A 42,228-nucleotide genomic window follows, 5' to 3' on the forward strand; every position below is an offset into this window, starting at 1 on the left:
TTAGTGATCCCGACAGGATTCGAACCTGTGACCCACAGATTAGAAATCTGTTGCTCTATCCAACTGAGCTACGGAACCTTTTAAAATAAAATAGTTATCAAATAAATGATAACTATTTTAGTCGGGGTGGCAGGATTCGAACCTACGACCTCCTGCTCCCAAAGCAGGCGCGATACCGGGCTACGCTACACCCCGAAAATTGTGACCTATTACAAAATTGAAATAATGAACTTACTTCTATCAATTTTGCGGAGAGTGAGGGATTCGAACCCTCGGTACCCTTGTGAGGTACGGCAGTTTAGCAAACGGCTCCTTTCGGCCTCTCAGGCAACTCTCCTTAACACATTTAGTTTCTCTTTCGATACTCTTGTTGTGTTTAGGTTGTGCAAAGGTACGCTTTTTTTAAATAAAGATGCAAGTCGTTTGGATAAAAAAAGTTGATTTATTTTATGACTTTCTGTTAATAACTGTGTATTAATTTGAAAAACAGGTAGTTATTATACACTTACAAGTGAAATATTTTTTGAATAATTTAATTTATAAATGAGGGTTTTATTAATTTTGAGTGTCTTTTGTATAATTTCAGTGTAATAAGTATAAAAATTTAAAAAATGAGGCAGGTTAAATTAATGCTATTTCTGAGTTTTGCTGGTGTAATTCTTTCTTGTTCTACGACAAGCGTGATGCGATTACGTCCCATTGACCATGAAAGAGTTTGGGATGGAGGAAAAGAAATTGTTAAACAAGAAAAAGGAGGAGTGAAAGTAGTGGCTTCCTATGATGGCCGTTTTGAGAAATATATGGTTTTTGACGTTGAAGTTTTCAATAATACAAATCAGTCACTTACGATTTCCCCTAAAGATTTTACTTTTGTTCCACTGGATGAAAATCAACAAAATCTTGTTTCTGAAGATGGAAAATATATTTATTCCTATCAGGGCATTGAACCTCAACAGCAGGTAAATTTTATTGAGCGTGAAATGGCAAATCAAGAAGCAAAAATTAAGCGAGCGAGAGTGATAAATACATTTCTTTTCGTTGGGGGAATTGTGGCATTAATAGCTGGAAGTTCTGGACGGTCGGAAGGTGCTTGGAGGGCAGTAAAAGTGGGCGAGACGGTAGTACAAGTTGCTCAAATTAAAAGAATTGTTGACCATGGAAGCTATTATTCTAAAATGGATAGATTGAATAGAGAAGGGATGGTTTGGTCGCAAGAGAATTTTAGAACTTCTACACTTTTGCCCAGTCAATCAATGCGTGGTGGTGTATTTTTGGAATCAAATTTACGGGCAAAATTTGTTCAACTTACGTATAAAAACCAAAATGAGCCGGTCAGTTTTCTTTTTGAACAATTGTTTGACAAAAAGCGTTAAATTAGCATTATATTTATAAATAATTGTTTTATTTTATAAAAGGCAGAAGAAAAACATTGTTTCTTCTGCCTTTTTGATTTTTTGATTTTTCTTTTCATTAATTTCAGAAATTTTTTCTCCGAAAAGCTAATCATTAATTTTAATTTCTCTGGAAAAATTCAAAATAATAAACAACCATCTTTAAAATGGAAATATTAAAAAGCTCTCGACTTGATTCTCTTCGTTACGATATTCGAGGCCCAGTTTATGAAAAAGCCCTTCAATTGCAACGTGAAGGCTATAAAATTACTTCTTTAAATATTGGAAATCCTGCGGCATTTGGTTTTGAAACACCCGATGAAATTATTCACGATATTATTATGAACATCCGTAATGCCCAAGGCTATGCTGATTCTCGTGGGTTGTTTGCAGCTCGAAAAGCCGTAATGCAATATTATCAAAGTCGTGGGGTTAAGAATATTGAAATAGATGATATTTTTATTGGTAATGGTGTAAGCGAACTGATTGCGCTAACCATGACGGCTTTATTAAATCCAAATGATGAAATCCTAATTCCTTCACCAGATTATCCGCTTTGGACAACTTCAGTGGGGCTTGCCGGCGGTACGCCCGTTCATTATGTCTGTGATGAAGAGTCGGATTGGAATCCAGATTTAAAAGATATCGAATCAAAAATTACCAAAAAAACTCGTGGAATTGTATTAATTAATCCCAATAATCCAACGGGGGCAGTATATGAAAAAGATATTGTGGAGGGAATTGTACGTTTGGCAGAAAAACATAAATTGATTGTTTTTGCTGATGAAATTTATGATAAAATATTATACGATGGCGCTACACATCACTCTACGGCTGGAATGTCGGAAGAGACGTTAATAATTACGATGGGAGGAATGTCTAAAAATTATCGTGCGGCTGGTTTTAGGGGTGGTTGGATGATTTTGACAGGCGCAAAGCATAAAGCAAAATCCTATATCGAAGGACTTTCGTTCATGGCTTCGATGCGTTTATGTTCTAATGTTATTTCACAATATGGTATTCAAACCGCTTTAGGAGGCTATCAATCTATTGATGATTTGGTGACTCCTACGGGACGCTTATACAAGCAAATGGAATTATCGCACCAAAAATTAATTACAATCCCTGGTATTACTTGCGTACGTCCGAAGGGAGCAATGTATCTTTTCCCAAAGATTGATTTAAAACAATTTAACTTTAAAAATGACGGTGATTTTGTGTTAAGTTTATTAGAGGATCAACGAATTTTAGTCGTTGGTGGCGGCGGATTTAATTATAAACAACCTGACCATTTTAGAATTGTTTTTCTCCCGCATCTTGAACAATTAGGCATAGCGATGGATAAAATTGCCTTGCACTTTGAGAATAATCGGAAGAAGTAAACAAGTGCCAACTAATAAACTTGAACAAATTTTTAAAAAAAATAGTTGTTTTTCTGAGGGGTATTTGCACTGAACAAATACCCCTTTTTCACTGCCTTACTCATTAATTGCTTAAATATAGACTGTAATGACGATTGATACTTCGCTACTTTATTCAAAAAGAACTAAACTTTTTGTGGTCCTCTTCGGAATTTTTCTTTCAAATGCCATTGTTGCTGAGATTATTGGGGTTAAAATATTCTCGGTCGAAGGTACTTTTGGGTTTCAACCACTTCATTTACAGACATTTATGGGTACTTGGGATTTAAACCAACCTGCTGGAGCCTTGAACTGGCCTTTTGTCTTTATTACTTCGGATATCATCAATGAATATTTTGGCAAAAAAGGTGTTCAACGGGTTTCTTATTTAACGGCTGGCTTTATTGCCTATTGTTTTATTGTGATTTATGGTGCTACTTTATTAGCGCCTGCCGACTTTTGGATTGAAGTCAATAAAGGCACAGACAATTTTAATATTAATCAAGCATTTGGTAAAATTTTTCGTCAAGGTTTAGGCATTATTACGGGTTCTTTGACGGCTTTTTTATTAAGTCAATTATTGGATGCTTCCGTTTTTCATTACATCAGAGGCAAAACGAACGGTAAAAAGATTTGGCTTCGTGCGACAGGTTCAACCTTAGTTTCTCAATTAATTGACAGTTTTGTAGTGATTGGGATTGCCTTCGTTTTATTTGGAAATTGGACCGTTGAACAATGGGTTTCAACTTCTTTAAATAGTTATTTATACAAATTTTTCACGGCTATTTTGCTTACGCCAGTGATTTATTTGGCTCATTATTGGATTGATAAGTATTTAGTTGATGAGAAATAATTCTTTAATGTCAAGCAATTCTTTACATAAAAAAACTCCCCAAGAACTAAAATTCAAGGGGAGTTTTTATGTCTAATACGAATCAGAATTACATCATTCCGCCCATTCCGCCGCCACCGTGTGAGTGACCTGCTTCTGATGGTGCTGGTTTGTCTGCAATTACACATTCTGTGGTTAATAACAATCCTGCGATTGATGCTGCATTTTCCAAAGCCAAACGAGTTACTTTCGTAGGATCGATGATACCTGCTGCCAACATATTTTCGTATTTATCTTCACGAGCGTTATATCCGAAGTCGTCTTTTCCTGCTTTCACAGCATTAACTACTACTGAACCTTCACCACCTGCGTTTGCAACGATTGTTCTCAATGGAGACTCAATGGCTTGACGGATAATGTTGATACCAGTTGTTTGGTCTTCGTTATCACCTTGTAGGTCTTCCAAAGCTGTTATTGCACGAATGAAAGCAACACCACCACCTGCAACGATTCCTTCTTCAACGGCTGCACGAGTAGCATGAAGTGCATCATCAACACGGTCTTTTTTCTCCTTCATTTCAATTTCTGTTGCTGCTCCGATATAAAGAATTGCAACACCGCCCGCTAATTTAGCCAAACGCTCTTGCAATTTCTCACGGTCATAATCAGAAGTTGTGTTTTCGATTTGTGATTTAATCTGGTTTACACGAGCAGTGATACCGTCTTTGTCACCTACGCCATTAACAATCGTTGTATTGTCTTTGTCGATGATGATTTTTTCAGCTTGTCCCAAATATTCAATCGAAGCGTTTTCTAATTTGAAACCACGATCTTCAGAAATTACTGTACCGCCTGTCAAAACTGCGATGTCTTCTAACATTGCTTTACGACGATCTCCAAAACCTGGGGCTTTCACAGCAGAAACTTTCAAAGCACCACGGATTTTGTTAACTACCAAAGTAGCCAAGGCTTCACCGTCAACATCTTCTGCGATGATTAATAATGGACGACCTGTTTGTGCAACAACTTCCAACACTGGCAATAATTCTTTCATTGAAGATACTTTCTTCTCTGAAATCAAGATAAATGGACGCTCTAATTCAACTTCCATTTTCTCAGTATTTGTAACGAAATATGGAGATAAATATCCACGGTCAAACTGCATACCTTCTACAGTTTTAACTTCCGTTTCAGTTCCACGAGCTTCTTCAACAGTGATAACACCTTCACGACCAACTTTCTCCATTGCATCAGCAATCATTGTTCCGATCGTTAAATCAGAGTTTGCTGAAATAGTAGCAACTTGAGCAATTTGTTGAGAAGTTTCAATGGCTTTTGACTGTGATTTCAATGAAGCTACAACCGCTAAAACTGCTTTGTCGATGCCACGTTTCAAATCCATTGGATTAGCACCAGCCGCAACGTTTTTAGAACCGATTGTATAAATTGCTTGAGCCAAAACAGTTGCAGTGGTTGTACCATCACCTGCTTGGTCAGCCGTTTTTGAAGCTACTTCTTTTACCAATTGAGCACCCATGTTCTCAACTGGATCTTCTAATTCAATTTCTTTTGCTACCGAAACACCATCTTTCGTAATCGTTGGTGAACCGAATTTTTTATCAATAATTACATTACGTCCTTTTGGTCCTAACGTTACTTTTACAGCGTTTGCTAAGGTATCAACACCTTTTTTTAGTTTGTCACGTGCATCCGTGTCAAAAAATAATTCCTTTGCCATTTTTTGTTTTTGAGTTATTAGTTTTTAGTTATTAGATTTAGAATAGACTAACAGACTTATTCCGATAACTAAATTTTACTGATTTAAAAAAAATATTTTTGGAAATGGCTTTACTGCTAAAATTATGAACAGATAACCAGTAACCAATCACTTAAATTAAAGAATTGCGAAAATATCGCTTTCACGCATAATTAAGTAATCTTTTCCTTCAACTGCGATTTCAGTTCCAGAATATTTACCATATAAAACAGTGTCACCAACTGCTACTGTCATTGGTTCATCTTTTTTGCCTGCACCCACTGCTACGACAATTCCTCTCTGTGGTTTTTCTTTGGCAGTATCTGGAATAATGATTCCGAATGATGTTTTTTCTTCTGCGGCTGCTGGTTCAACCAGAACTCTGTCAGCCAAAGGCTTAATACTAACTGTTGACATTGATTTTGATATTTATTTGTAAATTATTTTTTAGGTTTTTTGTGGGGGTTAAGGGTTGGGATTTAGAATTTCATAAAAGTACGTTAATCACAAAATTGTAAATCCTAACCCCTAACCTCCACAATACAAACTTCGTCATATTTTGTGCCATAGCCTAAAATTCTGCAAAATTGTCAGTTTTGCTGACAAATTATGATTTATTTAATAAGCCATAACATGAATTGACATACTCATTATTGTTTTGCAAACGAATAGATTTTACCGAAATACAGTTAATACGCTATTTCGATGATGATTAGCTTTGTAAACAATCCTACAAAATTTCTACAAATATTTCGGTGATCTGTACTTGCTTATCGTTAAAATTTAGACAACAAAAAAGGAGTGCCTTTTAAAGCACTCCTTTTTTGCGAAAAACTAAAATTATTTTTTAGATGTATCCTTTGCAGTTGGATTTGTTCCTAAACCACCACCTGCTGGTGCTGCAGGAATTCCAGTTTTACCTTTTGCCGCTTCTACGTTCAAAGATTCAATACCACTACCAGTTTCAGTAGGCGTGATAAATTTTGTTGCTAACACTAACAACGCAATAGTGATTGCTCCACCCCAAGTAATTTGCTCTAAAAGGTCGCCTGTGCGTTGTACGCCAAACATTTGGCTTGCACCAGCAGTTCCAAATTCACCTGAAAGACCACCGCCTTTTGGATTCTGAATTAATACCACAAACACTAATAATACTGCAATAATGCAAATGACTACGATAACTGCTCCGAACATTTTGTTTATTATTTGTTTAATTTAAGGATTTCGTTAAGTTGAAAAGTTATAAAGTTAAAGAGTTAGAAAGTTAGAATCTAATTAGTGTAACTATTTAAGTGTTAAATTTCTTTAACCAACATAACTTATGCCAATTCTTGAATTTTGGTTGCAAAGTACGTCTTTTTTTCTGGAAATTTCAAAATTAATTTCTCATAAACCTCAATTGCCTTGTCTTTACGCCCTTGCATGGTTAAGATTTTGGCATAACTCTCAGTTACAATTCCCTTTCCTAATTTGGCGCTATTGACCGATAAATCTTCTTGTTTGCCCATGGCTTCCAATTGACTTTTGGTCGTTCTAATTAATCCAGGGTCTTTCATCAAGAAACTGTCGATGATCGAATTTTGTAACTGCTTTTTTTGTACAATATCATCCAATAAGATATCTTCAAAGGCCGATGAGTTTGTCATCATATCAAGATTTGAAATCAATTCTGTTTGTGCTGTAATGTCATCTTCTGCTGAATTAGTTATTTGATTTACAGGTGCTTCGGTAAATTTAAGCAAATATTCTGAATCAAATTTTGGATGGGCAGTTGTACTTATTTCATTTTTAAAACTTCCATTAATCAACTTACGCAAAGCATTTCGACTAATTGAATGGGCAGAAGCGTGACGAATCTTCTCGAAAGCCAATTCCTCCGCATAGTGTGTATGATAGCCTTTTGCCAATAAGGTATGTGCCAATTGACAATAAGGATACTGTTTTGTAATAGCCTCAACCGTTTTTAAATCCGACAATGAAAGATTGGCAGGATGGGCTGTTAAGTAGGAAAATATATCTTTGTTCATTTTTTTGATTTACGATTTATTCATGATAATAAATTTCTGATTTATGATATTTTGTAAAATCCGAAATTGAAAATCACAAATCCAAAATCTACTTACCATTCTCCCGCAGTTTTATTAAAAATATCTAATACAATTTGATCTAAAATCTTGGGTACTAATTCGCCTTGTACAGCTGTGATGGTTTGGGTTTGAGCAAAATCTTGATAAAAAGAAAATTCTTGGTCGTAACTTTTTTCATCGTTTTTAGCATTCGTAAATTTCACCGAAATAGTTATCGTTAAGCGATTTAAACCACCTTTATCATCCGACGATGCTGCCTTTGGTTCAACCGTAAAACCTGTAATTGCTCCCTCAAACATCAAATCTGGATTGACATTGGTTGTTTTGAGAGACGTATTTCGTTGAAAATATTCTTTCAATTTCTCATTAAACTGCAAACTTAAATTTGGCGGTCCACCAGCCGTTTGAAATTGAAAATTCTGAATTTGAATCGTTTTCAAATTAGGGTCAAGACTGGCTCCTCGGAAGGTATAACAACTAATTAACAATGGACAATGGATAATGAATAGTGAAAAATAAAAAATGAATCTGATGGAACTCGTCTTCAAATTATTAATTGTCCATTGTCCATTGTCAATTGAATTACTCTTCCTCAATATCATACTGTTTGATTTTTCTGTAAAGTGTTCTTTCCGAAATTCCCAAGTCTTGTGCGGCATATTTCCGTTTGTTTTTATTTTTTTGTAAAGCTCTGATAATCATATCTTTCTCTTGTTTTTCGAGCGAGAATGATACTTCTTCGGCTTCATGAGTAACGTCTATAAAACCATTTTTATTCTCTTGATTTTCACCATTATAGTTAATTATTGTTAATTCAGGACTTGGTTGATAATTATTGTGTCCATTTAAAATACGGGCAGGATTCGTTTCGGGTTGATGCGAATTTGGCGGATATTGAAATGCTCTTTCAGGTTCTAAATTCTGGAATAAACCTTCATTTCCTTTCATGATTTCGGGGCTTATTTCTCCATTTTTTAATACCTCCAAAAACATCTTTTTTAACTCCGTAACGTCTTTACGCATATCAAAAAGAATCTTGTAGAGTAATTCTCTTTCTGAAAAATTATCCGCTTGTTTTTCTTCCAAATTTCTCCGAATTAAGCTACCACTGATTGACTGTCCATTGTTCATTTGTAAATAATGGGTCAATTTACTGGCATCAATAATTCTTTCATCTACTTCCAAAATTGAAATCTGTTCGGCCAAGTTTTTTAACTGACGAATATTCCCTGGAAACCGTTGAGACAATAAAATTTGCTGAGCATCGGGCGTTAATTGAATCGGCTTGATGCGGTATCTTTCGGCAAAATCTGTCGTAAATTTTCTGAATAATAATTCAATATCCATGCCTCTGTCACGAAGAGGAGGCACGAAAATTGGCACCGTATTGAGTCGGTAATATAAATCCTCTCTGAATTTTCCACGTTCCACGGCATTCATTAAATTGATATTGGTTGCTGCCACGACACGTACATTGGTTTTCTGAACTTTAGATGACCCAACTCGGATAAACTCACCATTTTCGAGTACCCGTAATAGCCTCGCTTGAGTTCCCAGGGGCATTTCTGCGATTTCATCCAAGAAAATTGTTCCGCCATCGGTTACTTCAAAATAGCCTTTTCTGGCATCAATTGCGCCTGTAAAAGCCCCCTTTTCATGTCCAAATAATTCTGAATCAATCGTTCCTTCGGGAATTGCCCCGCAGTTTACCGCAATAAATTGACCGTGTTTTCGGGCGGAAAGATTATGGATTATTTTAGAAAAAGACTCCTTTCCCGAACCACTTTCGCCCGTGATAAGCACAGTCATGTCAGTGGGGGCAACTTGTCCAGCGACTTCAATGGCATGATTCAGAGAGGGTGAATTGCCAATGATTCCGAAACGAGCTTTTATGGATTGTAATTCTTGAATTTGCATTTATGTTTCGATGTTTGATTCTCGAATTTTGATGTTCGTGAAAAGCTAAGTAACTAATTGGTTTCCGAAAATCGAACCGAGCGACGGTCGCATCGAAAAACTATTATCTATTTTAGCGCCTCTCCTTTTAAAGTAGCTGATGAACAAGAAGTAATTTTTACCATCACATAATCTCCTTTGCGGAAATCCACACCGTTAGAATTTTCTTTGGCAAAAATTACCTTTTTATTCTGGTCGTTTCGTCCTTGTAAAAAATCTTCTGAACGTTTTGAAAATCCTTCGACCAACACTTTTTGAATTTCTCCAATATGGCGATTATTGCGTTCTAAGGATAATTTTAACTGCAAATCAATCACTTCTGCCAAACGTTTTTGCTTCACATCAGCAGGAATATCATCCACAAATTTTTTGGCGGCGGGCGTTCCTGGGCGTTCTGAATAAGAAAACATATAACCGAAATCATATTTTACGTATTCCATCAACGAAAGTGTTTCTTGATGGTCTTGCTCCGTTTCAGTACAAAATCCGATTATCATATCTTGTGAAACCCCACAATCTTCACCCAAAATTTCACGGATTTTATCAATACGATTGATGTACCAGTCACGGTCGTAGGTGCGGTTCATCATTTTCAAAATACGACTACTACCACTTTGGGCAGGTAAGTGAATATATTTACAAATATTTTCGTACTTTTTGATGGTGTAAAGTACTTCGTCTGTGATGTCTTTGGGATGCGAAGTTGAGAAACGAACTCTTAATACTGGATTGATAAGTGCCACTCTTTCAAGAAGTTGGGCGAAATTTACTTTTTCCAAACCATCTTCGGATACCCATTTGTAAGAATCCACATTCTGCCCCAAAAGGGTAACTTCTTTATAGCCATTATCCAATAAATCTTGACATTCTTTGATGATTGAATATACATCTCGTGAGCGCTCACGACCACGGGTGAAAGGCACTACGCAAAACGAACACATATTATCGCAACCTCGCATGATAGACACAAAGGCAGTTACGCCATTGGAATTCAAACGGACGGGAGAAATATCGGCGTAAGTTTCTTCTTTTGAAAGGAAAACGTTGATGGCTTTGTGTCCGTCTTCGGCTTCGCTGAGGAGGTTCGGGAGATCACGGTATGAATCGGGGCCAGCTACTACATCCACGAGTTTTTCTTCTTCCAAAAATTTCGTTTTCAAACGTTCAGCCATGCAACCCAATACACCTACCACTAAATCAGGACGTTTTTTCTTTAAATAGCCAAAATTATTCAAACGATTTCTGACCTTTTGTTCGGCATTATCTCGGATAGCACAAGTATTCAAAAGGATAACGTCAGCGTTTTCAAAATTGGCAGTAGTGGCGTATCCACCTTCTTGCAGAATTGAGGTAACTATTTCAGAATCAGAGAAATTCATCTGACAACCGTAACTTTCAATGTATAATTTTCTTTTGCCCGTAATATTATTCTCCTCTACGCTTGTGCGGGGCAATTCTAAGGCTTCTTTGTCTGTTTCTGTAAGTATTTCTAAGTCTCTCATGATTTTTTCAGCATCGTAAATTAATAGGCAAATTTACGAAGAAATATGACAGAATGGCAGATTTATTTAGAGAATTAATGTTGATTATTATTCGCAACCGTGGTGAGTGTATCACTGGAATGGAGAGTTTTTGTTTTCGCCCGTGTTATCGGACTATACGTCTCAGAGTAAACCATAACAATGGCGGGGATTCAGATATCTTTTGTTTTAATTTTAATTTACTATTTATCCAGAGGGATTACTGATGGGCGTCACTCGGCAAGAGCCAAGAGACTGAGGGAATTATCTAAATATTACAAAGAAAGGTAGCCAAAAGACTACCTTTCTTATTGATTAGCGACTCTCAAAATATATTCATTACTTGAGTAATTGTGAAACGCCGTCATTTCCTTGCATTATTGCTTGGTCGAGGGCAGTTTTCCCATTATTGTCTTTAATAGTTTTATCTGCTCCAGCTTTTAGCAACATTTGAACAATTTCTGAGTGTCCGAATGTTGAAGCAAATATGAGTGCAGTCGCATGATTGTAATTTAATAAGTTAACATCAACTTTATAGCTTATTAAAAGCTTGACCAAGTCAATATTGCCATTAAAACATAGCCCCATTAATGCGGTATTTCCTGATTTATCCTGTGCGTTGATGTTGGCACCTTCTTCTATTAATATTTTGGATATCTCAAATTGCCCATTGTAGGTAGCTATGATAAATGGCGTAAACCCATTTGACTTTTTATCGTTCACTAACGTTGGTTCTACTGCAAGCATCTTTCTCAAGGCTGAGGTATCTCCATTGCGACAAACATCGTAGACATCATTTTTTTGGGCTATTACTTGTTTTTGCAAAGTAAATAATCCAAATAAAATAAACACAAATTTAAAAATTTTCATATCGAATTTTAGCCTTATTTCTTCATAAAATCAGCCTGTGTAAATCCTAATGCAGCTGCCAAACGCATACCATATTCTCTATCTGCTAAATAGAAATGCGTAATCATTTTCTTCTGCACTTCTTTATTTCTTACCTGACCCAAATCCCCCACCATGTTTGAGATTAAATTATCTTGCATTTCCTTCGTGTATGAATGGTATAATTCTCCTGCTTGTGCAAAGTCATTAGTCTTTTCAATTTTCTTCTGAGAAATGGCAGCGTTACTGTAAGCAGTGTTAGCTAATTTAAAAGTATTATCTTCAACTAAAGTTTTTGCTTCAACACTTGGCTGATAATTTACATCCGAATTAACTACTGCATTATCAGCAGCACCATTTTGGTTGTAGTTATTTGCAGGAGAATTTTTTGGAGCATTCACTGGAATTTTCTGAAAATTAATTCCTAAACGGTAACGCTGAGTGTCAAAATAACTAAACAAACGACCTTGTAATAATCTATCTTCTGATGGTTCAATACCAGGAACTAAATCTGAAGGAGCAAACGCAAGTTCTTCAATTTCTTCAAAATAGTTTTTTGCATTTCTATTCAAGGTGAACGTTCCCACTTTTACTAAGGGTATTTTAGCAACTGGCCAATTCTTTGTTGCATCTAACGGTGAAAAGTCAAACGAATCTATATCCGTCTCTTTTATCATTTGTACGAATAATTCCCACTTAGGATTATCACCTTTAACAATTGAATTATATAAATCATTTGTGGCGTGTTGAAAATCTTTTCCTTGTTGAATTTCAGCCTCCTTTACCGTTAAGTTTTTTTCTCCTTGTAAGGTCTTCCATGTGTATTTTACATACGTTACTTCTTTTTTTGCATTAACCCATTTGAAAGCATGAACACTGCTACCGTTCATGTTACGGTAAGTTGCAGGAATACCCGTATCTGAATACAAATAAGTGAACATATTTGTTGACTCTGGAATATGAGAAAAGAAATCAAAAAATCTGTTAGGGTCTTGCTTATTGGTAACTGGCGAAGGTTTTAACGCATGTACCATATCGGGAAATTTCATAGCATCTCTGATAAAAAACACGGGAAGATTATTTCCAACAATGTCATAATTACCTTCTTCTGTATAAAATTTTAAAGCAAAACCTCTTGGATCACGCAAGGTTTCTGGTGAACCTGTTCCGTGAATTACGGTTGAAAAACGCACCGCTAACGGAGTTACTTTCCCTTTAGCGGAAAATAAATTAGCTTTGGTGAAAGCAGAAAAATTATCTTCAGCAACAAACTCACCAAATGCACCCGTACCACGAGCGTGTACTACTCTTTCAGGAATCCGCTCTCTATCAAATGAGGCTAATTTTTCAATTAAATGAATATCTTGCAATAAAACTGGACCATTTGAACCCACTGTTTGTGAGTTTTGGTTGTCGCCCACTGGCGCTCCTGAATTTGTTTTTAATTGACTATTTTGGGCTTTCAACGAAAAGCCAAAAACAATCATTAAAATAGCTAATTTTATAATTCTCATCTTTAATGTTTGGTTAACTCAATATTTAACTTAATTAATTTTAACTGGGTGCAAAGTAATCTCCAATTGAATTATAAATCAAATTGATAATAACTATAATAATATAAGTTAATACTATAACATTGAGGCTTTTTCATTTTGAAGGGGAGGTAGGTGTTTGTAATAGTAACAGAGATAAAAGAACAGATAAGTGCTTTCAATGATAGACATGGGGTTGGTAGTGGGAACGCTTCGCTAAACCTACGATTAGTACCAGAAAATTAGCAGATTTTAATGGATTTATTTTTTAATTTTTGCGAGCATATTTGGGGATAATAATCTACTAAATTTGGAGAAAAATACCCATTTAAGGCTACTTTATTTGATTGGTATAGGATTTTAAAACTATTATTTGAGTAGTTAAACAACAATCTTAATAACTTCTATAAAAATATAAGCACATGATTTTACAGTTAGATCCCGCAATTTTAGTTGACACCCCTCTGGGAATTGGTCACGCACTTTTTATTATTGACTATGGTATGCACCAAAATACGTGTTGGGTAGTGGCAGTTCAAGAATCGGGCATTATCAAACATTTTGATTGTAACGATGTCATTTTATGTACCAATTATACCTACGGAATGAATCTGTCCAGAAATGGATTTAAACATCCTAAACCGAAATTTGACAATAATACTTCATCTGCCGAAATGGTCAAACAAGAAGGGAACGAAAAAGTATCCAAATAAGATTAGAAAGGATATCCAATCCCAAAATTTATCACTAAGGGATTGCCATTATTTTTAATGTCTCCCTTGAATTTATCCTTATCCTTAAATAAAACCCAGCGATTTCCTTCTGCTTGTGAAGGGTCAATCACTTTGACTGCTCCATCAAAACGTATCACAAAAAAGGATAAATCAATCCTGATTCCGAAGCCCGTACCTACCGCAATTTCTTTGTAAAATCTATCAAAACGGAAATCACTACCCGTTATTCCTTCCGTATTTTGCCCTTGAAAACGCCATACATTGCCCGCATCCACAAAAAATGCTCCGTTCAAATTATAATCTCCCGAAAAACGTAAAATCTTAAATCGATATTCAGCACTTGTTTCCAAGATGATACTTCCTGGTTTGTCCAAACTCTGCGAAGTAGAATCTGAACCTGGACCTAAAGTTCTTGGTCGCCATGCACGGATGCTACTGGGGCCACCCACGAAGAAGTTTTTTTCATAAGGCAAATTTCTTCCGCTTCCATACGAATACGCAAATCCTGCGTTAATTTTATAGGCAAAACTTGATTTTTTGTTCACGCCAACACCAATATATTTTCTGAAATCGGCATTTACTCGAATAAATTTAAAGAATTGTAAACTATCAAATAGACTTGAAATAAAGCCTATTCGCCCATTTGGAAAGAAATTTAAGGTAGTTCCGCCCGATTCTACCAACATCCTAAAGTATTTCCCTCGCTTGATTTGTCCGTAAGGGTCATCGGTGTAGGTATAGGAAGCATTGATGGTTGAGACGAAAGATTTATTAAAACTCTGCCCTAAATTATTGCCAACATCACTTAATTTTTTTAAATAATCAATGAATGCGGGGGTTTGATTATTGGTAAAAATCAAATTCAAATCTACTAAAGAAACCTGCAAAAACTGCTTTGGATTTGGTCGCCAGAGATAGGAACCATTAATTTTGAAGTTCAAACGACTGTATTCTTGACGGTCGGTATATTGAACACCAATGCCTAAACGAGTTTGGGGCGTAAAAGCATTGAGTCGTTGGGCGATAAAATTAGGTGCTAAAATTTTAGGAATTATCAATGAACTATTCAAGGCCAATTCCAAATTTCTACTGACTGAACCCGTATTGAAAAAGCCCGTTTGTGCTTCATAACCAAACCTGACATTGTTTTCCAGAGAACTCGCACTTCCTCCGATATTACGAATCTTTAGTGTAGTGGTAAAAAATGGTCCAAAAACGGACTGAAAAAGACTACCGCCAGTTTCTGCCGTAAATTGATATTTATCCAAAGGTTTTGAATAAATGGTAGCGTCTAAAAGTCCACGAGTAGTGTCAAAATTGATACGAGTAAACTGAAATTGGTCAAGCCCATAAAGATTTTTTTCGGTTTGGAGTCGATTTTTTAGTTTGTATAAATCGATAGGTCTAATATCAATTTTTGAATCTAATAGTTTGGTAGAGAACCGTTTATTTACAAAAATATATCGAATATCTTTGTAATAAAGGGTATCTACTTTGGGTTTCGTAATATTTGGCGATGAAGCGTCCGAAATAAAAGTAACTTTATTAATGGGATAAGCCTTACTATAATTCTCATTTTGTGGAGGCCTCGATGGATTCGGAATATAGGTAATTGCTTCAATTCCTTTAATGTTTGCGGTGTCGATATCATTCACTCTAATACTAATATTTTCCTTCGTGAAATTATAGTAGCCGTTGTTTTTTAATAATTGCTCAATCCGATTTTTCTCATCATTCAGTTTTTCAACTTCCAATCTTTCGCCAACTTTTAAAAAACTATCTTTTTCATTGGCTCTTAAAATCTCTCGAATCGTTTGGTCTAAAACTACTACTGAATCTACTTGTTTGAATGGGTAAGCGATGCCCTCATTGATTAAATAGGTTACATCAATTCCTCTTCGATTATAAAATGCAGAATCTTTACCATAGCTAACGGAATATCTAAAAAAGCCGTGATTTTTTAGATAGGTTTTCATTTTTTCGACATTTTTTATGGCATCGTCGTCATAAAAATAGGAAGGTTGTTCGCCGAAAGTTCGCATAGCCCAATTTCCTTCATTAATTTTTCGGGTAAGTTTCTGAATAATTTTATCTTTCTTTTTAAATATTTTTAAGTATTCTGGAGAATTAATATCTATTCCCTTTACTTGTTGGTCGAAATCCTCATTTACCTTTGTCAATTCCTTTGTCCATATAATTTTCTTTTCCGCATATGTATTGAAAGTAAACGGTGGTATTTTTGCTGAAAAAAGACGGTAAAAATAAAGACCTGGTGTAATGGGAATTATCGGCAATCTTTTATTCGGTTTTTGCGGAATTAAGGCTTCTAATCTTTCTTTTGGAAGTATTTTATTGCCTTTGAAAGTCTGTGACGACAAGAGTGGTTCAGTTAAAACACCTTTTGGAGAACAACTCGTGAAATAGAGTATAATGAAACTAAGAGATATGTAAAAAAGGGCTTTTTTCAAGAGATAAATACGAAAAAATGATAATTTTTAGACTGATAAGAAAGTAAAAAAGCTTCTAAAAATGATTGAAATAAACAAAATATTAAATTATGATAACCAAAAATCAAATTAAATACATTAATTCTCTACAACAAAAGAAATTTCGTTTAGAACATCAATCTTTTGTGGTGGAAGGAGCAAAAAGCATTCTTGAGTTATTGAAATCCGACTTTGAAATTGAGTTATTGTTTGTAACAAATTCTTTTTCGATTGAAAATGAATCGCTTTTAGACAAATTTGCAACGATTACTACGATTGTTGACGCAACCGAACTTGAAAAAGCGGGTTCTTTTAGCACAAATAATGCTGCCCTTGCCGTTGTCAAAACGAAAGAAAACGTTGAATTATTGGTCAATGAAAAAGAATTTGCGTTGATTTTAGATGACATTCGTGACCCTGGAAATTTAGGAACAATCATCCGAATTGCCGATTGGTACGGAATTACCAAAATTATCTGTTCGAATGAAACGGTTGATTTCTATAACCCAAAAGTAATCAACGCAACGATGGGTTCGTTTACAAGAATTTTGTTGTATTACACTGATTTAGCTGAATTTATCAAAAGGCAAACGGTAAATATTTATGGGACATTATTAGATGGAGAAAATATTCATCGTACCAATTTTACCGATGCTGGTTTTATCGTAATTGGCAATGAAGCTAATGGTATTTCTGCTGAAATTACTCAATTAGTAAACCATAAAATTACCATTCCAAGATTCGGAGGAGCCGAATCATTAAACGCAGGAATTGCCACTGCGGTAGTTTTGGATAATGTTTTTCGACGAAATTGATGTTGAACGGATAATACTAATTTCTGACAAACTTCCCGAAAGTTTAACCCATAATAGAGTTATTTCGGGAAGTTAATCACTATGAATTTTATCCGTGTAAATCAGTCAAATCCCTACAATCTGTGGTCTAATGTAGGGTTAAAACAGCCATAAAAATTTCTTTGGGATTCTGGTTTCAAAAAACATTTCTTCGTTTGTGATTGGATGGATGAACGAAAGTACCCAAGCATGAAGCCCTAAACGTCCAATTGGGTCAGTTTTAGCGCCGTATTTCTCATCACCCACAATTGGAAAACCAATATCTTTCATGTGAACTCTGATTTGGTTTTTTCGACCCGTTTCTAAATTCACTTTCAACAACGAATTATTCTCGGTGGCTTTCAATGTTTCATAATGCGTAATGGCATGTTTGCCCAAACTTGGATTATTAGTTGAATAAACGGTAAGCGCTTTGTTTTCAACTAAATACGATTCGACTACGCCTTCTGTTTCTTTCACAAAACCTTCCGTAACAGCCAAGTAAGTACGCTCACGAATGGTGGCATTCCATGATTCTTGCATCATTTTCTGTACTCTTTCACTTTTGGCAAACATCATCAAACCCGAAGTTTCACGGTCGAGACGATGAATTACAAAAATTCGATTCCGGGGGTCTTCTTTCTTAATATGGTCACTCAAAATACTATACGCATTGTGCAATTTTTGCTTATCCGTAGCAATGGAAAGCGTACCTTCCTGTTTTTCAATGACGATCAGGTGTTGATCTTCAAAAACAATGGTCAATCCTTTATATTTCTGCTGTTCAGGTGCTTTCCCGTCTTTAATTTCAACAATTTGATTCGGTTTTAGGATATGATTAAATTGGGTAACGGCCTTTTTATTGACCAAAACTTGCTTGTCACGAAGAATAGATTTTACGTTATGACGACTTTTATTAGGCATAATTGCCAATAAAAAAGTCAATAATTCCATTTCATCCTTAACAACAAAGTGAGGTTGCGTTTTTTTAGTCTCTTGTGGTGTTTGGACTAACTCTTTTTTATCAAATTCTTTCATTCTTTCTATTTTTTCGAGTGCAAAGGTACGGAAAAAATAAGTTGATTTTTCCTTCCCAAAATAAGCCCGTATAAATTTAAGAATTATTGTTCGTCTTGTTATCTAACACCTTTTTGTTATTTTCGCATAATCAACGGAAAAATCCCAAATAGGGCAATATGAATTTAACGTCCGAACTTAATAGTGCTGAACAATGGTTTCTGGTTATATTTTTCATTTTATATCTTATATATCTTGGACGTATATTCTGGATTGCTCGCCGTTTAAATACCACCTCACGTTCAAGTATTTTAAAGTTTATTTTACGAAGCATTTATTTTACTTTAATGCTATTGGCTTTATTAAATCCATCTTTTGGCGATTTGAAAGGTACTATTAAAGCCAATGGGAAAGACGTTTTTTTACTGATTGATATTTCTAAATCAATGGATGCTACTGATATTCAGCCCAGTAGAATCGAAAAGGCAAAGTTTGAGATTAATAAATTGGTAAATCAATTTCAAAATGATCGAGTCGGATTAATTGTTTTTTCGCAGGATGCAATTCTGCTTTCGCCCTTGACGTTTGATAGAAATGCACTGAATCTTTTTGTACCCAAAATCAGTACCGCTTTATTACCCGAAGGAGGAACAGATTTTAATCCTGCGCTTGAATTGGTATTAAAAAAACTTACGAAAGCAAAGGCTAAAACGCAGGCGAAGGTAATTATTCTGATTAGTGACGGTGAAAATTTTGGAAATTTAGACAATACATTGTTAGCGGAAATAAGGAGAAAGAAAATAAATTTCTTTGCGGTTGGGGTTGGAACTTCCAATGGTATTACTTTGCGAGAAGGGGCAAATTTTAAAAAGGATGAAAACGGGGATATTATTGTTACAAAATTAGAATCTACCGTTTTGAGAAAAATGGCTGCTGAAACTGGGGGTAAATATTTGGAAATTAATACGGTTTCTGATGGTTTTAATGGTTTAATTTTGAGTGTTGAAGAGATTGCCGCAAACGTCATTAATGAACGTCAAGTTGATGTTATTGCAAATAAATATTTTTATTTTCTAATCATTGCATTATTTTTGCTCGGAATAGACGTATTCGTTACAGTAAGAACGTTTCAGTTATAAAAAAAACTTCCTTTATTTAATCCATTCTGCATCTTCTCTTAATTTCTTTCTCAAAATCAATTTGTTTTAGCAATGATTTTAAATATTTTATCGTAACTGTTTAATTTAACTATCATACACATCAACTCACTCATTTTTTACATATTTCTGTGGATACTCGACAATAGTTCTTTTACGAGAGTAAATCTTCGTAATAAGGTAACCGAAGATGCTCAAAAGGCGTATTTACAAGGAAACTTCACGGAGGCTACGTTGCAATACCAACTTTTGTCTAAGCAATCTTTTTTTACCCCACCCGAAGTCACGCTTAATTTGGCAAATTCACTCTTTGAAGTAAATGATACGCTTGGAGCTCGACGAAAATATGCTCAGTTAGTGAGTTTGAAAGAGCCACTTTTAGCTTCAACTACTTTTTCTCAATTAGGAGTGATACTCTGTAGTGAGAAAGATACCGTGAGAGCTTTGGCCTTATTTAAAGCAGCTTTAATGCTAAAACCTGACAATGAAATTGCCAGATTTAATTACGAGTTATTGAAAAGACAATTTCATCCGAAAGAAAATAAAGTTCAAAATGCAGCACCGAATCGTCTAAAAAATCAATCAATACCTCCACAACAGATGCCGGAAGAACGGAAAGAAATTGAAAAAAATAATTCTCAAAACGAGTTATTAAAAACCCTGAAAAACTACGGATTAACACCTGAAAAAGCAAAAACAATCTTGGACGGAATGAAAAACAGTGAAATTCAGTATATTCAGCAAAGACAAAATTTAGTAAAAAGTAAAGAATCACGTATCACTAAAAATTGGTAAAATAAATTTATGAGTACTCAAGAAGTATATATTGTATCGGCAGTGAGAACGCCGATTGGAAGTTTCGGAGGCGCCTTAGCAAGTCTTTCTGCCACTCAGTTAGGAAGTATTGCCATTAAAGCGGCGGTTGAAAAAGCAGGCATAAAACCCGAAATGGTAGAAGAGGTTATCATGGGAAATGTAGTTTCTGCGAATCTCGGACAAGCCCCCGCTCGTCAGGCTGCTTTAGGAGCAGGATTACCCGCACAAGTACGTTGTACGACGGTGAATAAAGTGTGTGCCTCTGGTGCAAAAGCGATTATTTATGCCGCACAAAGTATCATGTTGGGCCTTACGGAAGTAGCCGTTGCGGGTGGAATGGAAAGTATGTCGAATGCACCATTTTACGTTCCAAATGCACGATTTGGCTACAAATATGGTTCGAATACTTTGGTTGATGGTTTGGAAAAAGACGGATTAATGGATGTTTATGAACAAATACCCATGGGATTTTTTGCCGACCAAACTGCCCGAAAATACGGATTTAGCCGTGAAGCACAAGACGCATTTGCCATTGATTCCTACAAAAGAGCTCAAGAAGCAACAGAAAATGGTTTTTTTGACGATGAAATTGTTCCCGTAGAAATTCAAACTAAAAAAGGAACTATTGTGGTTTCGGAAGACGAAGAATTTAAAAAAGTAAATTTCGATAAAATCCCTACCCTGAAATCGGCCTTTGAAAAGAGAGGGACTGTGACAGCGGCTAATGCTTCTACCTTAAATGACGGTGCGTGTGCCTTGGTGTTGATGTCAAGAAAAAAAGCGGAAAAATTGGGTTTATTGCCTTTGGCGAAAATAATTGGTTTTGCGGATTCTGAACAAGAACCAGCTTTATTTACCACGTCTCCAACCGTAGCAGTACCAAAGGCCATCAAAATGGCAAATTTAATTAAAGAAGAAATTGATTATTTTGAGATAAATGAAGCATTTTCGGTAGTACCTTTGGCTTTTGAGAAAATGCTGGATATTCCGCATAAAAAAGTCAATATTTTTGGCGGTGCTGTTGCCTTAGGGCATCCACTTGGGGCTTCTGGAGCCAGAATTTTGACAACCTTAATTTCTGTGTTAAGACAAACGAAAGGTCGTTACGGTGCGGCTGGTATTTGTAACGGTGGTGGCGGAGCAACCGCAATTGTAATTGAGAGAATGTAAAAGGATTGTGGATTTTAGATTTTCGATTTCGGATTTAGCATTTGAAATCGAAAATCTGAAATCGAAAATCCGAAATCGAAAAGATGAACACAATAAATATAACAAATTTTAATTTTCCCAATCAAACTGGTTTCTACAAAGGTAAAGTTCGTGATATCTATTCCTTTGAAAATCTGTTAGTTATGGTTGCTTCTGATAGAATTTCGGCCTTTGATGTGGTGCTTCCAAAAGCAATCCCGTATAAAGGCCAAGTGTTAAATCAGATTGCTGAACATTTTTTGAACGCAACCCGTGATGTGGTTCCAAATTGGCTCGTTGCAACGCCCGACCCAAACGTGAGTGTGGGCTTGAAATGTGAAACCTATCCCGTTGAAATGGTGGTTCGTGGCTATTTGGCAGGTCATGCTTGGCGTACTTACAAATCAGGTTCACGTGTTTTGTGTGGCGTTTCTTTACCAGAAGGATTAAAGGAAAACGATAAATTACCAACGCCAATTATTACGCCAACGACCAAAGCCCACGAAGGTCACGATGAAGACATTTCTCGGGAAGATATTCTTTCGCAAGGTTTAGTTTCGGATACTGATTATAGCCAACTTGAAAAATATACGTTAGCGTTATTTGCCCGAGGAACAGAAATGGCGGCTCAACAAGGCCTAATTTTGGTTGATACTAAATATGAGTTTGGTAATAAAGATGGTCAGATTACGTTGATTGATGAAATTCATACCCCTGATTCTTCAAGATATTTTTATTCAGAAGGATATTCAGAACGTCAAGCAAAAGATGAATCTCAAAAACAATTATCCAAAGAATTTGTCCGAGAATGGTTGATTGCCAATGGTTTTCAAGGAAAAGAAGGGCAAAGCGTTCCTGAGATGTCCGAAGAATGGGTTAATCAAATTTCAGAAAGATACATCGAGCTTTTTGAAAAAGTAAGTGGAAAGAAATTTGAGAAAGATACCACAAATGATGTTTTAAATAGAGTTGAAATGAATGTAAACAATTATTTAAAATCAATCAACGAGTAATTATAAATTATATTGGTATGCAAATGATTCAGATGCTACATTTTTTAGATTTTTATAGACAAAAATCCTTTGAATTTGGTGGCATCTGCATTGCATCATAAAACAAAAAATATGGAATTTAAGGTAGAAAAAAACGAACAATTCGCTCTAATCGAACTTAAAGAAATTTCTTTAACGCAAGAGAATTCGCCAGAACTTGAAGAAATAGTTAGAAAACTTTTCAGAGAAGGTTACGGCAACATAATAATGGAGTTTAACTCGATAGTCGAATTGGATGGTTTTGGAATTTCACTGATTCGAAAAGCTAACAAAATTTGCTTGAATGAATTAGGTCTTTTAATTATTGTTACAAAAAATGACGAAATTATTGACCAATTAGATGGAGCAAAAATTGAGGATTTAACGGTCATGCCAACCACACAGGAGGCAATTGATGCAGTTTATTTGAATGAATTGGAGAATGATTTCCAGTCGGATGAAGACGATGAATATGACCACGGCGAATATGGCGATAGTGGTGGAGGTAGTGAAAAAGAGTCAGATTATTGATTTTAGGATTTTATAAACAAAAAAGCCTTGTCTTACGTTAGTTTGATGAGGCTTTTTTCTGAGTTATTGATTGTTTGATTTTAGGGAGATTGTGAAAAAGAAGTCATCAAATTTGACTTGTATTAACTTCCCGAAAACACATAATGAAACTGTTTGGGGAAGTTCAACGGCGATCCTTTTAATAGTTTCAAATTTATAATTTCTTCTAAAAGAACAAAAATTATGGGTATAGTTTTTGTTCAATGAATACAAAGCTTAGATTTCTATAGCCTTTCAGTCATCCAATAACAAATAACCCCAAAACACATTGAGTTTTAATGTAACAATTTTAGGTACTGGTTCAGCAACCCCAGTTCTTGCACGAAATCCAACCGCTCATTATCTTCAAATTGAGCAAGATGGCTATTTGATTGATTGTGGTGAAGGTACTCAAAATCAATTACTTCGCTACAAACTTCGACCTACTCGATTGAAATATATCTTTATAAGCCATCTTCACGGAGATCATTATTTCGGATTGATTGGCCTTATTTCAACTTTAAATATGCACCGCAGAACGGAAGATTTATGGGTTTTTGGACCAAAGGGATTATCCGAAATTATTACGATTCAATTAAAATACTCGGATGCTTGGTTAAATTTTAAGTTGCATTTTATTGAAACTGATACAAAAAAATCGTATCAACTTCTTGAGAATGACCATATTACCGTAATGACTATTCCTCTGATTCATCGGGTCGAATGTTGCGGATTCTTATTTAGAGAAAAACTTCAGAAGCATAAAATAGTCAAAGAAACGATGCCTACTGATTTAACGATTGAGCAAATCAAAACTTTGAAAGATGGTAAAAATGTACTTTTCGAGGATGGTACTACGGTCAAATACAATTTTCGTGAATATACAATTCCTTTGGTCAAAGGAAAAAGTTATGCTTTTTGTTCGGATACACTTTACAATGAACCCATCATAGAAATTATCAAAAATGTAGATTTATTATACCACGAAGCTACTTTTTTAGATGAACTAATCATTCGTGCTACACAAACGAATCACTCAACGGCTAAACAAGCGGGCGAAATTGCCAAGCGTGCCAATGTTGGTAAATTAGTCATTGGCCATTTTTCATCAAGATACAAGGAATTGGACGAGCTTTTAGCGGAAGCAAGAGCCGTTTTCCCAAACACAATCTTAGGGGAGGAAGGACAAACAATTGAATTATTGTAATTTTAAACCATATTCTACCCTAATATCACTTCTTTTTCTTTCAAACTGAAAGGCTCCCATCGTCATTTATTTTATTTCCCATATTGTATTTAAGACAGCCATTTTTATAAAAATGGCTGTCTTTGCTTATCTATAAAAATAAGTAAAGTACAATTATTTTTATCTATTTTAGTATACTTATCTGCCTATACTATTCATCATTTATTTCTTTTCCCGTCTCAAATAAAACCATTTTTGAAATCAAGAGATGTGTTTTTATCGAAATCTCTCCTTTAGGCTATTCACTATTCAATTAAATTTATTTTTTCATAAAAATCCAATTTTTATTATAATTGAGTTTAATATCTTTTTTAGGAATAAATACTTAACCTATTTATAGAAAAATATCAAAAAATATCCTATTTTAGTTAATTATTTAAACCTATTTTTATATTTTTTCAATTCATAAAATATAATTAAAATGAAAAAATTGTATTTTATGAATCTTAATTTTCATTTTTACCTCTTTTTTGAAAAAAAATAAAATATACTCTGAAAATATTTTGATTTGATTTTTATAGATTTATATATTGCAGCATGAATATTGAAAAAATACAATTTTTATAAATTATTGTAATCAAATAGAAATACTCATTACATATTTTTTTAGTATAAATACTCATGAAATTCAAAAATATACTAATTATTTAATCAACCCTTTAAATAACAATCCGAATGAAAAAACTTATATTCATTTTTGCAATCTTGCTGGTGTTTAACGGTATTGCGATTGCTCAGCAAAGTCTGATTTCTGGAAAAATTGTGGATGCTAAAGATAGTACTCCTATGATAGGTGTTTCGATACAAATAAAAGGAACGAATAAAGGAACCATTGCAGGAAGTACGGGAGAGTTTAGTCTTTCTGCAAAACCTGAAGATGTACTTATCGTTTCGTTTGTGGGTTTTAAATCGCAAGAATTTAAGGTTGGCTCAAAATCTAAACTTGATATTAAGTTAGATGATAATGAGCAGTTTTTGAATGAAATCGTTGTGATTGGTAGTCGCTCAACAAATGCACGGACAAATATTGAATCTCCTGTGCCCGTAGATATAATCACGAGCAAAGAGATTAAAGCAACTGGAAGAACTGATTTGTCACAAATTTTGAGTTTTATTGCTCCTTCAATTAATTCTAACCGTCAGAGTGGTGGCGATGGCTCTGCGCACATAAATCCAGTCGCCTTGCGTGGCGTTGCCCCAGATCAAACCTTATTGTTGGTGAATGGAAAGCGTCGTCATAGTAGTGCTTTGGTTAATGTCTTGGGTACGCCTTCTCAAGGTTCTACTTCTACTGATTTGGATGCAATTCCCGTATCAGCGATTGAAAGAATTGAAGTTTTGCGAGATGGGGCTGCGGCCCAATATGGCTCAGATGCGATTGCTGGGGTTGTAAATATTGTATTGAAATCAAGCGTTAATACTGGTCAAATTTCAACCATGGCGGGTGTTTACAATACAAGTTACCGCAATAAAACGGATGGCTTCACATCATTAACTGATTTGAATTATGGCTTTCGCTTGGGAGAAAAAGGTTCAATTAATATCTCAGGACAAATAAACAATCGTTTAGCAACAGATCGTTCTGGTATGTTTGAATTCAATAACAGACTAACAGGTGCAAAATTATACTGGTTTCCGTATGCAGTTGGCACAGGAAGTGAAATTGTAGATGCCAAAGAGAAAAGTGTGGATAGATTTAGCTCAAGTAAAAGTGGTAATGGAAATCAAGATAATGCCAGCTTATTTATAAATGCTGTTCTGCCAGTTGCCACAGATGTTGAGTTGTACGCTTTTGGTGGGGTTTCTTCAAAATATAGTGTTAATCCTAATAACTCATATCGTTTTCCAAATGGAACAACTACTATTAATAATATTTCCAGTAGATATTTTCCAACGGTTTATCCAACAGGTTTTCTCGGTGAAAACGTTGCTCGTTTAATTGATGGTTCATTTACGGCAGGGATTAGAAGTAAAACGAATGGTTGGAATGTAGATTTTAGCAATACTTCGGGACGTAATCAAATTGATTATACCATTCAAAATACAATTAATGCTTCCATTGGTGCTTCAAGTCCTACGAAATTTAACAGTGGAAGTTTAATTTTCTCTCAGAACACAACCAACTTAGGTCTTTCACGACAAGTTGAAAGTGCTTTTTTGAAATCCTTAAATGTTGCTTTTGGGGCAGAATACCGTCTTGAAAACTACCAAATTGTAGCAGGTGAAGAAAAATCGTACAAAAATTACGGTGATACAACTTATGTATCAACCGTAGGAGGTAAAACTAAAGGAGTACGTCCAGCGGGTGCGCAAGTTTTCCCAGGTTATCAACCGAACGATGCACAAAATCAATATCGTCATAATCTTGGTGCTTATGCTGATGTGGAGGCTGAATTTTCAAGTAAATTCTTACTTACAGGTGCGTTGAGATACGAAAAATACAGCGATTTTGGTGACCAACTTACTTGGAAAACCTCTTCAAGATTGACTTTAGTGGATAATCCAGATGGATTCTTACAAAGCCTTTCGTTAAGAGGGGCGGTTAGTACAGGATTTAGAGCACCCTCTTTGCAACAAAGATATTATTCTGCTACAACATCAATACCACAATCGGATGGAAGTTTAATTCTTTCTTTGGTTGCTAATAATGATAATGCCGCAACAAAATCATTTGGGATTCCATCTCTAAAAGCTGAAACCTCTAATAATGCCAGTATCGGAATTACCAGTCGTATCGGTAAACATTTTACGGCTACCGTTGATGCGTATCAAATTAGTATTCAAGACCGAGTTACTTTAACGGGAACATTTGATTTTGGCTCAATTGGAAGTACAGACCCAATTATAAAAGGGGCTGCTACTTTGGTGAAAGGTTTATTGGTAAACTATCCAGATGTAAATGCTGCCCAGTTTTTTGTGAATGCGATTGATACAAGAACTCGTGGCGTTGATATTGTTTTGGCTTACAAAAACCGAGTTGGTCCAGGACAGTTGAATCTATCGCTTTCTGGAAATTTTACGCACACCGAAGTAATGGATGTTCACGTACCAGCGGGTTTAACGGCTACTGGAAGTGCAGACGTTAGAACTTATTTGAAAGATAGAATATTCTTCGACCGTCAACAAAGAGGTCGTTACGAAAGCGGAACTCCACAAAATAAATTTGTATTCTTAGGGTCATATTCATTCAAAAAATTCACACCGACAATTGTAGTAACTCGATTTGGTGACTATACATTTTTTAATACCCAAACCAACTTAAACAGTGCTACTGGCGGTAGAGATCAAACATTCAGTCCAAAAGTTACCACTGACGTTACCTTGAATTACCAATTAGGAAAAAGTATAGGAGTTACGTTGGGTTCAAATAATATTTTTGATGTGTATCCTGATGAACTAAGTGTTGAGAATAATCAAACTGGCGTTTCAAAGTGGGGAACCACGGGTGGACAACAATTTGGATTTAATGGTGCTTTCTTTTATGGAAAAATCACTTTTGGATTTTAATTATTCATCTAAATTGAATTACCCTAAAGTGAGAAGAAACTTGAACGTTTTTACCGTTTTAAGGTAATTTAAAACACTCATATTTAAGTCAGTATAAATACTTAAATATTGAAATATTGTAATTTTTTTAGGAAATAAATATTTTATTTGTAATCCTATAATTTGATTATTTGCAATAATATTAATAATATTCGTTTATATTTGTACTTATATTGTTAATTATTGCATATTTATTGACTTAAATAGCTTTTTTTTAAACATAGTAATAATCTAAAAACTTTATTAAATAGCTAATATGTTTCTCGTAATGCTATATTAATTGTATTATATAGTTAACTTTTTAAATTATATGAATATAATTGTCCCCAAAAATGGATTTTATTCATATTTCCTTTTATTTTTAAAAAAACTTTATACTTTTAGATATGTATTCTTGAATAAGTACAATCCTTTTGGTTATTGATGTGCTTGTTAATTCTTTATTTTAAAAGCCTGTACAAATCAATTTTTTTAGTTATTAAGAAAACATTAATTTTAAATCATTCAAACAAAACTTAAAATTTCCATGAAAAACTTTATTAACAGACGTAGCCTTTTAAAGTCGAGTTTAATGACTATCAGTGGCTTAGCATTAGCACCACACATTTCAGTGGGCGCTTTCTCAGGCTCTTCGTTTTCGCTTGATTCAAAAAACCGCCTTTACTATAGCCCATTGCTAAGAGAACATTTCTTAGATGAACGTCCGAATGTATCGGTAATGATGGCAAGATTGAATGCAAACGAAAATCCTTACGGGCCACCAGAGAGTACAAAGAAAGCGGTTGCCGAATCAGTTTCAGGCGGGAATCGTTATTCATGGAAAGAATTAAATACTTTGGTTGATAAACTTGCAAAAAAAGAAGGCGTAACTCCCGACCATATCATGATGGGGCCAGGCTCATCTGATTTGTTAGAAAAAGTAGCTTTAGTATTATTCATGAAAGGAGGAAATGTAGTTTCTGCTGATCCAACCTACATGTCTTTAATTAGAGTAGCAGAGGCAACTGGCGCTACTTGGAAGGCAATTCCTTGTAAGCCAGACTGGTCGCATGACTTAGATGCGATGGAAAAAGCCATTGATAAAGATACAAAAATGGTTTATATCTGTAATCCAAATAATCCCGTTGGTAGCATCACGGCAGGAAAAGATTTGTTAGCTTTCTGTTCACGTGTTTCTGAAAAAGTTCCAGTTTTTATTGATGAAGCGTATCTTGAATTGGCGGAAGGAAATGGTACTGAGAGTATGGTCTCATTATTATCACAAAACAAAAATGTAATCATTGCTCGTACTTTCTCGAAAATTATGGGAATGGCAGGTTTGCGAGTAGGATACGCCGTGGCAACACCAGCTTTCTTAGATAAAATTCAAAAAATAACTCGTGGTGGAATGGGAATTTCTCATACTTCTATTTTAGGCGCTATTGCAAGTTTTGAAGATAAAGAATTTCAGGCAAATACTAAAAAACTGAATACTGAATGTAAACAGTATGTCTATGAGAATTTGACTAAAATGAATTATAAATATATTCCTTCTTATACCAATTTTGTTATTTTCCCAATTTCCATGAATGGTAAGGATTTCCTTACAAAAATGACTGCAAAAGGCATTATGGTACGTGCATTTGATATTCAAAATAAATCATGGTGCCGTGTGAGTATGGGTACGATGGACGAAATGAAGATGTTTATCAAAGCATTAGGCGAAGTTTCTTAATCTTAAAAAGATTTTTATCTAATATCTATTCATGGCATGACTCAAAGTCATGCCATGAATTTTTAAAGTTATTTTTAGTAAAATAACTTATATATCATCAACCTAAATACTTCAATAATCATGATAGAGGCATTACAAAAGACACTTATTCTTTTGCTTTTAATTGGTTTAGGATTGGCACTAAGATCTAAAATTAAAAACAAAACTGAAATTACTGGTATCAAAGAAATCATTTTATCTATCGCTCTTCCTGCTACGGTTTTCATCGCATTAATGGGAATTAAAATGAGTTTTTCACTCCTTATTTATCCAATTTTAATATTAGCCTTCAACTTTTTTATTTTCTTTTTAACACCTGTAATTTTACCAATTTTCGGAATTGAGAAAAATAGTTCAGCGGGTAGAACATTAACGATGTTATTGCCTTCATTAGCGCCTGGGCTTTCAAGTTTTCCGTTTATTAACGAATTTTTAGGAGATGATTCTTTGGCTTTGGCCGCAATGGGAGACGTTGGAAATAAGTTTTTTGCCTTGAATTTTCTGTATTTCGTGGCAATGGGAATGTATTTAAAGAATAATCATACCGAATCTACCGATGAAAAAGGAAAGGTAAAAAGTTTATTATTGAGTTTAGTAAAAGAACCCATCAATATCATCATGCTTTTGGCCATTATTTTTCTCTCAGTTGGGTTAAATATGACTTCTTTGCCAACAGTAGTTTCAGAATTATTCACACGGGCAAGTAGCTTAATGACTCCTTTGGTGTTGATTTATATTGGCATGGCCGTTCAATTCAAAGAAGGAAAAATAAAATTAGTGAGTTCAATTCTGTTATCTAGAGCAGGAATAACGCTTCTTTTTAGTGTTTTGATTATTACAATTTTCAACGTTACAGACCCCAAAATGGTTTTATTGGCCGTTGTTGTGCCCTTAAGTTCATGCAGTTTTTGGCCTTTTGCTCATATTTCTGGCATTAATTTGAAAGAAGATAACAAGGAATTAAGTAAAGAAAGACGCACTTTTGACATGAATTTAGCCGTGTTGATTTTAGCGTTTTCACTACCATTATCAACCATTTTAGTCATGGGAATTTTGGCATCAGGTGAGTTTTTTGCTCACACAAGTACGTTGTTAATATTTGGTTTGATTTTAACAGGTTTTGGACTCGCTCCTCATGTATTCAAAAAGCCAATATTTAAATTTTCTAAAGCATAAGAATCCCTGTAATTTTACCAAAACTAAATAATTTATTTACGGCAAAACCGCTGATAACTTTCAATTTTGAAGGTTTCAGCGGTTTTATTTTGGGAAAGTATTTCTCAATTAAATAAATTTGTATATTTGATTATTAAAAATAATTTCCTTTCAAATGGTTATAACTTCAGAATATGAAAGTGGCTATTCGTTTAAACAATTAGAAAACCATCGAATGACTGATGATGAATTCTATGCTTTTTGTTTATTGAATGGCTCAATAAAATTCGAGAGAGATGCTTTCGGAAACATAATTATTATGCCCAATACTGTAGGAATTACAGGAATTAGAAACAGTGATTTAATCATTGATTTAGGAATTTGGAATCGTAAAAATAAGTTGGGTAAGATATTTGACTCCTCAACGGCTTTCAGATTGCCGAGTTCAGCGGTGCGTTCCCCTGATGCTGCTTGGGTTTCAAATGAACGATGGAATGCTTTAACATTGGAGGAACAAACAAAATTTCCGCCACTTTGTCCAGATTTTGTTATTGAGCTAATGTCAAATTCTGATGATTTGAAGGATGCCGTTGAAAAAATGCACAAATGGATTGCTAACGGTTGTCAATTGGCTTGGTTGATTTTCCCGAAAAGTGAAGAAGTGAGGATTTTTAGAGCCAATGGAACAGTTGATTTAATTGTTGGATTTGATAATGTTCTTTCGGGAGAAAATATTTTACCAAATTTAGAATTTAATTTAAGTTTCTTAAAATCAGATACTTAACGAATTAAACTAATCCAACCTTTAAATTCTCTCACCGTAAATTTTAGAAAATAATAATAATCTGCCGAAGAAAATTCCCCTCCCGTCCACTTAAAATTTTTATCGGTTGATTTATATACCGAACTTCCCCAACGATTAAAAATCTCAATGAATTCAAACTTTTCGGCGCAATTATTTTCGGGCAAATCCAATGCAAAATAATCATTTTTCCCATCTCCATTCGGCGTAAAAACGTTGGCAGGCTTGAAAATATCAAAATTGGCAATCTTGTTTTTTAGGGTAATTTTCACTGAAACGGTATCAAAACGGTTTGGGTTACACGAATTATCTTCCGTAATAAAATCAATTTTGTATTCTGCATTATCTTTTCCTTTCAATAAACTACAATCAGGTTTCCAAGCGAATGGATTTATAATTTTTGCCACGCCATCTTTGTCCGCCCAAATCATGCCCACAGCTTTCAAATCGAAGCCTTTTGGTTGAGCGTAAAGTTTCAAAGGGTCAAAATTTGGGTCGGTTGAAATTACATCAAAATTGATGGGTTGTGGCTCAGTACCGTCCAAAATTACCTCAACTACATTATTTACAAGGCTGGTTTTTACTTCGGGTGGGTCGCTTAAAGGTCTGATTGCCATTAACGTTACTGAAATGCTATCCTTCAAATTTCTTCCGCAACGAGTATCCGTCAAAATGAAATCTACAATATAATCATCCTTTCGATTTGGGTCACAAATGGGGATCCAATTGAAGGGCGAAGTTAACTTACCAATCCCCGAAGCATCGGCAAAACTCATTCCTACTGATGCGAGCGTGAATCCTCTTCCACGAGCCGTTACCGTGATATTGTCATTGTCTTTATCCGTACCTAATACATTGAATTTTAATACTTTACCAAGTAAAACTTCTCCTTTTTGGTTTGGCAAATCCGTGCTAACAACTGGTGCAGCATTAGATCGTGGTTCAATATACACTTGCATTCTAAGTGTTGTGGTAAGTGGTTGCGGACATCCATTATCAGTTGCCACAACGTCAAAAATCAAAGGTTTTCCATCAAAAGATTCTGAGCATTCATCAAAACAAACCTCCGATTTAAGGGTATCTTTTGTGGATGAAATAAGAATAGTTGAAGGGATAATGGTTGGCACATTTTTAAAATTTATCGGCACAATTTTCATGCTGATAAGTTGATTGATATCAGAATCGGTCTCTAAAATGGTTAAGCACCTTTTTTCACCCGCTTTTATGTTGATGATGGTATTCGAATTATAGATTTCTGATTTACCTTTTTCTCTAAAAAGTGCCTTTGGGGCGTTATTAATAGGACAATCAATGGCTTTCAACTGAAAATCTCTTCTGACTTCGCCAATTTTTATGCCTTTTCGATATTCTTCCGTCAAAACACAAAAAACATATAAACCTTCTTTATCAACCGTTACAGTTAATTGTCCCGTTTTTGAATTGATTTTCAGAGGGTCAGGGCCAGACATAATATTTTTGAGATTATAACCCGAACCCCATTGAATCACTGGATAATTGCTACTTCCTTTTGGAAAAGGTTCAATATTTCCAATATCTTTTGTACTAAATCCGTTTAAAGGGGTTTGTAAAGTGTAAACTAAACTATCTCCATCCGAATCATTTGCTCCAAATTCGAAAGTGAATGGCCGATTAAGGCAAATATAATCACCAGAAACTACTTTAAATGAAGGAGATGAATTGTAAAAAAATGAACCATTTATTGAAAGCGGAGGAAAAGATAAATAAAATGTTGATCCAGCATCACCTGGATTCTGAATATTTGTAATGGTTCCATTTCTACAACATCTTTCCCAAACAATATAATAACCTTGTGGATCATTGAAAAGATTTGAATCTAAATAAATTAAATCACTGTATTGAATCAATCTCGTTCTAATAGAATTATTTTGGGCGCAAACTGGATTAGAATATTGAATAAGAAAATTGTTAACGATTGGAATTGTGGAAAAACCCATATATTGATTATCTCTTTTTCTATAAAAAGCTAAGGTAATATTTTGAGTTATTGCTCCTTTATCCCCGTTAATATCATCAAAATAAAGATTTAGGTTAACCCTGTGAGTCGCTCCAGTTTGTCCTTTCACAACCGATAATTCAATTTCTCCCCCCACAATATGCGTTGCAAATATGGGTGTAAGAGTGAAGATGGTTAAAAGTATTGTCCAGGAAAAGTGTTTCATAGTTTTATAAAGACAGTATTTTAGGGCAAATGGTTGTGTTAGTCATCATTTTTTTTGGCGTATTGTAGTTTTTGAATCAAGTGGGTTCGGTATAAACAGATTGACATGGATACTATACCTAACCTAATAGCCGAGAATAAAGCTATTCTATTGACGTTTCGAAACGCTGGTTCTAAGTCCATTTCAAGTAAAATATGATAGAATGATTATTGATGTTCAATTTACAGATTTTTGGATTGTTTTGTAGATTAAACTATCATTTTATCTGAACAATAATTTACATCATTTGCAGGATTCTTTGGAAATTTCTCAACCATAAAGTCTTGAAATTTGCTGAATTATTTTCAAACAAAATGAATTTCAGTATTTTTTTTGAAAAATATTTTTTCAATTCATTTTTTTGCTAAATATTGAAAAAGTAGTTTAATTATTGGATAGTTAATGTTATATTTTTGAAAAAATAACATTATTAAATATCTAAAATACTTATTTTTAAGTAAATTTCTGTTAAAATAATCAAAATAAGTATATAAAATTACTTTTTAAAAATTGTACCTAACCAAGATTAAATTTTACATAATATTGAAAATGTATAAGACCAATGATTATTTGGTGAAACGCTATTTTTTCCAAAGAAATTATTGTATATATTTGTAACAGCAAAATAGAAAGTACACGTTTTTGGTTATTTCAGTACATTAAATTTTGTTTTGATTGTCTAAACCTTCATTTTATTGGGTAGTTTATCAATTAAGTTATAAAATCACAACTTTTTACGTAAACACAAAGTAGATTATTCTGTTGAGAGAAGATTAATCTTAAATTATACCAAAATAGCAGCTTCAATCTTTGATTGTTTCGTCATAAAAAGCCAAATACTAATACCATGATTAATACAGAAAATAAAGGATTGTATCGAAAAGAATTTGAGCATGATGCTTGCGGAATTGGTTTCGTTGCAAATATGAAAGGGCGTAAATCCCATAAAGTTGTGGCGGATGCAATTCAGATGCTTATTCGCATGGATCACCGTGGCGCTTGTGGTTGTGACCCAAATTCAGGTGATGGTGCGGGAATTTTGCTTCAAATTCCTCACGAATTCTTTTTGGAAGAATGTGCAAAATTAGGCATTGACCTTCCTACGGCGGGTGAATATGGCGTAGGTATGACTTTCTTTCCGAAAGACGAAGCAACTCGTTCAGAATGTAAGGATATTATTACTCGGAAGGCTAAAAAATTAGGCTTAGAAATCTTAGGCTACAGAATTGTACCGTGTGATAATTCAGAAATTCAAGGGGCTGAATCAGGAAATACTGAGCCTCAAATGGAACAATTGTTTATTAAACGTCCAGTCAATTTAATGGATGAAATGGCGTTTGAACGTAAATTGTACGTTTTCCGTCAAGCTACCGCTCGTGTAATCAATGAAACCGTAAAACATATTGATAATAAATTTTACTTTGCATCGCTTTCTGCTCGTACCATTATTTACAAAGGTATGCTTACAACCATGCAAGTTCCCAATTATTTTGAAGATTTGAAGCGAGAGGAATTCACTTCGGCACTTGCCATTGTTCACTCTCGTTTCTCAACCAATACTTTCCCAGAATGGAAATTGGCTCAGCCTTTCCGTTTTATCGGTCATAATGGTGAAATAAATACCGTAAAAGGTAACTCTGCTTGGATGCAAGCCCAATCAGCTTTGTTTGAGTCCGAATTCTTCACAAAAGAAGAGATGGATATGATTCTGCCAGTTGCTCAATTAGGACAGTCAGACTCAGCCGTTTTGGATAATGCCATCGAATTATTATACATGAGTGGGCGTTCGCTTCCGCACGTTTTGATGATGTTGATTCCAGAAGCTTGGGATGGAAACGAGCAAATGGAACAATATAAAAAGGATTTCTACGAATACCACGCTGCTATGATGGAGCCTTGGGATGGTCCAGCTTCTATTTCGTTTACGGATGGAAAAATCATCGGGGCAACTTTAGATAGAAATGGTTTACGTCCATCAAGATATTGGGTTACGGATGATGATTTCGTAATCATGGCTTCGGAAGCAGGCGTTTTGGATATTGACCCCGCTAAAATTATTTCAAAAGGTCGTCTTCAACCAGGCAAAATGTTTGTGGTTGATATGGAGGCAGGTAGAATAATTCCAGACAGCGAATTAAAAGAGAAAATTTGTCAACAAAATCCTTACGGCGAGTGGTTGAAAACCAATAAAATCAAAGTTGAAGATTTACCAAAGGCAGGGGCAGAATACCGCACGCCATTCCAGAGAGAACTTTTATTACGTCAGCAAGTATTTGGATTTACAACGGAAGATTTAAGAGTTTTGTTGGCTCAAATGGTTGAAACGGGTAAAGAAGCCCTCGGTTCGATGGGCGTTGATACGCCGTTAGCAATCCTTTCTGACCAAGCACAGCATTTGTCATATTATTTCAAACAACTTTTTGCCCAAGTAACCAACCCACCTATTGACTCGATTCGGGAACGTACAGTAATGTCTTTACTCTCGGATATTGGTGGTTTGAAAAACTTATTGCAAGAATCGCCCGAACATTGTCGTCAAATCGAAATTCGTCAGCCCGTTTTGACCAATGAAGAGATTGAGAAAATTCGTTGGATTGACCATAAAAACTTCCACACAAAATCAATTCATACGACCTTCCGTGCGAATGGAAAAGGGGGCGAATTGAAAAGAGCTTTGGATAGAATTTGTCAATATTCAGAAGATGCCGTTGATGACGGATACGCAATTATTTTATTGACAGACCGTGGCGTTGATTCTTCACACGCTCCCGTTCCTTCTTTACTAGCAGTTGCGGCAGTACATCATCATTTGATTCGTCAAGGTAAAAGAGCCCAAGTCGGTTTAATAGTTGAAGCAGGAGATGTTTGGGAAACGCATCAATTTGCCACTTTAATTGGTTTTGGAGCATCGGCGGTGAATCCGTACATGGCATTTGAGACCATCAATGGCATGAAAGAAAAAGGTATTTTACAAGTTGATTATTCGTACGAAAAACTGCAAGCCAATTATATTAAAGCCGTTAATGGTGAATTATTAAAGATCTTCTCTAAAATGGGAATTTCGACGCTTCAATCTTATCAAGGAGCGCAAATTTTTGAAATTGTAGGTTTGTGCAAAGAAGTAGTTGATACTTATTTCACGGGGGCAATATCAAGAATTGGTGGTATCGATTTAGAAGGAATTGCGAAGGAAGCCATGATCAAGCATAAAAATGGCTATCCAGAAGTGCCAGTAACTAATCCAAAATTGGAAGTTGGGGGTATTTATCAATGGAAACAACGTGGAGAAGCTCATTTATTTAATCCTGAATCGATTCACTTATTGCAACAATCGACCAAGAGAAATGACTATGCTCTATATAAAAAATACTCAAAATTAATTGATGACCAAGCCGAAAGATCTTTAACTCTGCGTGGATTACTGAAATTCAAAAAAGGCAAATCAATTGACATTTCAGACGTTGAACCTATCGAAAGTATTTTCAGGCGTTTTGCAACGGGTGCCATGTCGTTTGGCTCAATTTCTTACGAAGCCCATACCACTTTGGCCATTGCGATGAACCGAATTGGTGGTAAATCAAATTCAGGAGAAGGTGGAGAGGATCCAATCCGATTTGAGAGACTACCCAACGGGGATTCATTAAACTCAGCCATTAAACAAGTGGCTTCTGGACGCTTTGGGGTAACGGCTCATTATTTAACCAATGCCTCTGAATTGCAAATCAAAATGGCTCAGGGGGCAAAACCAGGCGAGGGCGGACAGTTACCAGGATATAAAGTAGATGATTGGATTGGAAAAACCCGCCATTCAACGCCAGGCGTAGGGTTAATTTCACCACCTCCTCATCACGATATTTATTCAATTGAAGATTTAGCCCAATTGATTTTTGACTTGAAAAATGCGAATCGTGAGGCTCGTATTTCAGTAAAGTTAGTATCAGAAGCGGGTGTTGGAACGGTTGCGGCAGGCGTTGCGAAAGCTCACGCCGACCATATTCTGATTGCAGGACACGATGGTGGAACGGGTGCATCGCCACTTTCATCCATTCGTCATGCTGGTTTGCCTTGGGAACTTGGTTTGGCAGAAGCACATCAAACCTTAGTTCGTAATAAGTTGCGTGGACGGGTTACGCTTCAAACAGACGGACAAATCAGAACGGGTAAAGACCTTGCAGTGGCTGCTCTTTTGGGTGCAGAAGAATTCGGCGTTGCTACGGCGGCTTTGGTAACGGCAGGTTGTATTATGATGCGTAAATGTCACATGAATACGTGTCCAGTTGGTGTGGCAACACAAGACCCACAATTACGTGCCCTATATACCGGAGAACCCGAACACGTGGTTAATTTATTTACTTTCTTGGCAACTGAATTTCGTGAAATCATGGCTGAATTAGGTTTCAGAACGGTAAACGAAATGGTTGGACAAGCGGATAGATTAGAAAAGAAAGAAGGATTGACGAACTGGAAATTACAAAATTTGGATTTATCGCCCATCCTTTACAAAGAACCAATTGCCTTAGACGTTGCCCTTTACAAACAAGAAGACCAAGACCACGGTTTGCAAGCTCAGTTAGATTGGAAATTATTAGAAATTGCGAAACCAGCCTTAGATAATAAAGAAAAAGTGACGGCAGAAATGGACGTAATCAACGTAAATCGTACCATTGGAACAATGCTTTCAAACGAAATTACGAAGAAATACGGAGCCAAAGGCCTACCAAATGATACGATTCACGTGAAATTTACGGGTACGGCAGGACAATCTTTTGGTGCATTTTCGGTGAATGGAATTACTTTTGAAGTAGAAGGCGATACAAATGATTATATCGGAAAAGGACTTTGTGGAGCAAAATTGATAGTTTATCCAAACAAAAGAGCCACTTTCGTTCCAACTGAAAACTCAATTGTTGGTAATGTTTCATTCTACGGGGCAACTTCCGGCGAAGCCTATTTACGAGGTATGGCAGGCGAACGTTTCTGTGTGCGTAACTCTGGAGCAAAAGTAGTTGTGGAAGGTATTGGCGACCACGGTTGTGAATACATGACGGGCGGTTTAGTCATAATTTTAGGCGATACTGGACGTAATTTTGGCGCTGGCATGTCAGGTGGGGTTGCTTACGTTTGGGATAAAAATAAAGACTTTGCTCCAAAGCTAAATACCGAAATGGTAGCCATCGAAGAATTGACAATTGAAGATGAAAACATCCTCAGATTGTACTTACAACAACACGCACAATATACAAACTCGGCAGTGGCAAAAAGAATTTTAGATAATTGGATTGCAACTTTACCAGAATTTGTGAAAGTAATGCCACAGGATTTCAAGAAAGCCTTGGCGATGAGAGAAATTTCTTATTCAGAAGTGTTGGAAGATAAGAATGTAGTATATCGTGATATTCAGGTAGAAATTGCTCATTGACATTAATTCTATTAAGACTAATTTACTAAAAATATGAAATTCGGACGTTATTTTTCAAAATCCGAATTTCAAAATCCGAAATCAAAGTATGGGAAAAGCCACAGGATTTTTAGAAGTAACCAGAGAAACTCCTAAGAAAAGACCCGTTGCAGAACGTGTCCAAGATTATAAAGAAATAGATATTGATTTTACGACTGATAAAGTCAAAGCGCAAGCGAGTCGTTGTATGGACTGCGGTGTGCCTTTTTGTCACAATGGCTGTCCGCTTGGAAATATTATTCCAGAATTCAACGATGCCGTTTATGATCAAAACTGGGCTTATGCGTACGAGATTTTATCTTCAACGAATAACTTTCCAGAATTTACGGGTCGTATTTGTCCTGCCCCTTGCGAATCTTCGTGTGTATTAGGAATCAATAAACCACCCGTGACGATTGAATATATCGAGAAATCAATCATCGAATATGCTTTTGGAAATGGATTGGTAAAACCAAATATCCCTTCAAAAAGAACAGGCAAAACGGTTGCAGTGGTAGGTTCTGGCCCAGCGGGAATGGCAACAGCCGCTCAGTTGAATAAAGCTGGTCATACCGTTACGGTTTTTGAACGTGCTGATAAAATCGGAGGATTATTAAGATACGGCATTCCTGATTTTAAATTAGAAAAATGGGTTGTACAACGCCGGGTGGACGTAATGGAGCAAGAGGGTATCGTCTTTAAAACGAATACTAACGTTGGAAAAGACATCAAAGCTGAAGATTTATTGGAAGATTTTGATGCGGTTGTACTTACGGGAGGTTCAACAATTCCAAGAACATTGCCTATTCCTGGTGGAGATTTAAAAGGTATTTATCCAGCGATGGAATTCCTTTCACAACAAAATAAAAGAGTTGCGGGTATCGAACGTTTTGTGAATCATGCGGGTAAAGATTATCCAATGGGAGAACTTTATGCAACCGATAAAAACGTAGTAGTAATTGGTGGTGGAGATACCGGTTCTGACTGCGTGGGTACATCAAATCGTCATAAAGCGAAGACGATCACGCAAGTCGAAGTGATGCCGATGCCTCCAACTTCAAGAGCCGAGCAAACGCCATGGCCTAATTGGCCCATGATGTTGCGAACTTCATCTTCGCACGAAGAAGGAACGGGTCGTCAATGGTCAATTGCCGTTCAAGAATTTTTGGGTGATGCTGATGGTAATTTAAAAAGTATCAAAATTGCGGATATTGTAATGCAAGTGAAGGACGGAAAAGCATCACAAGTTCAAACAAACGAGCGTGAAATTCCTGCTGAATTGGCCTTGATTGCTGCGGGTTTCTTACACCCACAAAGAGAAGGTTTGTTGGCTCAATTAGAAGAAAAAGGCTTAGAATTTGACGAAAGAGGAAACGTAAAAGCTCATAATTATCAAACAGCCATTGATAAAGTTTTTGCCGCAGGAGATATGCGTAGAGGACAATCATTGGTAGTTTGGGCAATTTCGGAAGGTCGTGAAGCGGCTCGTGCCACTGATATTTTCCTAATGGGAGAATCAACGTTGGAAGCGAAAACTGTTTCGAGTTTTGCGGTAGCGTAAGTTATATAATGGACAATTGATAATGGACAATTTAATTGCCAATTATCAATTGTCCATTATCAATTATTAGCCCATCTTGCATCACCAATTTCCTGTCCGCCATATTCGCTAATTCTTCATTGTGGGTAACAATCACAAAAGTTTGATTAAATTTATCTCTTAAATCAAAGAAAAGCTGATGCAATTCTTGGGCATTTTTTGAATCTAAATTTCCCGAAGGTTCATCCGCAAAAACAATGGAAGGTGAATTAATTAAGGCACGAGCTACGGCAGTACGTTGTTGTTCCCCACCCGACATCTGCGATGGCAAACTATGAATTCTATCTTTCAACCCAAGCAAAACCAAAATCTCCTCTGCCTTCTCCTTTACTCCTTTCTCCATGCCTCCTATAAAAGCAGGCATACAAACATTTTCTAAAGCAGTAAATTCTCCAAGTAGGTTATGAAATTGAAAAATAAAGCCTAATTTCTCATTTCTAAATTTTGCTAAGTCGTTGTTTTTGAGATTCGTAACTTCTTGATTGGCAATAAAAACTTGTCCCTTATCGGGTCTGTCAAGCGTTCCAGCAATGTGCAGAAGTGTACTTTTTCCCGCACCCGAAGCACCCACGATGGAAACAATTTCGCCCTTTTGAATATGTAAATCAATACCTTTTAGTACAGGTAGAGAACCGTAATTTTTATGTATATTTTTGACTATTAGCATAATTTAATTTAGATTATTGCTTATTTTTAGGGCTTCCGAAGTAGATAATTTGAGATAAATATCACAATAATTTCTTTATAACCACCTTCCGAAAATCAATAGGATAACCTTCATATTGCAATAAAATTCTCCCTTCCGAAATCTCCGTTTGAGTCCCTTCATTGACTAATTTTCCATTTAATTCTTGTTTGACATTACCGTTTGAAGAAGTGATAATTACTGTATTCCATTCACCAAAAGGTTTTTCAGCATCTTCAAAACGAGTTGAAGTTACACTTTTTCCTGCTTCTGTTTTCTTACCTTTTACTTCTAAAACAACTTTTTGAAGAAACACAAAATCCCCCGTTGCACCTTCCTTTACTTGAAATTGGATGCCTTTTGGCCATAAAGTATCGGGCGTAGTGGTTGGTACAAAATACATAATTCCACTGTTTTTCTTGTTACTTTTTCTAATAACGGTAGAATCAGTATTCCATTTATATTCAACCGTTAATTGAAAGTTTTTAAACGATTTTTCCGACATCAAATAGCCAATTTTATCACCATCTAAATGTATCATTTTCTTATCGGCATGAAAGATTTTAGAAGCATCTTTTTGTTTGCCAGAAA

Annotated in this window: 31 protein-coding genes and 3 tRNA genes; 17 read left to right on the forward strand and 17 right to left on the reverse strand. The window is 35.5% G+C overall.

Annotation, left to right across the window (positions count from 1 at the left end):
- Window positions 1-4 precede the first annotated feature (4 nt).
- The 3 genes from AC1W31_RS11520 to AC1W31_RS11530 all read right to left on the reverse strand — a co-directional run bounded on the left by AC1W31_RS11520 (window position 5) and on the right by AC1W31_RS11530 (window position 337).
- A tRNA-Arg gene (locus AC1W31_RS11520) sits at window positions 5-78 on the reverse strand.
- A gap of 43 nt (window positions 79-121) precedes the next feature.
- Window positions 122-195 (reverse strand) — tRNA-Pro (locus AC1W31_RS11525).
- 54 nt (window positions 196-249) lie between these two features.
- Window positions 250-337, reverse strand: a tRNA-Ser gene (locus AC1W31_RS11530).
- A gap of 274 nt (window positions 338-611) precedes the next feature.
- Between AC1W31_RS11530 and AC1W31_RS11535 the strand changes: the two genes are divergently transcribed.
- The 3 genes from AC1W31_RS11535 to AC1W31_RS11545 all read left to right on the forward strand — a co-directional run bounded on the left by AC1W31_RS11535 (window position 612) and on the right by AC1W31_RS11545 (window position 3,644).
- Window positions 612-1,373: a hypothetical protein gene (locus AC1W31_RS11535; RefSeq protein WP_481734596.1), complete on the forward strand. Its 762-nt coding sequence runs from the start codon at window positions 612-614 to the stop codon at window positions 1,371-1,373.
- A 185-nt stretch (window positions 1,374-1,558) separates the two neighbouring features.
- A complete protein-coding gene (locus AC1W31_RS11540) occupies window positions 1,559-2,773 on the forward strand; it encodes a pyridoxal phosphate-dependent aminotransferase (protein WP_481734597.1) in 1,215 nt (404 codons plus the stop codon).
- Window positions 2,774-2,900: 127 nt separating this feature from the next.
- Window positions 2,901-3,644, forward strand: a complete 744-nt coding sequence (locus AC1W31_RS11545; RefSeq protein ID WP_481734598.1) for a queuosine precursor transporter — start codon at window positions 2,901-2,903, stop codon at window positions 3,642-3,644.
- Between the two features lie 88 nt (window positions 3,645-3,732).
- Here AC1W31_RS11545 and groL read toward each other — a convergent pair whose 3' ends face one another.
- The 9 genes from groL to AC1W31_RS11590 form a co-directional block, all read right to left on the reverse strand.
- Window positions 3,733-5,361, reverse strand: a complete 1,629-nt coding sequence (groL, locus tag AC1W31_RS11550) for a chaperonin GroEL (protein WP_481734599.1) — start codon at window positions 5,359-5,361, stop codon at window positions 3,733-3,735.
- Window positions 5,362-5,517: 156 nt separating this feature from the next.
- Entirely contained in the window at window positions 5,518-5,796 is a 279-nt protein-coding gene (locus AC1W31_RS11555; protein ID WP_481734600.1) for a co-chaperone GroES, read from the reverse strand.
- A gap of 423 nt (window positions 5,797-6,219) precedes the next feature.
- Window positions 6,220-6,573, reverse strand: a complete 354-nt coding sequence (secG, locus tag AC1W31_RS11560; protein ID WP_481734601.1) for a preprotein translocase subunit SecG — start codon at window positions 6,571-6,573, stop codon at window positions 6,220-6,222.
- Window positions 6,574-6,698: 125 nt separating this feature from the next.
- Window positions 6,699-7,406 (reverse strand): hypothetical protein, encoded by a 708-nt coding sequence (locus AC1W31_RS11565; RefSeq protein ID WP_481734602.1) that lies wholly within the window; start codon window positions 7,404-7,406, stop codon window positions 6,699-6,701.
- A 92-nt stretch (window positions 7,407-7,498) separates the two neighbouring features.
- The gene (locus AC1W31_RS11570) at window positions 7,499-8,068 is read right to left on the reverse strand and encodes an LptE family protein (RefSeq protein ID WP_481734603.1); all 570 of its coding nucleotides are present in this window, start codon (window positions 8,066-8,068) and stop codon (window positions 7,499-7,501) included.
- Window positions 8,049-9,383 carry a sigma-54 interaction domain-containing protein gene (locus tag AC1W31_RS11575; RefSeq protein ID WP_481734604.1) on the reverse strand — a complete coding sequence of 445 codons (1,335 nt, stop codon included), beginning with the start codon at window positions 9,381-9,383 and terminating at the stop codon, window positions 8,049-8,051. Before AC1W31_RS11575 ends, AC1W31_RS11570 begins: the two co-directional genes overlap by 20 nt.
- 107 nt (window positions 9,384-9,490) lie before the next feature.
- Window positions 9,491-10,924 (reverse strand): tRNA (N6-isopentenyl adenosine(37)-C2)-methylthiotransferase MiaB, encoded by a 1,434-nt coding sequence (miaB, locus tag AC1W31_RS11580; protein WP_481734605.1) that lies wholly within the window; start codon window positions 10,922-10,924, stop codon window positions 9,491-9,493.
- A gap of 357 nt (window positions 10,925-11,281) precedes the next feature.
- The gene (locus AC1W31_RS11585) at window positions 11,282-11,812 is read right to left on the reverse strand and encodes an ankyrin repeat domain-containing protein (protein WP_481734606.1); all 531 of its coding nucleotides are present in this window, start codon (window positions 11,810-11,812) and stop codon (window positions 11,282-11,284) included.
- Between the two features lie 14 nt (window positions 11,813-11,826).
- The gene (locus AC1W31_RS11590) at window positions 11,827-13,344 is read right to left on the reverse strand and encodes a catalase (protein WP_481734607.1); all 1,518 of its coding nucleotides are present in this window, start codon (window positions 13,342-13,344) and stop codon (window positions 11,827-11,829) included.
- Between the two features lie 440 nt (window positions 13,345-13,784).
- Between AC1W31_RS11590 and AC1W31_RS11595 the strand changes: the two genes are divergently transcribed.
- A complete protein-coding gene (locus AC1W31_RS11595) occupies window positions 13,785-14,075 on the forward strand; it encodes a hypothetical protein (RefSeq protein ID WP_481734608.1) in 291 nt (96 codons plus the stop codon).
- A gap of 2 nt (window positions 14,076-14,077) precedes the next feature.
- Here the strand turns inward: AC1W31_RS11595 and tamL are convergent, their stop codons facing one another.
- Window positions 14,078-16,564, reverse strand: coding sequence for a translocation and assembly module lipoprotein TamL (tamL, locus tag AC1W31_RS11600; RefSeq protein ID WP_481734609.1), 2,487 nt, complete (start codon window positions 16,562-16,564; stop codon window positions 14,078-14,080).
- An 89-nt stretch (window positions 16,565-16,653) separates the two neighbouring features.
- Here tamL and AC1W31_RS11605 point away from each other — a divergent pair, with 89 nt between their 5' ends.
- Window positions 16,654-17,397 (forward strand): TrmH family RNA methyltransferase, encoded by a 744-nt coding sequence (locus AC1W31_RS11605; protein WP_481734610.1) that lies wholly within the window; start codon window positions 16,654-16,656, stop codon window positions 17,395-17,397.
- 138 nt (window positions 17,398-17,535) lie between these two features.
- Here the strand turns inward: AC1W31_RS11605 and AC1W31_RS11610 are convergent, their stop codons facing one another.
- Window positions 17,536-18,453, reverse strand: coding sequence for an RluA family pseudouridine synthase (locus AC1W31_RS11610; RefSeq protein WP_481734611.1), 918 nt, complete (start codon window positions 18,451-18,453; stop codon window positions 17,536-17,538).
- A 158-nt stretch (window positions 18,454-18,611) separates the two neighbouring features.
- Between AC1W31_RS11610 and AC1W31_RS11615 the strand changes: the two genes are divergently transcribed.
- The 10 genes from AC1W31_RS11615 (at window position 18,612) to AC1W31_RS11660 (ending at window position 31,657) form a co-directional block, all read left to right on the forward strand.
- Complete coding sequence (locus AC1W31_RS11615) at window positions 18,612-19,571, forward strand: vWA domain-containing protein (protein WP_481734612.1); 960 nt, start codon at window positions 18,612-18,614, stop codon at window positions 19,569-19,571.
- Between the two features lie 381 nt (window positions 19,572-19,952).
- A complete protein-coding gene (locus AC1W31_RS11620) occupies window positions 19,953-20,384 on the forward strand; it encodes a hypothetical protein (protein ID WP_481734613.1) in 432 nt (143 codons plus the stop codon).
- 9 nt (window positions 20,385-20,393) lie between these two features.
- Window positions 20,394-21,575: an acetyl-CoA C-acyltransferase gene (locus AC1W31_RS11625; RefSeq protein ID WP_481734614.1), complete on the forward strand. Its 1,182-nt coding sequence runs from the start codon at window positions 20,394-20,396 to the stop codon at window positions 21,573-21,575.
- Between the two features lie 83 nt (window positions 21,576-21,658).
- Window positions 21,659-22,606: a phosphoribosylaminoimidazolesuccinocarboxamide synthase gene (locus AC1W31_RS11630; protein WP_481734615.1), complete on the forward strand. Its 948-nt coding sequence runs from the start codon at window positions 21,659-21,661 to the stop codon at window positions 22,604-22,606.
- Between the two features lie 111 nt (window positions 22,607-22,717).
- A complete protein-coding gene (locus AC1W31_RS11635) occupies window positions 22,718-23,155 on the forward strand; it encodes an STAS domain-containing protein (protein ID WP_481734616.1) in 438 nt (145 codons plus the stop codon).
- Window positions 23,156-23,462: 307 nt separating this feature from the next.
- Window positions 23,463-24,380 (forward strand): ribonuclease Z, encoded by a 918-nt coding sequence (locus tag AC1W31_RS11640; RefSeq protein ID WP_481734617.1) that lies wholly within the window; start codon window positions 23,463-23,465, stop codon window positions 24,378-24,380.
- A gap of 714 nt (window positions 24,381-25,094) precedes the next feature.
- The gene (locus tag AC1W31_RS11645; RefSeq protein ID WP_481734618.1) at window positions 25,095-27,926 is read left to right on the forward strand and encodes a TonB-dependent receptor; all 2,832 of its coding nucleotides are present in this window, start codon (window positions 25,095-25,097) and stop codon (window positions 27,924-27,926) included.
- Between the two features lie 565 nt (window positions 27,927-28,491).
- Window positions 28,492-29,679, forward strand: a complete 1,188-nt coding sequence (locus tag AC1W31_RS11650) for a pyridoxal phosphate-dependent aminotransferase (RefSeq protein WP_481734619.1) — start codon at window positions 28,492-28,494, stop codon at window positions 29,677-29,679.
- Window positions 29,680-29,799: 120 nt separating this feature from the next.
- The gene (locus AC1W31_RS11655) at window positions 29,800-30,894 is read left to right on the forward strand and encodes an AEC family transporter (RefSeq protein ID WP_481734620.1); all 1,095 of its coding nucleotides are present in this window, start codon (window positions 29,800-29,802) and stop codon (window positions 30,892-30,894) included.
- Window positions 30,895-31,048: 154 nt separating this feature from the next.
- Window positions 31,049-31,657 (forward strand): Uma2 family endonuclease, encoded by a 609-nt coding sequence (locus AC1W31_RS11660; RefSeq protein WP_481734621.1) that lies wholly within the window; start codon window positions 31,049-31,051, stop codon window positions 31,655-31,657.
- Here the strand turns inward: AC1W31_RS11660 and AC1W31_RS11665 are convergent.
- Entirely contained in the window at window positions 31,654-33,876 is a 2,223-nt protein-coding gene (locus tag AC1W31_RS11665; RefSeq protein WP_481734622.1) for a T9SS type B sorting domain-containing protein, read from the reverse strand. The genes AC1W31_RS11660 and AC1W31_RS11665 overlap by 4 nt on opposite strands.
- Window positions 33,877-34,762: 886 nt before the next feature.
- Between AC1W31_RS11665 and gltB the strand changes: the two genes are divergently transcribed.
- Window positions 34,763-39,334 carry a glutamate synthase large subunit gene (gene gltB / locus AC1W31_RS11670; protein ID WP_481734623.1) on the forward strand — a complete coding sequence of 1,524 codons (4,572 nt, stop codon included), beginning with the start codon at window positions 34,763-34,765 and terminating at the stop codon, window positions 39,332-39,334.
- A gap of 88 nt (window positions 39,335-39,422) precedes the next feature.
- A complete protein-coding gene (locus tag AC1W31_RS11675; protein ID WP_481734624.1) occupies window positions 39,423-40,913 on the forward strand; it encodes a glutamate synthase subunit beta in 1,491 nt (496 codons plus the stop codon).
- Between the two features lie 31 nt (window positions 40,914-40,944).
- Here AC1W31_RS11675 and AC1W31_RS11680 read toward each other — a convergent pair whose 3' ends face one another.
- A complete protein-coding gene (locus tag AC1W31_RS11680) occupies window positions 40,945-41,619 on the reverse strand; it encodes an ABC transporter ATP-binding protein (protein ID WP_481734625.1) in 675 nt (224 codons plus the stop codon).
- Between the two features lie 61 nt (window positions 41,620-41,680).
- On the reverse strand, window positions 41,681-42,228 hold a 548-nt coding region (locus AC1W31_RS11685; RefSeq protein ID WP_481734626.1), incomplete at its 5' end, for a 3-keto-disaccharide hydrolase.

The sequence above is a fragment of the Arcicella sp. genome (genome assembly GCF_964672035.1).

Coding starts and splice junctions, on each gene's coding strand:
- AC1W31_RS11535 (WP_481734596.1), top strand. CDS start 612: ATGAGGCAGGTTAAATTAATGCTATTTCTGAGTTTTGCTGGTGTAATT.
- AC1W31_RS11540 (WP_481734597.1), top strand. CDS start 1,559: ATGGAAATATTAAAAAGCTCTCGACTTGATTCTCTTCGTTACGATATT.
- AC1W31_RS11545 (WP_481734598.1), top strand. CDS start 2,901: ATGACGATTGATACTTCGCTACTTTATTCAAAAAGAACTAAACTTTTT.
- groL (WP_481734599.1), bottom strand. CDS start 5,361: ATGGCAAAGGAATTATTTTTTGACACGGATGCACGTGACAAACTAAAA.
- AC1W31_RS11555 (WP_481734600.1), bottom strand. CDS start 5,796: ATGTCAACAGTTAGTATTAAGCCTTTGGCTGACAGAGTTCTGGTTGAA.
- secG (WP_481734601.1), bottom strand. CDS start 6,573: ATGTTCGGAGCAGTTATCGTAGTCATTTGCATTATTGCAGTATTATTA.
- AC1W31_RS11565 (WP_481734602.1), bottom strand. CDS start 7,406: ATGAACAAAGATATATTTTCCTACTTAACAGCCCATCCTGCCAATCTT.
- AC1W31_RS11570 (WP_481734603.1), bottom strand. CDS start 8,068: ATGATATTGAGGAAGAGTAATTCAATTGACAATGGACAATGGACAATT.
- AC1W31_RS11575 (WP_481734604.1), bottom strand. CDS start 9,383: ATGCAAATTCAAGAATTACAATCCATAAAAGCTCGTTTCGGAATCATT.
- miaB (WP_481734605.1), bottom strand. CDS start 10,924: ATGAGAGACTTAGAAATACTTACAGAAACAGACAAAGAAGCCTTAGAA.
- AC1W31_RS11585 (WP_481734606.1), bottom strand. CDS start 11,812: ATGAAAATTTTTAAATTTGTGTTTATTTTATTTGGATTATTTACTTTG.
- AC1W31_RS11590 (WP_481734607.1), bottom strand. CDS start 13,344: ATGAGAATTATAAAATTAGCTATTTTAATGATTGTTTTTGGCTTTTCG.
- AC1W31_RS11595 (WP_481734608.1), top strand. CDS start 13,785: ATGATTTTACAGTTAGATCCCGCAATTTTAGTTGACACCCCTCTGGGA.
- AC1W31_RS11605 (WP_481734610.1), top strand. CDS start 16,654: ATGATAACCAAAAATCAAATTAAATACATTAATTCTCTACAACAAAAG.
- AC1W31_RS11610 (WP_481734611.1), bottom strand. CDS start 18,453: ATGAAAGAATTTGATAAAAAAGAGTTAGTCCAAACACCACAAGAGACT.
- AC1W31_RS11615 (WP_481734612.1), top strand. CDS start 18,612: ATGAATTTAACGTCCGAACTTAATAGTGCTGAACAATGGTTTCTGGTT.
- AC1W31_RS11625 (WP_481734614.1), top strand. CDS start 20,394: ATGAGTACTCAAGAAGTATATATTGTATCGGCAGTGAGAACGCCGATT.
- AC1W31_RS11630 (WP_481734615.1), top strand. CDS start 21,659: ATGAACACAATAAATATAACAAATTTTAATTTTCCCAATCAAACTGGT.
- AC1W31_RS11635 (WP_481734616.1), top strand. CDS start 22,718: ATGGAATTTAAGGTAGAAAAAAACGAACAATTCGCTCTAATCGAACTT.
- AC1W31_RS11645 (WP_481734618.1), top strand. CDS start 25,095: ATGAAAAAACTTATATTCATTTTTGCAATCTTGCTGGTGTTTAACGGT.
- AC1W31_RS11650 (WP_481734619.1), top strand. CDS start 28,492: ATGAAAAACTTTATTAACAGACGTAGCCTTTTAAAGTCGAGTTTAATG.
- AC1W31_RS11655 (WP_481734620.1), top strand. CDS start 29,800: ATGATAGAGGCATTACAAAAGACACTTATTCTTTTGCTTTTAATTGGT.
- AC1W31_RS11660 (WP_481734621.1), top strand. CDS start 31,049: ATGGTTATAACTTCAGAATATGAAAGTGGCTATTCGTTTAAACAATTA.
- AC1W31_RS11665 (WP_481734622.1), bottom strand. CDS start 33,876: ATGAAACACTTTTCCTGGACAATACTTTTAACCATCTTCACTCTTACA.
- gltB (WP_481734623.1), top strand. CDS start 34,763: ATGATTAATACAGAAAATAAAGGATTGTATCGAAAAGAATTTGAGCAT.
- AC1W31_RS11675 (WP_481734624.1), top strand. CDS start 39,423: ATGGGAAAAGCCACAGGATTTTTAGAAGTAACCAGAGAAACTCCTAAG.
- AC1W31_RS11680 (WP_481734625.1), bottom strand. CDS start 41,619: ATGCTAATAGTCAAAAATATACATAAAAATTACGGTTCTCTACCTGTA.